This is a genomic window from Fictibacillus barbaricus (genome assembly GCF_031457135.1).
Lineage (GTDB): Bacteria > Bacillota > Bacilli > Bacillales > Fictibacillaceae > Fictibacillus > Fictibacillus barbaricus_A.
On sequence record NZ_JAVDWA010000003.1, the window covers coordinates 230,687 to 288,357 of the forward strand.

The 57,671-nt window shown below is 38.7% G+C and carries 60 protein-coding genes (2 of these 60 running past the window's edge); 9 read left to right on the forward strand and 51 right to left on the reverse strand.

Annotated features, from left to right (window positions below):
• From J2X07_RS10275 to J2X07_RS10335, 13 genes are all read right to left on the reverse strand, one after another.
• A protein-coding gene (locus J2X07_RS10275; protein WP_310258581.1) for an efflux RND transporter permease subunit crosses the window boundary here: on the reverse strand, positions 1-448 show its 5' end (the start). Its footprint begins 2,669 nt before the window's first position; 448 of the gene's 3,117 nt are visible here — the first part of the coding sequence; the start codon lies at positions 446-448; its stop codon lies off the left edge, out of view.
• 95 nt (positions 449-543) lie between these two features.
• Complete coding sequence (locus J2X07_RS10280; RefSeq protein ID WP_310258582.1) at positions 544-2,901, reverse strand: bifunctional YncE family protein/alkaline phosphatase family protein; 2,358 nt, start codon at positions 2,899-2,901, stop codon at positions 544-546.
• A 235-nt stretch (positions 2,902-3,136) separates the two neighbouring features.
• Entirely contained in the window at positions 3,137-3,634 is a 498-nt protein-coding gene (locus J2X07_RS10285; protein ID WP_310258585.1) for a DMT family transporter, read from the reverse strand.
• Positions 3,635-3,663: 29 nt separating this feature from the next.
• On the reverse strand, positions 3,664-4,359 hold the full coding sequence (locus tag J2X07_RS10290; protein WP_310258587.1) for a Crp/Fnr family transcriptional regulator: 696 nt from the start codon (positions 4,357-4,359) through the stop codon (positions 3,664-3,666).
• 44 nt (positions 4,360-4,403) lie between these two features.
• Entirely contained in the window at positions 4,404-4,829 is a 426-nt protein-coding gene (locus tag J2X07_RS10295; RefSeq protein ID WP_310258589.1) for a DMT family transporter, read from the reverse strand.
• Positions 4,830-5,432: 603 nt separating this feature from the next.
• Entirely contained in the window at positions 5,433-6,575 is a 1,143-nt protein-coding gene (locus tag J2X07_RS10300; RefSeq protein WP_310258590.1) for an AbrB family transcriptional regulator, read from the reverse strand.
• Between the two features lie 360 nt (positions 6,576-6,935).
• On the reverse strand, positions 6,936-8,135 hold the full coding sequence (locus J2X07_RS10305) for a PDZ domain-containing protein (protein ID WP_310258592.1): 1,200 nt from the start codon (positions 8,133-8,135) through the stop codon (positions 6,936-6,938).
• The gene (locus J2X07_RS10310) at positions 8,132-8,308 is read right to left on the reverse strand and encodes a hypothetical protein (RefSeq protein WP_310258595.1); all 177 of its coding nucleotides are present in this window, start codon (positions 8,306-8,308) and stop codon (positions 8,132-8,134) included. Before J2X07_RS10310 ends, J2X07_RS10305 begins: the two co-directional genes overlap by 4 nt.
• 500 nt (positions 8,309-8,808) lie before the next feature.
• Entirely contained in the window at positions 8,809-10,260 is a 1,452-nt protein-coding gene (locus J2X07_RS10315) for a S41 family peptidase (RefSeq protein ID WP_310259027.1), read from the reverse strand.
• 142 nt (positions 10,261-10,402) lie between these two features.
• Positions 10,403-11,605 carry a murein hydrolase activator EnvC family protein gene (locus J2X07_RS10320; RefSeq protein ID WP_310258596.1) on the reverse strand — a complete coding sequence of 401 codons (1,203 nt, stop codon included), beginning with the start codon at positions 11,603-11,605 and terminating at the stop codon, positions 10,403-10,405.
• A 49-nt stretch (positions 11,606-11,654) separates the two neighbouring features.
• Positions 11,655-12,548: a permease-like cell division protein FtsX gene (ftsX, locus tag J2X07_RS10325; RefSeq protein ID WP_310258598.1), complete on the reverse strand. Its 894-nt coding sequence runs from the start codon at positions 12,546-12,548 to the stop codon at positions 11,655-11,657.
• Positions 12,538-13,224 carry a cell division ATP-binding protein FtsE gene (gene ftsE / locus J2X07_RS10330; RefSeq protein WP_310258600.1) on the reverse strand — a complete coding sequence of 229 codons (687 nt, stop codon included), beginning with the start codon at positions 13,222-13,224 and terminating at the stop codon, positions 12,538-12,540. Before ftsE ends, ftsX begins: the two co-directional genes overlap by 11 nt.
• 496 nt (positions 13,225-13,720) lie before the next feature.
• On the reverse strand, positions 13,721-14,578 hold the full coding sequence (locus J2X07_RS10335; protein ID WP_396194123.1) for a YitT family protein: 858 nt from the start codon (positions 14,576-14,578) through the stop codon (positions 13,721-13,723).
• A 529-nt stretch (positions 14,579-15,107) separates the two neighbouring features.
• Between J2X07_RS10335 and J2X07_RS10340 the strand changes: the two genes are divergently transcribed.
• On the forward strand, positions 15,108-15,959 hold the full coding sequence (locus tag J2X07_RS10340; protein WP_310259028.1) for a nuclease-related domain-containing protein: 852 nt from the start codon (positions 15,108-15,110) through the stop codon (positions 15,957-15,959).
• A gap of 247 nt (positions 15,960-16,206) precedes the next feature.
• Here J2X07_RS10340 and prfB read toward each other — a convergent pair.
• The 3 genes from prfB to secA form a co-directional block, all read right to left on the reverse strand.
• Positions 16,207-17,305 (reverse strand): peptide chain release factor 2 gene (gene prfB / locus J2X07_RS10345; protein WP_310259029.1). Its coding sequence is split into 2 segments (ribosomal slippage): positions 16,207-17,241 and positions 17,243-17,305, totalling 1,098 coding nucleotides; the frame shifts between segments, so codons are not numbered across the junction.
• Positions 17,231-17,455 (reverse strand): hypothetical protein, encoded by a 225-nt coding sequence (locus J2X07_RS10350; RefSeq protein ID WP_310259058.1) that lies wholly within the window; start codon positions 17,453-17,455, stop codon positions 17,231-17,233. The genes prfB and J2X07_RS10350 overlap by 75 nt, the downstream gene beginning before the upstream one ends.
• A 98-nt stretch (positions 17,456-17,553) precedes the next feature.
• A complete protein-coding gene (gene secA, locus J2X07_RS10355) occupies positions 17,554-20,073 on the reverse strand; it encodes a preprotein translocase subunit SecA (RefSeq protein WP_310258604.1) in 2,520 nt (839 codons plus the stop codon).
• A gap of 255 nt (positions 20,074-20,328) precedes the next feature.
• Here secA and J2X07_RS10360 point away from each other — a divergent pair, with 255 nt between their 5' ends.
• Positions 20,329-20,922, forward strand: coding sequence for a hypothetical protein (locus J2X07_RS10360; RefSeq protein ID WP_310258606.1), 594 nt, complete (start codon positions 20,329-20,331; stop codon positions 20,920-20,922).
• A 52-nt stretch (positions 20,923-20,974) separates the two neighbouring features.
• On the opposite strand, the gene J2X07_RS10365 is transcribed toward J2X07_RS10360, so the two are convergent.
• The 5 genes from J2X07_RS10365 to J2X07_RS10385 form a co-directional block, all read right to left on the reverse strand.
• Positions 20,975-22,603 carry a long-chain fatty acid--CoA ligase gene (locus tag J2X07_RS10365; RefSeq protein ID WP_310258608.1) on the reverse strand — a complete coding sequence of 543 codons (1,629 nt, stop codon included), beginning with the start codon at positions 22,601-22,603 and terminating at the stop codon, positions 20,975-20,977.
• Positions 22,604-22,749: 146 nt separating this feature from the next.
• On the reverse strand, positions 22,750-23,175 hold the full coding sequence (locus J2X07_RS10370) for a hypothetical protein (RefSeq protein ID WP_310258609.1): 426 nt from the start codon (positions 23,173-23,175) through the stop codon (positions 22,750-22,752).
• A 583-nt stretch (positions 23,176-23,758) separates the two neighbouring features.
• On the reverse strand, positions 23,759-24,235 hold the full coding sequence (locus J2X07_RS10375) for a DinB family protein (RefSeq protein ID WP_310258610.1): 477 nt from the start codon (positions 24,233-24,235) through the stop codon (positions 23,759-23,761).
• A gap of 144 nt (positions 24,236-24,379) precedes the next feature.
• Positions 24,380-24,934 (reverse strand): ribosome hibernation-promoting factor, HPF/YfiA family, encoded by a 555-nt coding sequence (hpf, locus tag J2X07_RS10380; RefSeq protein ID WP_310258611.1) that lies wholly within the window; start codon positions 24,932-24,934, stop codon positions 24,380-24,382.
• Between the two features lie 239 nt (positions 24,935-25,173).
• Positions 25,174-26,595, reverse strand: coding sequence for an amino acid permease (locus J2X07_RS10385; RefSeq protein ID WP_310258612.1), 1,422 nt, complete (start codon positions 26,593-26,595; stop codon positions 25,174-25,176).
• 152 nt (positions 26,596-26,747) lie between these two features.
• On the opposite strand from J2X07_RS10385, the gene J2X07_RS10390 reads away from it, so the two are divergent.
• A complete protein-coding gene (locus tag J2X07_RS10390; RefSeq protein ID WP_310258613.1) occupies positions 26,748-27,227 on the forward strand; it encodes a GNAT family N-acetyltransferase in 480 nt (159 codons plus the stop codon).
• 432 nt (positions 27,228-27,659) lie between these two features.
• Here the strand turns inward: J2X07_RS10390 and J2X07_RS10395 are convergent, their stop codons facing one another.
• The gene (locus J2X07_RS10395; RefSeq protein ID WP_066245425.1) at positions 27,660-27,857 is read right to left on the reverse strand and encodes a cold shock domain-containing protein; all 198 of its coding nucleotides are present in this window, start codon (positions 27,855-27,857) and stop codon (positions 27,660-27,662) included.
• Between the two features lie 338 nt (positions 27,858-28,195).
• Between J2X07_RS10395 and J2X07_RS10400 the strand changes: the two genes are divergently transcribed.
• Positions 28,196-29,230, forward strand: coding sequence for an acyltransferase family protein (locus J2X07_RS10400; protein ID WP_310258618.1), 1,035 nt, complete (start codon positions 28,196-28,198; stop codon positions 29,228-29,230).
• A 144-nt stretch (positions 29,231-29,374) separates the two neighbouring features.
• On the forward strand, positions 29,375-29,638 hold the full coding sequence (locus J2X07_RS10405; RefSeq protein ID WP_310259030.1) for a YqhV family protein: 264 nt from the start codon (positions 29,375-29,377) through the stop codon (positions 29,636-29,638).
• Positions 29,639-29,662: 24 nt separating this feature from the next.
• On the opposite strand, the gene J2X07_RS10410 is transcribed toward J2X07_RS10405, so the two are convergent.
• The 14 genes from J2X07_RS10410 to J2X07_RS10475 all read right to left on the reverse strand — a co-directional run bounded on the left by J2X07_RS10410 (position 29,663) and on the right by J2X07_RS10475 (position 43,107).
• Complete coding sequence (locus J2X07_RS10410) at positions 29,663-30,013, reverse strand: flagellar protein FliT (protein ID WP_310258619.1); 351 nt, start codon at positions 30,011-30,013, stop codon at positions 29,663-29,665.
• Entirely contained in the window at positions 30,013-30,414 is a 402-nt protein-coding gene (gene fliS / locus J2X07_RS10415) for a flagellar export chaperone FliS (RefSeq protein WP_310258620.1), read from the reverse strand. Before fliS ends, J2X07_RS10410 begins: the two co-directional genes overlap by 1 nt.
• A gap of 30 nt (positions 30,415-30,444) precedes the next feature.
• On the reverse strand, positions 30,445-31,974 hold the full coding sequence (locus J2X07_RS10420) for a flagellar hook-associated protein 2 (RefSeq protein ID WP_310259031.1): 1,530 nt from the start codon (positions 31,972-31,974) through the stop codon (positions 30,445-30,447).
• A 24-nt stretch (positions 31,975-31,998) separates the two neighbouring features.
• The gene (gene flaG / locus J2X07_RS10425) at positions 31,999-32,337 is read right to left on the reverse strand and encodes a flagellar protein FlaG (protein ID WP_310258621.1); all 339 of its coding nucleotides are present in this window, start codon (positions 32,335-32,337) and stop codon (positions 31,999-32,001) included.
• Positions 32,338-32,437: 100 nt separating this feature from the next.
• Positions 32,438-33,271, reverse strand: a complete 834-nt coding sequence (locus J2X07_RS10430; RefSeq protein ID WP_310258622.1) for a hypothetical protein — start codon at positions 33,269-33,271, stop codon at positions 32,438-32,440.
• Positions 33,271-33,867, reverse strand: coding sequence for a PilN domain-containing protein (locus tag J2X07_RS10435; RefSeq protein ID WP_310258623.1), 597 nt, complete (start codon positions 33,865-33,867; stop codon positions 33,271-33,273). The genes J2X07_RS10430 and J2X07_RS10435 overlap by 1 nt, the downstream gene beginning before the upstream one ends.
• Positions 33,864-34,829, reverse strand: a complete 966-nt coding sequence (gene pilM / locus J2X07_RS10440; RefSeq protein WP_310258624.1) for a type IV pilus biogenesis protein PilM — start codon at positions 34,827-34,829, stop codon at positions 33,864-33,866. Before pilM ends, J2X07_RS10435 begins: the two co-directional genes overlap by 4 nt.
• A 192-nt stretch (positions 34,830-35,021) precedes the next feature.
• Positions 35,022-35,459: a type II secretion system protein gene (locus tag J2X07_RS10445; protein ID WP_310258625.1), complete on the reverse strand. Its 438-nt coding sequence runs from the start codon at positions 35,457-35,459 to the stop codon at positions 35,022-35,024.
• Positions 35,460-35,499: 40 nt separating this feature from the next.
• Positions 35,500-36,708 carry a type II secretion system F family protein gene (locus J2X07_RS10450; protein ID WP_310258626.1) on the reverse strand — a complete coding sequence of 403 codons (1,209 nt, stop codon included), beginning with the start codon at positions 36,706-36,708 and terminating at the stop codon, positions 35,500-35,502.
• A gap of 1 nt (position 36,709) precedes the next feature.
• Entirely contained in the window at positions 36,710-37,750 is a 1,041-nt protein-coding gene (locus J2X07_RS10455; protein WP_310258627.1) for a type IV pilus twitching motility protein PilT, read from the reverse strand.
• A gap of 8 nt (positions 37,751-37,758) precedes the next feature.
• Positions 37,759-39,423 carry a GspE/PulE family protein gene (locus J2X07_RS10460; protein WP_310258628.1) on the reverse strand — a complete coding sequence of 555 codons (1,665 nt, stop codon included), beginning with the start codon at positions 39,421-39,423 and terminating at the stop codon, positions 37,759-37,761.
• The gene (locus tag J2X07_RS10465; protein WP_310258629.1) at positions 39,420-40,694 is read right to left on the reverse strand and encodes a VanW family protein; all 1,275 of its coding nucleotides are present in this window, start codon (positions 40,692-40,694) and stop codon (positions 39,420-39,422) included. The genes J2X07_RS10460 and J2X07_RS10465 overlap by 4 nt, the downstream gene beginning before the upstream one ends.
• A gap of 160 nt (positions 40,695-40,854) precedes the next feature.
• Complete coding sequence (locus J2X07_RS10470; RefSeq protein WP_310258630.1) at positions 40,855-41,610, reverse strand: PRC-barrel domain-containing protein; 756 nt, start codon at positions 41,608-41,610, stop codon at positions 40,855-40,857.
• Between the two features lie 48 nt (positions 41,611-41,658).
• Positions 41,659-43,107 carry a hypothetical protein gene (locus tag J2X07_RS10475; RefSeq protein ID WP_310258631.1) on the reverse strand — a complete coding sequence of 483 codons (1,449 nt, stop codon included), beginning with the start codon at positions 43,105-43,107 and terminating at the stop codon, positions 41,659-41,661.
• 170 nt (positions 43,108-43,277) lie between these two features.
• On the opposite strand from J2X07_RS10475, the gene J2X07_RS10480 reads away from it, so the two are divergent.
• The 3 genes from J2X07_RS10480 to J2X07_RS10490 are packed head-to-tail and all read left to right on the forward strand — an operon-like array spanning position 43,278 to position 45,964.
• Positions 43,278-43,706, forward strand: coding sequence for a type IV pilus modification PilV family protein (locus J2X07_RS10480; protein ID WP_310258633.1), 429 nt, complete (start codon positions 43,278-43,280; stop codon positions 43,704-43,706).
• On the forward strand, positions 43,696-44,169 hold the full coding sequence (locus J2X07_RS10485) for a prepilin-type N-terminal cleavage/methylation domain-containing protein (protein WP_310258635.1): 474 nt from the start codon (positions 43,696-43,698) through the stop codon (positions 44,167-44,169). The genes J2X07_RS10480 and J2X07_RS10485 overlap by 11 nt, the downstream gene beginning before the upstream one ends.
• A 1-nt stretch (position 44,170) precedes the next feature.
• The gene (locus J2X07_RS10490; protein ID WP_310258636.1) at positions 44,171-45,964 is read left to right on the forward strand and encodes a hypothetical protein; all 1,794 of its coding nucleotides are present in this window, start codon (positions 44,171-44,173) and stop codon (positions 45,962-45,964) included.
• A 34-nt stretch (positions 45,965-45,998) separates the two neighbouring features.
• On the opposite strand, the gene J2X07_RS10495 is transcribed toward J2X07_RS10490, so the two are convergent.
• Positions 45,999-46,316, reverse strand: a complete 318-nt coding sequence (locus tag J2X07_RS10495) for a DUF5658 family protein (protein ID WP_310258638.1) — start codon at positions 46,314-46,316, stop codon at positions 45,999-46,001.
• A 135-nt stretch (positions 46,317-46,451) separates the two neighbouring features.
• Here J2X07_RS10495 and J2X07_RS10500 point away from each other — a divergent pair, with 135 nt between their 5' ends.
• On the forward strand, positions 46,452-46,613 hold the full coding sequence (locus J2X07_RS10500) for a hypothetical protein (protein WP_310258640.1): 162 nt from the start codon (positions 46,452-46,454) through the stop codon (positions 46,611-46,613).
• A gap of 134 nt (positions 46,614-46,747) precedes the next feature.
• Here the strand turns inward: J2X07_RS10500 and J2X07_RS10505 are convergent, their stop codons facing one another.
• From J2X07_RS10505 to J2X07_RS10570, 14 genes are all read right to left on the reverse strand, one after another.
• Complete coding sequence (locus J2X07_RS10505; RefSeq protein WP_310258642.1) at positions 46,748-47,581, reverse strand: flagellin; 834 nt, start codon at positions 47,579-47,581, stop codon at positions 46,748-46,750.
• Between the two features lie 144 nt (positions 47,582-47,725).
• The gene (csrA, locus tag J2X07_RS10510; protein ID WP_310258644.1) at positions 47,726-47,953 is read right to left on the reverse strand and encodes a carbon storage regulator CsrA; all 228 of its coding nucleotides are present in this window, start codon (positions 47,951-47,953) and stop codon (positions 47,726-47,728) included.
• A gap of 3 nt (positions 47,954-47,956) precedes the next feature.
• Entirely contained in the window at positions 47,957-48,400 is a 444-nt protein-coding gene (gene fliW, locus J2X07_RS10515) for a flagellar assembly protein FliW (protein ID WP_310258646.1), read from the reverse strand.
• A gap of 5 nt (positions 48,401-48,405) precedes the next feature.
• Positions 48,406-48,987 carry a DUF6470 family protein gene (locus J2X07_RS10520; protein WP_310258649.1) on the reverse strand — a complete coding sequence of 194 codons (582 nt, stop codon included), beginning with the start codon at positions 48,985-48,987 and terminating at the stop codon, positions 48,406-48,408.
• Between the two features lie 60 nt (positions 48,988-49,047).
• On the reverse strand, positions 49,048-49,926 hold the full coding sequence (gene flgL, locus J2X07_RS10525; protein WP_310258651.1) for a flagellar hook-associated protein FlgL: 879 nt from the start codon (positions 49,924-49,926) through the stop codon (positions 49,048-49,050).
• A gap of 11 nt (positions 49,927-49,937) precedes the next feature.
• Positions 49,938-51,452 (reverse strand): flagellar hook-associated protein FlgK, encoded by a 1,515-nt coding sequence (flgK, locus tag J2X07_RS10530; RefSeq protein ID WP_310258653.1) that lies wholly within the window; start codon positions 51,450-51,452, stop codon positions 49,938-49,940.
• Positions 51,453-51,473: 21 nt separating this feature from the next.
• A complete protein-coding gene (locus J2X07_RS10535; RefSeq protein WP_310258654.1) occupies positions 51,474-51,932 on the reverse strand; it encodes a flagellar protein FlgN in 459 nt (152 codons plus the stop codon).
• A gap of 9 nt (positions 51,933-51,941) precedes the next feature.
• Positions 51,942-52,208 (reverse strand): flagellar biosynthesis anti-sigma factor FlgM, encoded by a 267-nt coding sequence (gene flgM / locus J2X07_RS10540; protein ID WP_310258655.1) that lies wholly within the window; start codon positions 52,206-52,208, stop codon positions 51,942-51,944.
• Positions 52,209-52,303: 95 nt separating this feature from the next.
• Positions 52,304-52,699 carry a TIGR03826 family flagellar region protein gene (locus tag J2X07_RS10545; protein WP_310258657.1) on the reverse strand — a complete coding sequence of 132 codons (396 nt, stop codon included), beginning with the start codon at positions 52,697-52,699 and terminating at the stop codon, positions 52,304-52,306.
• An 82-nt stretch (positions 52,700-52,781) separates the two neighbouring features.
• Positions 52,782-53,492, reverse strand: a complete 711-nt coding sequence (locus tag J2X07_RS10550; RefSeq protein WP_310258659.1) for a ComF family protein — start codon at positions 53,490-53,492, stop codon at positions 52,782-52,784.
• Positions 53,489-54,970 (reverse strand): DEAD/DEAH box helicase, encoded by a 1,482-nt coding sequence (locus J2X07_RS10555; RefSeq protein ID WP_310258660.1) that lies wholly within the window; start codon positions 54,968-54,970, stop codon positions 53,489-53,491. The genes J2X07_RS10550 and J2X07_RS10555 overlap by 4 nt, the downstream gene beginning before the upstream one ends.
• Positions 54,971-55,021: 51 nt before the next feature.
• A complete protein-coding gene (locus J2X07_RS10560) occupies positions 55,022-55,870 on the reverse strand; it encodes a DegV family protein (RefSeq protein WP_310258661.1) in 849 nt (282 codons plus the stop codon).
• Between the two features lie 502 nt (positions 55,871-56,372).
• Positions 56,373-57,104 (reverse strand): response regulator transcription factor, encoded by a 732-nt coding sequence (locus tag J2X07_RS10565; RefSeq protein ID WP_310258663.1) that lies wholly within the window; start codon positions 57,102-57,104, stop codon positions 56,373-56,375.
• A gap of 12 nt (positions 57,105-57,116) precedes the next feature.
• A protein-coding gene (locus tag J2X07_RS10570) for a sensor histidine kinase (protein WP_310258664.1) crosses the window boundary here: on the reverse strand, positions 57,117-57,671 show its final stretch. It continues 594 nt past the right edge of the window; only the last 555 of its 1,149 coding nucleotides appear in the window; the start codon falls outside the window, past its right edge; it ends in the stop codon at positions 57,117-57,119.

Consider the following 57,671-nt stretch of genomic DNA (forward strand, 5'->3'; position numbering starts at 1 on the left):
CCATTTTATTTTGATGGCTCGTTAAGCTTAATCGCATCACCGGAAATGAGTTTGTACTGACCCTAGTAATTAATGGCGTTTTCACATCAGCAGGAAGACTGATCTTATCTACCGCTGCCTGTACTTCTTTCTCTGCTTTTTCCATATCTGTGTGTCCAGGAAAATAGAAGCTCGCCATTAATCCGCCATCAAATGAGTTCATTTCCATATAGTCAAGATTATCAACGGAATGTACCGCTTCCTCTACGTTTCCTGCAATGAATTCTTTGACCTGATCAGATTGATAATTGTCCGCTTGGATCGTTACCATCAGCGCAGTATTATTTATAGGTGGTAAGTAATCTCGCTGCATTTTTACCGCGGATAATGTACCCCAAACTAATATGAGGACAACACAAGTCAAGATAAGTATGGATCGTTTCATCGTGCCTTCTATCCATTTTTTCATTTAAAAATGTCCCTGCCTTTAAGAGTAGTATAGATATCTGAGATTTAAAATGAGCTCAATAAGAGACTGTCTCTTGTGAGCTCCTTCAGAGATTTCTATTTTTCTTTTGTTTCTCCCGGATATGGAGTATCACCTTTTGCAGATTTCCAAAGAATTTTATTTAATTTCTCAGAGTCAGCATGATCAACACCTTTGAAATCCAGCGTTTTTGACTCTGCTGCCATAGGAGCAGCCTCACCATTTTTACGATCTAGCGGATAAGAAGGTTGTTCCACTTTAAAAGGTGAAAAGTCTGGTTTTTGTGTGAACGAATTAATCATAGGTACGGCTGAAGAATCAAATTGTGTCATCGGTTTCATGCCGAGTATCATTTCCATAGTGCGAAGCATAGACGTAGTATCATAAAGTGTACTGTCTACCTTGCCGGTTTGTGTATAAGGACTGATCACTAGCGACGTTGTACGATGAGCATCAACAGAATCCCACCCGTTCTGTGCATCATCTTCGGTAACAAATATAGCTGTATTCTTCCAATAAGGAGAGTTACTTACCTTGTCCACAAGTTTCCCCAGAGCATAATCGTTTTGTGCGACCATCGATTGCGGCGTGAGTTTTCCAGGTTTCGTGCCTGACGTATGGTCATTTGGCAGACGGACAATTTGAAGCTGCGGAAGAGATTTGTTGTTTACATATTGGTCAAATTCCTCAGACCAAGTATCAAAGCGCGTAAGGTCTGAAATATCTAGATCAAAAGTAGGGTAATCTGGATCGAAGTTATTACCCATGCTCGGTTCAGAAGCAATGTATTTACCGGTTGTTTTATCATAATTTGTGAACTCGCCATAGCTTCTAAAAGAAACACCCGAACGGGCAGCATTTGTCCATAAGAATCCCGCTTTGGGATATGCCGCTTCGTTTCCGCCTTCAAAATCGTATGATCGGTTTCTGCCTGAATAGTTTGCTAGCCAGTTCTTCTCAACGTAGTCGTTTGCTGCTGCTGCAGTTGACCAATTATGACCTTGTGCACTGATTTCTGCATTTGCATAAAAGTTATCATAAAGAACGAATTGATCTGCTAATTTATGAATATTTGGAGTAACGTCTTTACCGAATATCGTGAGGCTCGGGTCACCATTCCCTTTTTCCACATCTCCGAATACTTGGTCATACGTTCGATTTTCTTTTATTACGTATATAACATGTTTAATAGGTGTTTTCTGATTTTCATGACGCGGAATTGGAAAAACGCCGCTTCCTGCAGGATCTTCATCTTTGTATATTTCATTATTCTCTTCCACTTGTTTCGTATATTTCTTCAATTTCATCTGATCTGGAACATCAATAGTAGACATGGTTCCTTTTATCATATTTCCTATATATTGACCTTCGCGATTCGAACCTGCTCCGAGACCCTTTGCGTTAAGGACCATTAACTTATCATCTTTTAAGAAAACGCTGCTTGGATACCAGGCTGTAGGAATCAAACCTTTCACTTTTTCATTTAGAAGGTCAACAACCGCTACATCATTATTCCCTCCGTTGGCAACGTATAACTTCTTTCCATCTTCACTTAATGAAAGTGCATTAGGCTGTGTGCCTGTAGGGGCTTTTTTATAAGGGCTTAATGAAATGGTTTCCGTTTCTTTCGATTGTTTAGGATCAATAACGGAAATCGAATCGCTATCAGAATTAGATACATAGATCTTCCCGTTTGAAGGATTCTCAACTATAGCATTCGGATGCAAGCCGACAGGGATTGTTTTTTTAATATTTAAGGTTTCAGGATCTAGCAAACTAATGCTGCTTTCACCCCAATTGCTTACATATAATGATCTTCCATCTTTGCTTAAGAGAGTAGTATAAGGATTTTTTCCAACTAATGTCGTTTTTGAAATTTGTTTTGTGGAAAGGTCTACCTTTGAAACAGAATGATCTAAATTATTTGCAACATACAGTGATTGACCATTTTGTGAAACCGAAATACCGGCAGGAAAAAAGTTTGTTTTGCTGCTATCTGTAAGATTAGTTGGGGATTGTTCAGTTAATTTACCTTTTTCGAAATCATACGTACGAATTTTGTTATTGCCTCCTGCAGATGCATACACCGTCCTTCCATCCGGACTGAAAGCGACACCTAAATAGAGGGATTCCGGCGATTTATATGGAATGGTCTGAATGATTTTCTGAGTCTGAGTATCTACCACTTGAATAGACTGTTCACCTTGTCCATCATTCGAAACAATTAAATAACGATGATCGGGACTTAATGCACCTCCCATAGGAAAATCACCAAGCGTAAGTTGGTCACCGGCAGGAGTCACCATCCACCCATGTGGGGTAACAGCAGTTCCATCTTTTCTTGGACCAACGATTTTCGAATAGGCTGCATAAGTAGAAGTTGAACCAAGAAGCAAAGTCGCGAGGGATATAACCATTAACTTATTCCGTCTCATTAAGCCATCTCCTTTTAGATGCATACTAGTTACACATCAATGCTACTCCACTTATGTGAATAAGAGATTACGGAATATTAAAGAAACATAAAGAAAAATGTATAAAAAGAATCATTGTATTTTTGATTCTGTATCGATATAGGTGCCAATACTTTAGAAATCAACCTGTTTCAAAAACTAAAAAAGGTATCCCATTTGTATAATTACAAAGAGATACCTAGTTAATAGGCCGTACTTATGAGGTTTGTGAAACTTTTGAAACGTGTAAATGATCCTTTACTATTGAATGTTTGCTGCGCATCCCGCTTAACTTAAACACAAAAATCCCAGCTGCGATGATTAGTACGCCTAGCAGCTGCTTCCATGTAAAAGGAACTTGAACCAGTCCAAACCATCCTAGCGAATCCCACAATAAAGCAAACCCTAACTGTGATGTAAGAGAGATTGAAATGGCATAAGTAGGTCCTAACAGCCGAATAGCATTGGTAAGACAAAACACAACACCTACACCTAGGATTCCGCATCCCCAGTACCAAAACTTCATATGATGCAAAGTAAATATATCCTTTCCCTCAAGGAAAAGTCCCATTAGTAAAGAAGCAGCAAACCCTAAAAACAATACTAATGCGGTTGTTGTCATAGAACCGGCTTTTTGGTTCACCTTGCTGTTGAAAATATTTTGCAGACAAACTAACGCTCCTGCAATAAGGGATAATAAAAGCCCTATAATCATGATTGTCCCTCCCCATTTGGCGAAATTGATTATTCGTATATATTTTGTCCTGCAAGCGCTCTTAACCCATCCCTGTTCTTCACAAGAATATAACCTTTATTCCGTTCGATCAGCCCTTGTGTACAGAACTGCTGAATAACACGATTCAGATGTCTGTAGCTTGTTCCGATTAAATTCGCTGCATCCTTGCTATTAATACTTAGCTGTCCTTTATAAAGTGAATCCGATTCATCAAAAGATGACGAAAGCAGATAACTCGCTAAACGAACTTCCACTGGATATAACAAGTTAAAGCTCATTGAGTTCGATTTTATAAAAAACTTATTCGTAATAATTTTCAGTAAAAATTGCAAAAACGGTGGATGGTCATTTACGTATTTTTTCAGCCATCGATGATGGATGCCGATCATATGAACCGATGAAACTGCCTCAACTGTGTTAACGATGTCCGTGTTTTGTACGTATTCGATGTCACCTATCACATCCATTGGTGTTTTAAAGGAGAGTATGAGAGTTTTGCCTTCAGTTGATGTCGTAAAAATTTTCACTTTGCCTTTTACGAGAATATATAAATTCTCTGCGGGCTCTCCTTGTGAGCAGATGAGTTCTCCTTGATCAAAGCTATATATTGTTAAATACGGCATGATTTCTTCATTCAAGATGAGTTCGATTTGATTTATACGTATATAATTGTTTATCAATTCACGATTTCTTAATTCTTTCATTGGCCGTTTCACTTCCTAGAATATATCTCGTAAAATCTCTAAATTTACAAACTTAAAATTAACACACCTGTCACCATCAAACCGATTCCAATAAACTGAGGAAGCTCCATCTTTTGCTTTATTACACCAAACCAGCCCTTGCTATCAATAATAAAAGCCAGACCAAGCTGCGCAATCAACAAAACAGCAATAGAAACCGTAACACCAATCAGATGAATAGCCGTGACATTGCTGAAAATTACAAATGCTCCAAAGGCTCCACCTATTAAATATAACGGTTTTACTTGCTTAAATTGTTTCCAATTTCGATCTTTCATAAATAACAAAATGATAAAAGCGAGAATAAATCCCGTAAGCTGAGTGATAGTCGCTGTTTGCCACGTACCGATATCCTGACTGATCCGTGAATTCGCTACCCCTTGCAATGTAATAAAAGCTCCACCGAAAAACGCAAATAAACTTCCCTTCATATTAACCCTCCCCAATCTCTTTCCTCTGTACTCTTATTAAAAGGTACATCAATACAGCCGGGGAAGGACATATGTCCTAAAACAAAAATAAAAGCCTGTTTTTGTATTCATTGTTGCTTTTGATAGTAGTTGATTTCCGTTCCAGGCTGCTCGTTTTCCGCGGGGCAGGCAGTGAGCCACATTCGCACGTTTCACGTATATGTGGTCTCACCTGCCCGAGAATAATATAAGATTAAAAAAGCAAAAATCTTTTAGAAAACAGCCATATAAAATAGAAGAAAAACAATGTAAATGTGGCGCCGGGATCATCTATCATTTGACGTTTTTTGTCGGTTCGTGGTTATTCGCAAAGTAACGTGGAATTATTGAAAATAACGTGGATATAAATCGTGTTTTCGTGGATATATTGGAATTTAACGTGGAATTAAATAAAAGCTAAGCTTCAAAATGTGAATTTAAGCCTGGATTTAAGGGTGGTTAACGAAATTTAGTAAATTTAATCTGAAATTTAATAAAGCAGATGTTTAAAATGAACCATTATAAACAAAAAAGAGACTCTAAAATGTAGAAAATTCACTTTAGAGTCATTTCTTTTTATTGTGTTTAACGAGTAGCTGTTTTCGCGGTTGTCTGGCGGTTCAATAACCGAAAAAAGGGCGGCATAATAAGAAAAATAGAAATTAGTCTCATTACTTGAACAGTCACAACAAAAGCAGAATCAGCATGAAGAGCAACAGACGTAGTAGCCATTTCGGCCACCCCACCAGGAGCAAATGCTAATAACGTTGTAACCAGCTGTATATGCGTTATCTCTGAAACACCAAATCCCAAAATGGCCATTACTATAATCATCCCTGTTGAAGTAAGCGATCCGAGTATTATGATATTTTTAGTTCCTGAAAACATTTTTTTATTAAGACGGGAACCAATGCTTGCACCAATCAATATTTGCGCCAACACAATTAACAGGTGCGGCCACCATGAAGTAATGGTACTGCCATGAAGTAAAGAACCTAGCATCTGGACAACAGCTACACCTAACATTCCCCCAACTAGCCAAGGAGCAGGAAGTTTTGTTCGGTTTCCTAGATAATATCCGGCGCAAGAACCTAGGATCAGAGCAATTGTCCAAGCGGCCGGATAAAATTGCAGCATGCTCGTTACGGATGAAACACTTTCACCTCCAGCTGCGATAGTACCTGTCTCGTTAACCACTTCATTTGAAGAGTGTGCCAGAATCGGCACCGTACCTACCACCAAAAAAATTCGAATCATTTGGACAAGGCTGACTGTTACTGTATTTGCGCCAACTTCCTCTGCAATACTTGGCATTGCTGATATTCCGCCAGGCGTTGTACTAAATAAACTTGTAAGCATATCTGCATTGCTGAAACGCCAAAGGATAACACCACATAACATCGCAAAAATGATCGATAACAGAAGCATGATTGTGATGATAACAAAATTGTTTTCAAACGTCTCCAGAACAGACATGCTCATTTGCTGACCTAATGTTATTCCAATTATCGCTTGTCCAATATGGCGCCAATAAGGCTGAATTCCCTTTTTAAAAGTTTTCATGTTCAGCCACGCTGGTTCATGGAATGAAAGAAAGCCTGCCATTACTAGCGTCCCAACCATCCAGCCGATCGACATTCCTGTGAGTGAAAGCAAATATCCCCCCATACTGCTTAGCAGAATAAAGAAAATATTTTGGAATAACCTGCTGTCCTTGATTATTTTCATGGTTACAGCTGCTCCCTTCTCCTATAGAAGTTAAATTTCAAGTGAACATTACACCTGTCATTATAGGGAGAGATTATAAAAGGAATGTTACAGAAACAAAAAGAACGAGTGTTGATTTTCATGGGATATTTTACATTGACGAAACAATTTTACATGCGACAGAGGAAAGTTATCCAAGCATTCATGCGATTTTTAAAAATCATTTTATATATATTCTTAATGGAACAATCCCCACTACTAAACTAAGAATACCTCCTTAACTGTTTGCAAAATGAAAAAGAGCTCACTTTTGATGAGCTCTTTTCATTCACAAATGGCTATTTTAATAAGTATAAAAAAATCATTCCTTAGAACTCTTACTTAGTTCCCAACAGCTCTATTCTTCTCAACCACATCATGGACAAGAAGAACGCCAAGCTGATGATGTTCATTTTGATAAAGTGAACCTTGTACAAATCGAACTTCACCGTTTAAGTCGAGTACTTCAAGCTTGCAGTAGGCAGCATTCACCTGAAGAGCCCGATAAAGGCTCGTTTCTTGTGTTAAAACAACACCATTTGCTTTTACAATCACCTCGCCTATCTTCAGCCCCATTTTTGCAGCTGGTGTTCCTGGGACAACCCCAAGGATAATGAGCCCCTTGTCACGCTGGACGAAATAAGAAGGCCTCGTATCATCCCGCTGACTTGTAACGAGTGTGATCAGTTCACGTCCCGCAAGCCCTGCAGCGATCGAGATAGCAAGCAGTAATGGCAGTTCGAAAAAGTGTCCAGCAGTGGCGATTGCAAGAACAATAACTCCTAGTAACAGCACTTGTTTCCCAAGATGTTTAATGGCTTCTGCAGGCAAAGTATGTGTAACAAGCTGACGATAACCAATTGCAAATGGCACTAAAAAGAACGAAAAACCGATCGCTCCCATTGGAAACAGCGGCCACCAATCCATAACGGGGATGGAGCCTGCAGGCAGTAAAAGAAACTGAGGAGTAATCCAGAAGCGTGTTGCTTCGTGTCCGCCGACATAGTGACCTCTTTTACCTTTAAATAATCGAGGCGACGTACGCTCCGACCCTTTCCAAACGATCAGAATCCCTTCTTGAATCAATAAGACACCTAAAATAACAGCCAATGAATCTAGCGGTGTTTTTTCAATATCCTTGAACCATTGATCTAAAAAGCTTACTCCTGTATCCACACGCGGCAGTACTAAACCGATAATCGCTGCTATACTTACCGCATAAGCAGGTGCCATAAATCGTGTTTTAAACGTGAGACCAAGCACTACATAAATGATACCGATTAACGCGATCATTCCAAGGGGAAGAGTTACCCCGGCAACTACGAATACAATAGAACCGATAAGACCGATTAAAATTCCCGGAAAAACGGACAATATGAGATTATCTATAACCGGGTGTACTTTTACCTTAAATTCTTTTCTTTCGCGTTTCACCCGTTTAAATCCGATCAAAAATGCGATAAATAAAAAACCATAAAATAAAGGGTGTAAAAAAAGCAATCCCATGCCGTGAAGCAGTTCACTTACAAAGGTGTCTGTCATGGGCGTTCTCTCCTTTTCTCATCTGTAATCTGATCTAATTTTTCTTCGATATGTTTTAGTCTTTTATCAGTAGTGAAAGCTCGTTTAGTAAGCATTCCAATACCACTAATTATAGCAAACAGCATGATAAATGCTACTAACTGATAAATGATATCCCCCGTATTGAATTCCAATGTTATTACTCCCTCTTTTAAAAGAAAGTTAAAGCATTCACCTACAAACACTTTAACTCATCAGCCGTTTATTGTTTAAAATTATGTATCTTTTTTCAAAAATTATTTAAGGGCAATGGGCTAAAAAGCTGCTCTTTGTACTCAGTGCCAGGATTTATGTCGATGAGGATTTCTGTAGTCATTGCAGCAGACAGTTGATAACCCAAATCGTTGCTTGAAGATATGCTTTTGAGGCATTTAACTTCATTGACAAGTTGATTGTAGAGCAAGGTGCGAGACTCCTGCGGGATCAGTGGGACAGGTGAGACATTTAAAGGTGCATAGCGCCAATATGGCTCACCGCCCGCCCCGCGGAAAGCGAGCATCCTGGAGCGAAAATCAACTGCTCTCAGTTGCTAACACTGCCTTTACTTTCACAATCGTGAACAAAACAAATCCGCAGAGAAGGATTCTCTACGGATAGTATTCGTGTTACAGTTGGTTTTTCCTGCTATTATCCCTTATTTTGCAACCAATTCCATAGCGGTTTGAAGCTGAGCATCGTTTTTTTCGTTTCGAATCGAATCGATCACTTTTGCTTCCATTTTACCAGCAGTTTTTTCATCCACTTTCCCTGTTGCAGGCAATTTGTTTGCTCGTTGGAAAGCTGTTACAGCAGCTTGTGTTTTATCATCAAAGTAGCCATCTTCACGCCCTGTTTGGAACCCAAGTCCATTCAGCATTATCTGTGCATTCTTTACTTGCTCATTGTTCATATCGAACGCGAGCGGCTTTTTGATTGAGATCGGATTCGTATAGAAGTATTCAGGCTGTTTTACTTCAAACGTCGGCTTGATCCCTTTTTTATGAATCCAGTTTCCATCAGGAGTGAGCCATTTAAATAGCGTCAGTTTGATGTTGCTTCCGTCACCAAGGTCAATCGTTTGCTGAACGGTACCTTTACCAAAAGATTTCTCACCGACAAGGTCATAATCACCGGCTTCTTTCAATGCCCCTGCCAAAATTTCAGAAGCAGACGCACTTCCTTTATCGATCAATCCAACAATCGGATAAGCTTTCTTTTCTTTTAAGGCGGAAACATATCGCTGTTTGTTTCCTTTACGGTCTTCAATTTGCACAAACGGCTTATTCTCAGGAATGATCTGACGCAGAATGCTATCGACTGCCTCTAAGTATCCGCCTGGGTTTCCGCGAACATCGATTACGAGTCCGTCAATGCCTTCTTTTTCAAGCTCTGTTAAGTGCTTTTTGAAGTCAGTACCCGTCTTTTCAGAGAAAGAAGTGATTTCCAGTACTCCGATTTTCTTCCCGTTTACTTTGTGCGTCTTCCCATATACGGTTTCAATCGGAATTTCGTCACGTTTCACTTGAACATCCATTATGTTACTCACACCGGTGCGTTTCACACCTAATTTTACGATGGAACCCTTTTCACCGCGGATTTTCAATACAGCTTTGTAAAGGTCTAACCCTTCTACACTTTTGCCGTCAATCGTGATGATCTGATCGTTCGGCTTCAACCCTGCTTTTTCAGCTGGTGAATCTTTGAATGGCGCAACAATCGTCACTTTACCGTCCACCATGCTTACTTCAGCACCAATTCCTTCAAATGATGAATCAAGAGATTGCGTAAATTGCGTAGCCGTATCTTCGTCCATATAAACGGAATATGGATCTTTTAACGTTTTGACCATCCCCTGGATAGCCCCTTCTAGCAATTTTTCGCGATCCACATCTTGTACGTAACGAGAAGATATGATTTCATACGTCTTTTGAAGCTTTGCAAATTCTTCGTTGCTGTCTACCTTTGTTTTTGTTTTGGGCAGGTCGGTCACACCAGTATTCTGCACATAGCTGGAATTATTACCGAACCAGGCAGAATAGCCATACATTCCTCCAGCACCAACAACCATGGATAACACAATCAGCAGGGCCAACATCTTCTTATTCACGTTCATTCTGCTCACCTCATTTTTGCAGGAAAAGGCATCACACCCTGCAAAGTGCGATGCCTACCATTGTAAGAGATTCGACAAAGAATAGCCTGTCTCCTACTTCACTATATGAATTGCTTGTATACTTTATGTGTTTATTTTACCAGTATGCTGCAGGATTTACAGCATTGGATTTCGCCTGGTTCCATGGTCCTTTGTGCAATTCAAAATGCAAATGCTGACCAGTAGAGCGTCCAGTGCTTCCCATGTTGCCAAGAACTGTACCTCTAGACACAGATTGACCGTTAGAAACGTTGCGTCCTGTCATGTGAGCATAAACGGTTGTCCACTGCTGGCCATTGATAGAATGCGAAATGAATACGCAATTCCCGTAAGATGAAGAGTAATAAGAACGAATGACAGTACCGTCAGCTGCTGCATGAACAGGAACAGTTCCAGCTTGAGCGATGTCAATTCCTTCATGGAACTCGCCAGGTCTTTGACCAAATGGAGAAGTGATCATACCTGCTGCTGGTTTCATGATCATGCCGTTCCCTACAGGTACATCAGCAGTTGCTCCGCCTGAACTCGCTCTTTGGCTTGCTCGTTGACGTGCTCGTTCTTGCTCTTTCTTAAACGCTTCTTCTTGCTGTTTTAACAGTTCACCTTCATTTTCAACCTTATGCATTTCTGCTTCGATGTCGCCTTGCTCTTTTTGAAGAGATTTCATCAGACGGTCTTTTTCAGCTCTTTGTGCTTCTAGCTGCTGCTGAAGTTTTTGAAGATCTTTCATGGCCACTTGAAGGCTGTTCAATTTCTTCTCGACTTGAGCCATCTTGGAATCTAGAAGTTCTTTGTCTTTCTTTTGTTCCTCTAGTAATTCGCGATCTTGTTCTGCAATTAAATTAAGTGCTAAAACACGATCCAGAAAATCACCAAAATCTTTAGAGCCTAGAACAACTTCTAAGTAAGATACGGCTCCTCCAGATTCATACATCGAGTTTACACGGTCTTTTAATAACTTATCACGTTCTGCGATACGCTTTTCAACAGCCGTAATCTCGATTCTTAACTGCTGAATTTCAGCTTGTGTGTTTGAAATATCTGTTTGTTTTTTTGTAATTTGATCATCTGTTTGAGATGATAATTTATCGAGTCGTGCGATTTCTGCATTTACGGATGCTTGGTCACTCTTGTTCGCGTCTAGCTGTGACTTTGTACTTTCAGCTTTTTTCGCATTTTCTTGTTGTTTTTTCTTGATGCTGGATAAAGATTCCGCGTGAACGGATTCAGAGTGATACACAGAAAAAGCGCTCAGTGCCATAGATAAAGATAACACTGTACTAAACACCTTGCGTTTCATTCGTTTTCCTCCCCTTAACCCCTATTAATTTGTGAATCTTTCTTAGTTGCTATATTTTCAAGAACTTACGGACAGATGTTAAGCTTCCCCAAACACCGATCACTCCACCGATCAGCAGCATCAAGATCGATAGCTGCGGGATGAGAGGTGTGACAGGCAATAGCTCGATAAACACAGTCCCTAACTTCTGATTGACTATATCAAAGATAGTTTGATATCCAACTGCGATTACAATAATAGGAAGGAGGGCACCGCATACACCCAATGCAAATCCTTCAATAAAGAATGGCCAGCGGATAAATCCATTTGTTGCACCAACGAGCTTCATAATCTCAATCTCACGGCGGCGAGATACAATCGTAAGCTTGATTGTGTTAGAGATTAAGAACATCGCTGTAAAAACAAGTCCAAGTACAAGGAAAACACCAACATTACGAGCGGTATCTGTCACTTTAAACAGTTTTTCAACTGTACCTTGTCCATACTCTACTTTGCTGACAAACTTCAGTTTATCAACTTCCTTTGCAACCTCAGCAGTATCCTGAGGCTTGTCTGTCTTGACGATATAAGCATCACGCAAAGGATTTTCCTTTTTTAATGAAGAGAAGACTTTCCCTTCGTCTCCAAGACTTTTAATCAGCTCATCCAAACCTTCTTCTTTCGATTGAAACTCAACTGATTTTACTTTATCAATCTGTTCAAGCTGGTTTTTAAAGGCTTTGTAGTTTTCAGGTTTTTCTGTTCGCTCAATATAAGCTCGAATTTGTACATCATCTTCTATTTGATTAGCAATATAGTTAATGTTCAAAAGAATAGCCAGAAATACACTGACTAATAGCAATGTTACGGTTACTGCACTAATGGAAGCGAAAGACATCCAGCCGTTTCGTCCCATACTCTTGAATGCTTCTTTAATGTGACGGTTTAATGTTCTAATCTTCATAGCCGTAATCCCCCTTCGCCTCATCACGTACAATTCGGCCGCCTTCGATAGCGATTACGCGCTTTGTGATTGTATTTACTATTTCTTTATTGTGTGTCGCCATGACAACAGTCGTGCCACGTTCGTTTATTGTTTTGAAAATGTCCATGATTTCCCAAGCTGTTTCTGGATCCAGGTTTCCTGTCGGCTCATCCGCAATAATGACCGGCGGATGATTCACGATGGATCGAGCGATCGATACACGCTGCTGTTCTCCACCTGATAGTTCATCCGGGAACATTCGTGCTTTATTTTTCAGCTTAACTAAATCAAGTACTTCCATAACCCGCTCACGGATTACTTTTGGTGATTCTTCAATAACTTCAAGCGCAAAAGCAACGTTCTCAAATACCGTCAATCGCGGTAAAAGCTTAAAGTCCTGGAACACAACACCAATCTTTCTTCTTACTTTTGGAATCTGTCTTTCTTTTACTTTTGAAAGGTTAGTTCCATTAATAATAATGGATCCTTGAGTTGGTTTTTCTTCACGGAACATACATTTGATAAAAGTGGATTTACCAGCTCCACTCGGTCCTACTACATAAACAAATTCACCTTTTTCGATGTGGACATCAATACCGTTAAGTGCCATGACACCATTCGGATACGTTTTCCACACATCAATCATTTCTATCAAACAAAATCACTTCCTTACTACCCCAAAATATTTCCCTTATCAATCAACAAGTGCAATCTATTTAATTAAAAATTGATCTTTTTTACAATGATTTTTCGACATAAACTCGATTATTGTCAAAAATTAACCGCAATACCTATTATAACATCTCGAACTGACAATTTTATTACAGTTATATTTCATCTTATAAGAACAAGGGACCATGGTCATGTTTTATTGCGCTTGCACTTGAAAAAATACGACACAATTCGCTCTAATCCTTCAATATCACAAAAAACCTGCAGAAAAAGGTTTCGACATTGGCAAGGAAAAGACGACCATAGAACCTAAAATCGGGACCTTTTATCCTGTAAAAAGGGATGTTTTTACCGCCTAAAATAGTTGGAAATCATGTTTTTCAACAAGTTACAGGCAATAAGTACTATAACAAATATAAAAAACCAGTCAACTTTTAATGTGCGACTGGCTTTTATCATCGTTTTGGATTGTATAAGATCTAGCGTTTAAAACCCTCTCCTAATACTTCATTCGCGTTCACCACGATTACGAAGGCAGAAGGATCAACACTTTCTACATATTGTTTCAGTTTCGTAACCTCATATTGTGCAACGACGACCATCAGCATCGGACGCTCGTCTTGCGTATAGCCGCCAAACGCGTTAATCTTCGTCACCCCTCTGTAAATATGGGTCAGGATTCCTTGACGAAGCTCATCTTCATGATCAGATATGATCAGCGCCATTTTCGACGTTCCAAGACCTATCTGGACGACGTCAATCGTTTTTGCCGTAATAAACATCGCGATCAGCGCGTAAAGGGCTTGTTCAATCCCGAAAATAAGGGCAGAAGTAAGGACGATTGTACCGTCAATAAACATAATAATCGTTCCGAGTGACATCCCAATATATTTATGGATAATCTGTGCGAGAAGATCAACCCCGCCAGTCGATGCTTTTCCTCTAAATACGATTCCAAGTCCCGATCCTACTCCAAGACCGCCAAAAATCGCACCTAATAGCGGGTCTTGCGTTGCCGCTCCCCAAGGTTCAAAAATAAGAACAAAAAGTGGAATAACAACCGTTCCAACGAGCGTTTTTGCGCCAAACTGTCTTCCGAGGAAAAAGAGCCCCGCGAAAAAGAGCGGAATATTAAGCGCCCACTGTACATAGGAAGGCTTCCAGTGGAATAGCCCGTATAAAATTGTGGAGATTCCGCTAACTCCGCCAGAAGCGATCTGGTTTGGAAGCAGGAATACCGAGAACGCCAGCGCCACAAGCCCTGAACCGATAATTACATATAAATACTCTAAAATAACTTGTACAGTGGGATGTAAAAACCCACGATTTTTCCTGATTGCCATAATCATAGCTGCAAGTAACCCTCAAACTTTCATAAGGAATATTTTTTTCAAACGAAAAAAGTATATCAAGCTTAGTATATCCTTGTAAACGAGAGCCTAGTGCCGCGGTGATGAGGTGAAGGGGCATTGTGGATGAGTAGTGGCGAACTGTTGGGGCAGTTTGGACCTTAATGTGATTCTAGGCTGTCGAATTATGTTAGTTGATGGAGTTTCGTGGTTATTAGAGAAAAAAGTGTGGGATTCAACAAAATTTTTATGGGTATTCGCGCAATTTCTCTGGGTATCCAGTTCATTTTCCTGCAATTAACACCCTCCTGAACTTTAATTTGCCAATTTCACCTTTTGAAGTTCATTTAAAAGGGGTGCAAAATACAGAAATAATCAATAAGGAGGTTTTTTTATCAAAAAACAACAGAATTCACCTATCTATATTAAAAAATATGAAGCTTTAACACGAAGACTTATACCCTCACATCCAAAAAGATCACGTATCGAAGATCAATTAGGTATATTTCAGTCTGGAATAAAAGGTGAGACATCACTTAACTACTTTTATCGGTATTTACCTCAACAGGAATTTATTATTCTCCCTAATATCAGGATTTATCATATGGATTATTTTTTTCAAATAGATACACTTCTTCTAAATCCACATTTTTGTCTTGTATTAGAAGTGAAAAATTATTCCGGTCATCTTTATTTTGATGGGGATTATAAACAGCTAATTAGAACGAAAGATGATAAAAAGGACATTTTTGATTGTCCTATCCAACAAGTTAAGCGGCAAGTATTCCACCTTTCAAAAATTATTGAATTGAACAAACTCCCCACTATTCCCATTGAATCTCTTGTTGTGTTCACACATCCAAAAGCACATATTGAAAGTTCACCCAATTATTATGAAGCTTTAAAAATGGTAATCAAAAGTCCCTTATTATCTGAGAGAATTAGTGATTTATATCGTAAATATTCAAAACAAGTATACTCTCCCAAAGAGATTAAAAAAATGGTGAGAACATTAAAAAAATACAATGAACCGTATGACCCTAATCTGATTAAAAAATATGAAATTGATCCAAAACATTTATTTAACGGGGTGTTATGTCCCATATGTGAGACAAATACGATGGAATATATCAGGACCAATTGGAAGTGTCCGATTTGTAATACAACTTCAAAAAAAGAACATATTGCAGCTTTAACAGACTACGCACTATTAATTTCAACAACAATTTCAAATAAAGAATGTAAGGAGTATTTAAAGTTAACATCCAGCAGTAAAGCCTATCACTTGCTAAGTTCACTAAATTTTCCTTATACAGGATCAACAAAGTCTCGTATTTATCATTTAGACTCTCTAATCAGTGACAAATAGCCATATAAGAGCATTTTGAAGGGTAATCTAAAGGATAATATTTGCTAATACCACAATTATGAGTTGGAATCCCAGACTTTTTACGGTTTTTCCCAGACTTTTCTGTTTGAATCCCAGACTTTTTTCTGACAATACCACACTTTTCTCATAGATAACCACGAACCTGCAAAATTCGACAACACTACAACACGCCTCCTCACAAAAACAAACAAACGAAAAACCCCCGCCAGCGCGGAGGTTCCCTATCTTAAAGCTTTGATCTCAAGTATGAATCGATGAACGGTGTAATTTCGCCGTCCATGACGGATTGTACGTTACCGACTTCGGTGTTTGTGCGGTGATCTTTTACAAGACTGTAGGGATGGAAGACGTATGAACGAATCTGACTTCCCCAGCCGATTTCTTTTTGCTCCCCGCGGATTTCATTTAGCTGAGCCTGCTGCTCTTCTAAACGGCGCTGCACGAGTTTCGCCATCATCATTTTCATTGCACGGTCGCGGTTTTTGATCTGTGAACGTTCGGTTTGGCAAGAAACAACCGTGTTCGTCGGAATATGTGTCATACGAACGGCAGAGTCAGTCGTGTTAACGTGCTGACCGCCCGCGCCTGACGCTCGGTACGTATCAATTTTCAAATCCTCAGTACGGATTTCGATCTCGGAATCGTCCGTAATCTCTGGCATTACTTCACATGAAACGAATGACGTGTGACGGCGGCCAGACGAGTCAAACGGCGAAATACGCACTAAGCGGTGCACACCTTTTTCAGCCTTCAAATAGCCATAAGCATTATGTCCTTTAATGCTCAATGTTACCGATTTCACACCTGCTTCGTCACCTGGCAGATAATCGAGTGTTTCCACTTTATAGCCTTGGCGCTCCGCATAGCGAGTGTACATACGAAGCAGCATGGATGCCCAATCTTGGGATTCCGTACCGCCAGCACCTGGATGAAGTTCCAGGATCGCGTTGTTTTTATCGTAAGGTTCGCTCAACAAAAGCTGAAGCTCGAAGTCATTTAATTTAGCAATCAAACTCTTTAAATCTTTCACAAGCTCTTTTTGAAGATCAGCGTCTGGTTCTTCCTTCACTAGCTCGTGAGCGACTTCCAAATCGTCATATGAGGAAGAAAGCTCTTCAAACTCGTTTACTTGTTCTTTTAATCCGTTTGCTTCATTAATAACAACCTGTGCAGCATTTTGGTCATCCCAAAATGTCGGAGCACTCATCTGCTCATCTAGTTCAGCAATGCGGGCTTTTTTTGTATCAAGGTCAAAGAGACCCCCTAAAGTCGTTGATTCGTTTTTCGATGATGTTTAGTTCCTGTTTTACTTCTACTAAATCCATAGTCTCTGCACCTCTAATTTTTATTGTGACCGCTTTTTTAACATATGCGGCATGTGAATGGTTTATCATAAAGAAAAACTTGGCTGACACCAAGCCTTTTCTGTCAGCCTTAGTTGCACTTATACTATCGACTTTAACTTGTATCTGCATGGATTATCTCCCTGCCTACAAGTTATGCTTTCTGATAGTATAAACGCAGTAAAGAGAGCCCCTGAAGAGACTCCCTTCACTTTTATGCTGATCACGAATTATTCGACATCTGCCCCGTGACATTGCTTGTATTTTTTACCGCTTCCGCACGGACAAGGAGCGTTTCGCTTGATGTCCTGCTTCTTGCGGGCTGGCTTCTTTTTCGTTTCTTGCTTGTCGCTCGGAACGACCGCTTTCCCTTCAGCCACTTGTTCACGCTGCATATTTTGATTTTGCTCGACTTGCGCTTTTAAAATATACGTAGTGACTTCCTCTTCAATCGCAGCGATCATCGCTTCAAACATTTCGAAGCCTTCGAATTGATATTCACGCAATGGATCCACTTGACCGTACGCACGAAGGTGAATACCTTGGCGAAGCTGCTCCATTTGATCGATATGATCCATCCACTTGCTGTCAACAGAACGAAGAATGACTGCTTTTTCAAACTCTGCCATCTGTTCAGCCGGCATCATCGTTTCTTTCTCGGCAAACGCTGCATGAACCTTGCTTTGAATCTTCTCTAAAATCTCTTCACGGTCAAGACCGAACAGATCTTTTTCCGTAAATACAGGCTCAGTGAACATAACCGCGTTCACATAGTCCACGATTTCTTTGATGTCCCACTCTTCTTGAACTTCTGCATCAGGTGTATGAACCGTTACGATACGTTCGATTGTTGAATCAATCATACGCAAGACGATATCGCTCAAGTTTTCAGCGTCTAATACGTCTTGACGCTGAGCATAAATGATTTCACGCTGCTGACGCATAACATCGTCATATTGCAGGAGCTGTTTACGAGCATCGAAGTTTGAACCTTCCACTCGTTTTTGTGCAGATTCAACCGCTTTTGTTACGAGTTTTGACTCAATTGGCGTATCTTCATCCATCCCAAGACGCTCCATCATGTTCATCAAGTTATCAGAACCGAAACGTCTCATCAATTCATCTTCCATCGAGATGTAGAATTGAGAAGAACCTGGGTCACCTTGACGACCAGCACGGCCTCGAAGCTGATTATCGATACGGCGGGATTCATGACGCTCTGTACCTAAAATGTGCAGACCGCCTACTTCACGAACACCTTCGCCAAGCTTGATATCTGTACCACGGCCAGCCATGTTTGTTGCGATTGTTACCATGCCAAGCTGACCAGCGTTCTCGATGATCTCTGCTTCACGCTCATGATTTTTCGCGTTTAACACGTTATGCTGAATTTTACGTTTGCTTAATAGCTGAGATAGCAACTCAGATGTTTCAACGGCAACCGTACCAACAAGGATCGGCTGTCCCGTTTTATGGCGCTCTTCGATTTCATTAGCAATCGCCTTGAACTTTCCTTGCATGGTTTTATAAATAAGATCAGATCTGTCATCACGTGCGATCGGACGGTTTGTTGGAATCACGATAACATCCATGTTGTAGATGTTGCGGAATTCCTCTTCTTCCGTTTTCGCCGTACCCGTCATACCAGCAAGCTTGTTGTACATACGGAAATAGTTCTGGAATGTAATCGTTGCAAGGGTCATGCTTTCACGCTGAATCTCTAGCCCTTCTTTTGCCTCGATCGCCTGGTGAAGCCCGTCACTATAACGGCGTCCAGCCATCAAACGGCCTGTGAATGGGTCAACGATAACGATTTCGCCGTCTTGGACAACATAATCAACGTCCAGATGCATGATTGCTTGTGCTTTTAATGCTTGGTTAATATGGTGATTCAACGTAACATGCTGATAGTCGTAAAGGTTATCAATGCTGAACATTTGCTCTGCTTTGTTGATTCCTTCTTCTGTCAGCTGTACGTTCTTTGTTTTTTCATCAACTGTAAAATCCGTTTCTTTTTTCAACCGACGCACAAACATGTTTGCCATTTGATAAAGCTGTGTTGATTTTGCCGCTGATCCTGAAATGATAAGCGGAGTACGCGCTTCATCGACAAGGATGGAATCGACTTCATCGACGATCGCATAGTTGCGGCGCTGAACCATTTGTTCTTTGTACACAACCATGTTGTCACGCAAATAATCGAATCCGAACTCATTGTTCGTACCGTACGTAATATCAGCGTCATATGCTTCACGCTTTTCTTCTTTTGAAAGGTCTGAAACATTCAAACCAACCTCTAGACCAAGGAAGTTGTATAAAGGACCCATGATCTCGGAGTCACGGCGAGCCAAGTATTCGTTGACCGTAACAACGTGAACCCCTTGTCCGCTAAGCGCGTTCAAGTATACCGGCATTGTCGCAACGAGCGTTTTACCTTCACCGGTTTTCATTTCTGCAATGTTACCTTCATGAAGTGCAACCGCACCCATGATCTGAACAGGGTAATGACGCATCTTCAGCACGCGTTCAGAAGCTTCACGCACAGTGGCAAACGCTTCTGGCATAAGATCGTCCAGTGACTCTCCTTTTTCGATGCGTTCTTTGAATTCGATGGTTTTTTGAGCTAAAGCTTCATCACTGTATGCTTTAAACTCATCGCTTAACGCTTCAACTTTTTCTGCAATTTTCTCGTATCTATTTAACGATCTGTCATTGGAAGTTGGAAAAATCTTTTTCAAAATGCTTATCATTCGAATAAACGCTCCCTGTTTTCGAGAATTATATACCACTTCTATTCTACCAGTTTGTGATTCGAGCCACAAGAAATCCCAAATCTTTTCCCTACTATTATTATATCGGATATTATAGAGCATCCTGCAACTCAATCCCTGTTTATGTAAAACTTTATAAAGTTTAGGTTGATTGAATATTTAAACATGTGTTTCATTACAGACATAATGTGAAAAATTTGGTAAAATAATGGAAAGGCATACAGGAGGTTAACAATGGAACATACCGGTCTGAAAAGAACAAACATAAAAGAAGGAGAAAAACGCAGCGAGAAAAAGAAAACGATCATCCTAACGGTAGTATTAAGTTTGTTTCTTATCGGAGGAGTTGGCACATGGGGATTTTATACATTTTATGGACATCGATCATTAGCTGGCATGGATATACCTTCTAAAGAAGATATAAAAACCGTAGTAAAAGAAAGCGGAACGGACATCTACAAACCAACAATTGAGGTGCCAGAGAGCACAATCAATGAACGGATAAACGAAATGCACGATTACTGGAACCAAGAACTCGGTTATGGAGAATGGGGTCATTATAATTTCAAAGCGAATCGCGAGGAATTAAAAAGCAAAGCATCAGAGATCGAAACTGACATTCTTCCATATGTTTCGGGTCCTTTGCAAACAGACATTGAAAAAGCGATTACATACACGCGGAATGGCTTTGAAAAAAAGGATATCGATTCTCTCAAAATGGCGCATCGTATTTTTCATGATCTAGATATAACACTGAATGACTATAAAGCCGGTGATTTCTGGAATGCAACAAAAACAGCGAAATGGATCAAAGAAAAATCAAGTTAAACAATAAAAAAGCACTGCCTCAGAAGTTCGAGAGCAATGCTTTTTTTGTTTCCTATGATTTAGCAGTTGTCATGTAATGATCCTTGAGCTGGTCTCGTAATGTTCGTTTCAGGAATTTTCCGACCGATGTTTTCGGAATTTCGTCCAAGAACACGATATCATCTGGAATCCACCACTTCACGAACTGAGGTTTTAAATAATCAAGAATTTCTTCTTTCGTTACTTTATCTTTTGCTTCTTCTTTTAAAACGACGCATGCGAGCGGCCGTTCCTGCCACTCTGGATGAGGAATGGCGATAACGGATGCCTCAAAAACATCTTGGTGAGCCATTATTGCATTCTCTAAATCCACGGACGAGATCCACTCACCACCGCTCTTGATAAGATCCTTCGTCCGGTCTACGATTTTCACGAAGCCTTCTTCATCGACGGTTACAACATCACCAGTGTGCAGCCATCCGTCCACGAACGTCCCCTCTGTCCGGTCGTCATTGTAATATTCATCCGCGATCCAGTTTGATCTGAGCAAAAGCTCGCCCATTTCGTTGCCATCCCACTTCACATCACCGTTCGCACCAAGCACCCTCATTTCTACTCCTGGCACCACATATCCTTGCTTTGCTTTTATATCTAATTTCGCTTCATCATCTAAATCAATTTGATACGACTTTAAACGTGTCGAGATTACAAGAGGGCTTGTCTCTGTCATTCCGTATGCATGCATGAACGGAATGTTATGCTTTTCCTGGAATGCCCGAATCATTCCTTTAGGTGCAGCTGATCCACCGCATAAAACGGCACGAAGGCTAGACGTTTCATAGTTTTTTTGTTCGAATTCACGGAGCAGTCCCATCCAAATAGTCGGAACCCCTGCTGTTACCGTCACCTTTTCCATCTCAATTAATTCTGCTAAAAGCTTTGGTGTGAACTGTGGTCCAGGCATAACCTGCTTCGACCCGAACCAAGTTGCCGCATAAGGAAGTCCCCACGCATTAACATGGAACATTGGAACAACAGGCATACAAACGTCACTTTCAGAAACCGCTCCGCAATCAGCGAGCCCAAGTAACATTGAATGAAGAACCGTTGAGCGATGCGTGTACGTAACCCCTTTTGGATTTCCGGTTGTTGCCGATGAAAAACACATCCCCACTGGATCGTTCTCGTCTACATTTTGAGGGAACTCAAAATCCGGATCTCCCGTTTCCAGCAATTTTTCATAATGATACATTGGCTGTAAGGGAGATTGAGGCAGCTGATCTTCGTCTGTCATTAAAATATAAGCTTTTACGTTTGGAATTTGGTCTTTTATATGTTCAACAAGAGGCAGTATATCTTGATCGATCAGCAAAATCTGATCATCGGCGTGATTGATAATAAAAGCAACATGCTGTGGAGAAAGGCGGATATTTATCGTATGAAGGACAGCTTCTACACCCGGAATCGCAAAGTACGCTTCAAGATGGCGATGGTGGTTCCAGGCAAGTGTTCCAACCCGCTCACCCTTCTGGACACCTAGACGTTTAAGCGCACTCGATAATCTCCTAGTTCTCTCACCGATTTCACGATACGTGAAATTACGAATTCCCGACATCGTTCGGCTCGTTACCCCTTTTTTTGCAAAATAGCGTTCAGCGTGCTCCAGCATACTCGTAACTCGAAAAGGTACATTCATCATCATGACTGCTTCTCCTCCTTTTAATAGACAAATACATTATTGTAAGCGCTTCCTATCAACTAGTTCCCTTTACCTATAACAGAATCCTGCAGTTAAATGCACATTTACAGGAGGTTTTTTAATGGAAATGTAATAAAAACAAACCCCGATCACATTTGTGAATCGAGGTTCTGCACTTTTTTTAATATGATCCTTTTATTGTAATGATCGATTAAGTAGCCGATTCCGAAAACAAACAGAAGCGTTCCAATGCCGATTCCCTTTAAATGATGCTGCATTAAAATGATTAATATACTTATAGATAATGGAATGGACATACAGAAAATCGTTCCTACTGTATAGCTTTGTTTCAATTTTGCGAAAGCCTGCAGCAAGTAATCGAATGGCAAGTAAACAGAATCCAGTTGAAAATAAATGCAAACTGCAATTGCCACAAAATTAATGCCGATTAACATATATAGAATTCGGAACAGCATGCTTTCCGGGACATAGATGAGATGATGCAAATGAACAAACACATCAATAAATAGTCCAAAGACAAAAGCAAGAGAAACACTTTTCAGAATTACGGACAAAGTAAATCTCACCTTCAGCAAATAACAGAGAATAAAAGAGAAAACGTTCAAAAAAATAATGCATACCCCAATCGATATCGGCAGCATCGAGCCTATGTTTTGACCAGCAGAAGTCCACGGGGCACTCCCCAAATTAGCAACGATCATAAAACTATTTCCTTAAGCATTTAAAAGAATCGAACAAATAAACCACAAATTCACTTGAAGAGGTTTCATCGGTGTCACTTCTTTCATTCTGTAAGTTTCTATCAGTTAGTAAGTATACTCCTTTTTTACAAATTTTGCAGAGATTATAACTTTGAAAGTGGTTGATTTCCGCTCCAGGATACTCGCTTTCCGGGGGGGGGTGCGGTGAGCCTCCTAAGCGCTTCGCACTTTCAGGAGTCTCACCTGTCCCACTAATCCCCCAGGAGTCTCGCACCTTGCACTTCAATCAACTTTTCAATGAAGATTCTTTACGAAAATGCCCTAAAAGCAACAATCTTCTAGAAAAGAGCGTTTAAAAAAGCTTTTTTTAAAGAACAAATGATTGCTTAAACATCCTTTATAAAAAAACAAAAAAGGAGCAGATTTCGCTCCTTTTTTAGATAACAGATTTCTGTATGTTGATCGCTTTTCGAATTGCGAGTATGGTACCTACATGCATGCCCTCATGATAAAACGTTCTCGGAAGCAGTTCTGCGAAACTGTTCATGCCAAGCTCGGTCGGCTCGTCCAGTTCTTGATCGAGACGATAGCCAAATTCCGCTTTAATGTGCTCGACCTGCTCCATTAAACGATTACGTAATTCTGAAAGTGTCGGAGGTGACTGTTTCCAATCCTCTGGCTTTGTACCATAGCCAAACATTTCACGATACTGTTTTGGTGCTGGGTTATCTTCCCTCGTTTTATGATAAAGCCAATCATATTGATCCAGATAAATATGGCCTAAGTTCCAGCGAATGTTGTTTTTAAAACCTTCAGGGATAAAATCCGCGTCCTCTTCTGTCAGCCCTTCCATCACGCTTAACGTATTGTGGCGAAAAGCAGCGAGTTGTTTTAAAAGAATTTCATTTTTCAATCTTATGACCTCCTAAAGCTTTCAAAATATTACCTTTTTATCTTTTCGCCTGACCATAATCAAATTCCTGTTTTAATAACCTAAAAACGCACCCCATAAAAGGAGTGCGCTCTTCATCATGCATATCATATTTTATTTTTAGTTTTACACTTCACCAGCAATAAGGCCGTATTTCCCGTCTCTACGTTTGTAAACGACGTTCATTTCACCAGTTTCGGCATTATTGTAAACGAAAAAGTTATGTCCTAACAGATCCATTTGAAGAATCGCTTCTTCTGTATCCATCGGTTTAAAATCAAAGCGTTTTTCACGCACGATTTCAAATTCATCTTCTTCCTCCAACAGAGCAGTGGATACACCCTCTGTTCCTGTTGCAAACATGTGTTTAGCACCTTCACTGTTTCTCGTTTTTCGGTTTACTTTAGTTTTATGTTTTCGAATTTGTCTTTCAAGTTTTTCTACCACCAGGTCGATCGCAGCGTACAAATCTGTATGACGCTCTTCTGCGCGAAGCAGGAGTCCCTTCATGGGTATCGTTACCTCAATTGATTGTTCATTATTATAAACTTTCAAATTAACATGAACATCAGAGTTTGGAGTTTCGTTAAAGTATTTTGTGAGCTTCGTTACCTTCTTCTCCACGTAAGCCCTAATGGCTTCAGTCACCTCGATGTTTTCTCCACGAATGTTAAATTGCATAACTTAACTCCTCCTTTCGGTGATGTATATATATTTCGATATACCCGAAAAGAATTCCTCCGTAACATTTAAAATATTTTGACAATTTATTAATATATTTCGACAAAACTTTAACAATAGATTATTATTCAGATTCATTATAGTTAAAAAACTTTACATTCTTCTTTGGAATTCGACAAATTCTTTAAGGAATTCATTGTATTAATCTAAGACATTTTATTTCATTTAAGGATAAAACCTCAATATTCTTCCTCACTTTTATGAACCTTTTGGAAGTATCCAAATCGGCTTCCCACACGGAAAGCAATCTGTATAACAGCCACAAAGCCTATACTAATATAAAAACCGACACGCTGATTATGATGAAGAAGCGCTCCTCCGATACTGAAAAGGATTAGGAAAATCCCAATATACGAAGCGAAAGGAGTAGAAAAATAACTCGTATCACTCTCATCATCCAGCTGTTTCTTCTTTTTAATGTGTGACGACAAGATGATCATCCAGTTTAAGATCAGCATAATCCCTGCTGCTGTCGTCATGTATTCATACACCGTATCCGGTAAAAAGAATGAAAGGATGACCGTCACACCAAGACCTGCTCCACTCAAAAGCAAAGCACCTACCGCAACACCTTTTTTGTTTTTCTTTTTAAGCCTTGATGGTGCATCTCCGTCTTTTGCTAGTGAAATCATAATACTCGTAATCGAAAACAGCGCGCCTACCATGGTTGAAAAGGCAGCTGAAATTAAGATCACATTAAAAATACTATCTAAATAAGGAATATGAAAATTGGATAAAGCTTCTACAAAAGGGCTTTTATCCTCACTGATTTTCGTCCAGGAGACGACACTAATAATAAGAAAAATGCTTCCTATATAGAGGATGGTAAGCACTAATACAAGAGTCCTCCCAGCAAGGGGAATTTCTTTTGGGTGCCTGAGTTCATTCGACAAAACGCCTAACATTTCAATTCCTCCGTAAGAAAAAAGGATAAAAATGAGCGCTGACCAAAATCCAGTAAACCCATTCGTAAATATGCCGTTACGAAACGCAGATGACCAGCCATCAGTAACTTCCTTGCCTGGATGAATGACACCAGAAATAACCAAAGCGATAAACGCTATAAAAATAATAAGTGTAGCAAGTTTGATAACGGCAAAAAACGATTCAACCGTCCCAAATTTTTTAACACCAAATAAATTAATCCCTAATGCCAGCACCGAATAAATGATGGCAAAAATCCAAAGCGGAATCGACTTAAACCAGAATTGGGTGAAAATAGACAGTGCCGTTACTTCACTCGACATAATCAACACACCGGCTGTCCAATAAACCCACCCGCTCGTAAATCCCATGACATGACCGAATGCTTGACCCGCATATGTACGAAATGAACCTGGCTGCGGATCTCGAACAGTCATCTCAGCTAAAGCGTGAAACACAAAAAATGCCGTTAATCCTGCCAGCAAATAACCAATTAGCACGGAAGGACCTGCAGAATGGATCGACAAACCTGTTCCAAGGAAAAAACCTGCACCAATAACACTGCCAACTCCTATTAAAGAAAGCTGCCACCAAGATAACTTCGGCGATTTCCCTTGTTCCATCTTTTTTTGCTGTACGGCTGATACCGTTTGTTTAGTCACATTCTTTTTTTGCATAATGACCTCCTTTCTTAACACATACCCTTAATATCCTAAAATTTCACAAAATGAAAATAAAACCTAACCTCTTTATTGTGGTTCAAAACGAGAAGATTTATATTGAATAAAAAGAGATAATTAAACATTTGTTTAAAAAGGAGACGTTTTGGATGGTGAAATTTTGGTCACGGAATGATGGGTTTACAATACACACAGACAAAGCTTACTTACATATGGACATGATTAGTGATTTTTTATTAGCAACCTATTGGGGAGAGGGATTGTCAAAAGAATCAATTAAAAAATCGATTGAAAATACGCCTCTTTGTTATGGAATCTACAAAGGAAATCCTGCCGAAGACCAGAATGTGCAGCAAGTTGGATTCGCTCGCGTCATTACTGATTTTACACGTTTTGCCTGGTTGAGTGATGTTTTCATTCTGCCAAAACACCGAGGAAAAGGGCTTAGCAAATGGCTGATGGAGATTATCGTAACGACACCTGAACTAGAGGGTACTGCCTTTCACCTTGCCACAAAAGATGCTCATGGCTTATACAAACAGTATGGTTTTTCAGAATTGATGTCACCTGAGAACAGGATGGAGAGGCTGATTAACATTGCGGTAATAGAAAAAAATATTCGAAGCTAATAAAAAAGCTCTGTCCTGAATGTGGAAAAGATTTTTTTCCGTTCATAATCAAAGGTTTTTGGGCGGAAAGACGAATAAAAAGATTAAATTATTCTATTGTTGATCAAATTCGATTCAGGTAGTCCTTAAAATGAGTATTCCAAAGCCCGGTCGGCTTGAATTTGGATCGGAAGGCTGATAATCTCACGGATTTTTACCTTAATCTCACGGAAATGAGGAATAATCTCCCGAAGAATGACCATAATCTCACGGGTTTTATAATATACTCCCGAGTTTACATTAATCGACATTATTCGCCTTATCTGAGACCAAAAGTAGTATAATATGATCTCCATGGATGATTCACATGATTAATAGGAATAGAACTGAATATAAAAAACCCGCCTGTTCAAAATAAACAGGCGGGATCTTAGTTATGGTCATGGTTTTAAATTATAGTTTAGTTACGTTAGCCGCTTGAGGCCCACGTGCGCCATCTACAATATCAAACTCAACTTGTTGACCTTCGTCAAGGCTTTTGAATCCGTCAGTGTTGATTGCAGAGAAGTGTACAAATACATCGTCTCCGTCTTCGCGTTCGATAAATCCAAAACCTTTTTCTGCGTTAAACCATTTTACTTTTCCTAACATGCCTTTCACAATCCCTTCATCATGCGTTTATCTTTGTATAGAATCTCTATACACTTCATAGTATGACACACACCCAAAAATGTTGTCAAAGGCTTAAGATTAGCGAAAAATAAGAAGTTTTGTCGATTTTTTTCGGTTGAATAACCTACCCAATTTTCAAGAAAACTCTTCCTCTATATCCACTTATTGTACTTACTATTACATTCCTTTATAGATCGTTTAACATTGAAGTTACATTAACACGTTTATTGTTCTTATTTTTTACTTCTTTTGTTAGTGTTGTTTGGTGGATTTTGATTAAACACTTCGACAATACTAACTAACTAAGAGGGATAAAAATGATAAAAGAATGGAATTTGTTACGAACAATTGCATGTCTAACGATTGTGTTCTTACACAGTACTTCTAATATAGGATTAGTAACAGGGTTTCCCAAAACTGAATATTATCAATTGATGAGAATTATCCTCTGTTACGCAACACCAACATTTGTTGTTTTATCAGAGATAATATTGGCTAACCGTTATCCAGACAAACTTCCCGATCACTTTTGGTCTAAACGGATAAAATGGATTTTTGCTCCTTACCTATCATTTGCAGTCATTGATGCGCTAGTGAGCTTTCATTTAAATCCGAACGTAGATCTATCCCAAAAGATTCTTAATAATATCTTTTTAGGCAGTTTTGAAGGATATTTTGTTCTTATTATCTTTCAATTTTATGTCCTTCACTACTTCGTTACTAAATATCGACTTAAAATGGAATGGCTCATTCCGATAAGTATATTATCAATGGTCTTTCATTTTCAAATCCTTGAAGGTGACATTGCATTCGTAAAAGAAAACATGGGGATTTTTAAGATTCCTTTTACCGCTTGGTTTTGTTATTTTACGGTTGCCTATGTGATTGGACGAAATTACAGCAAAATCTCAGCAGCCTTGTTAAGGTATAAATGGCTTACAGCAGCAGGAGTAATTGCATCCTTAGCGATTGTATTTGTTTTTTATAAAGCAGGGTACACTGGAATAGGTTCACGCAGAATTGATTTATTGCCAGTCAGTCTCTCAATCAGCGTAGCTGTCATTGCATGGGGTCAACTTGTTAAAAACTCAAAAATCATTAATACAATCAGTAATTACTCATTCGGTATTTACTTGATTCACTGGCAGGTTCAACGTTATCTCGGAACTTATGCATCTCAACTATTTGAAAATACTTTTACACGTGTCATGGCATTATTCATTCTTTCTCTAATCATATCTATGGCAATTATTAAAGTCATCTCAATGCTCCCATTTGGTTCTTATATAGTAGGAAATATTAAACGGAAAATTCCTAAATCAAATCGTAAAAATTTAATGAATGCTGCGTAATGAAAAAAAGGCGAGCCCAACTGCTTGCCTTTTTATTATGCAAGGAAAGGTGTCTTATTTCAGGCTTGACCACATATAATTCAGTAAAAACAATGTGCTGTTTTTAAACAGTTGTTTAAAAGGAGGCAATGGACGTTGCTGAATATGATTGAAAAAGTCGTCCTAGGAATGGCCGCAATCCGTATTCTTTCAGGTACCCTTGAAATCACTGCAGCCCTCTTCATGCTGCATTTTAATACGGTCGAACGCGCACTCGTCATCAATTCGCTTCTTTCCATCGTCGGACCCATCATTTTCTTCTCGACGATGACAATTGGCATATATGGTTTATCAACTAAACTCTCCTTTACAGGTCTGCTCTGGATCATGTTAGGTGTTATTTGTATTGTGTATGGAATAAAAAAATAACCTTAGCAAGGTGCTAAGGTTAACTCACTTCTTCTTATCAAAAAACATACCATCAGATGAAACCGAATGATACGGATTTGCATACTGGACGTTCTTTTCTTTTTTCTTTTTCATGAGCGTTAAGTTTTGTTTGATTTGTTCAAACTGGAGCGTTAAAAGAGGCTCAATTGTGTCATTTAATTTCACAATCGTCTTCCCCATCTGCTGTTCATCAGTTGAATAGCTTTCTGGCATCTTGTCCACGATCACTTGACGCTGCTCTAAAAGTTCATTCAAGCGCTCGATATATGGTTCACGGTCTTCTTTTGGCAGGCCAGAACTCACATGCTCATGCAAATTTTTTGTGATTTCTAATAAGATTTTCACTGCAGACATTATACTCTTCCTGATTCCCCGTGCTGTAAGCGGCGGTTGATCTGAATCACTTCTTTCCACGTGTTGCGGAAATCCGTTACATAATCTTCAACCTCATCTAAAATCTCTGTGTTGTTGTGCAGGTTTACCTCAACTAAACGACGGTTGATATAATCGTACATCTGCATCAACGATTTGGACACTTCGAGATCCATGTTCAAAGTTACCATCAACTCTTTAATAATATTTTGTGCTTTTAAAAGATTGGTGTTTTTTTCTTCTATATTTTTATTCTCGATTGCCGTACGTGCAAGGCCGATAAACTTTAAACACCCGTTGTACAGCATAAGCGTCAGTTCTCCTGGTGACGCCGTCTGCACAGAGTTGTTCTGATATGCCTGATAAGGATTAGCTAGAGACATGTAAAGATAACACTCCTTTTTCCATTAAAATTACTGTCCGCCGCCAAACTGCTGCATTAAATACGTTGATTGCTGGTTCGAACGTTGAATGGCTTTTTCCATTTCAGTAAATTGACGATAATAGCGACTTTCAACCTGTGTCAGCCGATCTTGAAATGCCGATATACGAGTATTCACATCGTTAAGTTCTCGTCCGAGTGTAAATTGGGCATTTGTACGAAGTGAGTTCCCTGCTTTTAACTCGATCTTATCCACCGTACTATCAATCGTTTTTCGCAGACTTTTTGCAATCCCATCGTCAGCTGTAAAAAGTTTCATCACAGCATCAGGGTTTGCAGATAATGCCTCTCGCAACTTTGTTTCATCGATTTGGAGCTTCCCTTTATCTAGGTAATTAGCGGTAGTGGTAATTCCAATTTTAGAAAGCTGATCATATTTAGCATCACCGGTATTTACCGTCGTATAAAGGTTTTGACGCATCGTATTTAAGCCGCTGGATAGTATTGAATCTCCGCGCAGCATGCCGCTCTTCGCTTTTTCATCCCAAAGTTCAGCTTCTTTATCTGAAAGATCCTTACGCTGCTCATCTGTTAATGGCGGAAAGTCTCGGTATTTCGTTTCACCTGTTTTCTTATTGATGGCTTCAATCGTCTCGTTGTATTTGTCTACAAAACTCTTGATTGAATCAAAAACTCCATTCGTATCCGTACTCGAGCTTATAACGACATCACTCGTTGTTACGGCTTTTAATGAATAAGAAACACCACTGATTGTAAAATCATTAGATGCTCTTTCTAGACCAGTCAAACCATTCAGATCAAATTTAGCATTTAACCCGTTATCAATTCCACCAAGATCCTGAGGTCCTGTTGCTCCCGCGATGGCAGAAGTAAAACCTATGTTTTTGAAAAAATCTACCGTTTTATCTGTTACTAGTGATAATTTAGAACCTGATCCCGTGAGATTATTCGAAATAACGAATTTCCCAGTTGAATCGTCATAAAAAGCAGACATTTCTAAGCCAGCATTCGTGAATTTTTTAGCTACAGATTCTAGCGTATCCACATTAGGATCTATTGTGATTTTTTTGGATGCTTCTAATGTGGTACTCCCCGGTTTTTGAATCTTGAACTCTAGTTCGAAAGGTGTGGCTCCAAAAGCACCAGAATTTACTACATTTAGCGTATCTGTGCTTTTTGCACGGGTAATTCCATCAGCATTCGTCACTACTCCAGATACCCAATTACGGGACGTTGCTAGCTGATTAACCGTAATTCTTGAAGTTATGTTAGAAGCACTTCCAGAAGCCGTTGCTGTAACAGCACTTGGATTAGTACTCGCAACTGTTTTTTTCGTAAAAGTACTTTGCATCCCAATACCTTTAAAAATAAACTGATCAAAATCATCTAGAAGCTTGTTCATTGAACGGTAGTCATCACGCTGCCATTCCAATGCTGTTTTTTTCTGTGAAAGTTTATCTAATGGTATCTTTTCTGCTTTCATCAAGTCTTTTACAATGGAATCAATGTCCATTCCACTTGCTAGACCGCTAATTCTCATACCACTCACGGTTCATCACCGTCCTTAGATTTTTTTATCTACGAAGATTCCCATAAAATCGATCATCTCAGAATACATGTCGAGAAATTTTTTATTCGGAATCTCTTTTACGACTTCTTTTGTCGTCTCATCAACAATTTGCACATAGTATTCATTCAATTTTTCATGAAGAACGAACTTTGTTGAAGTCTGACTCGGCTTTAACATATCGTTCATCGCGCTAATGACCTTTTCCAGCTTTTCTTTCGTCGGTTTAACTGTAACTGAAGCTTCGGCTTTTGATGTATCTTCTTGTAGGTTTTGGCTTTTCAGCACAGGCTCAGATTTTTGAAAAACGGGAGAACTAATTGCTTTCAGTTCCACCTTCATCGCCCCTTTTATTTTTTCTCTATCCGTTATATCGGACTGTTCATTTATTTGTTGAGTTTTGAAAAAGAAAAAAACAAGGCTTGATAACCTTGTTTTAGTCTTCTTTCTTATTCGGTTCAGCTCCGCTTAAAGGATTCTCTTTTCCGTTTGGAGCGGGGAAATCTCCTTTTGGCAGGTCTTTCAAATAGTCAGTAAGCTCTGGCAAGTAATACGCTGCGATCGTCACCTCATATTTGAGCTGGTCAGGTGAAGTCTGAGTCTCATCAGCAGCGGCCGCTGCACGTTCAATCTCACTCATTCCGGTAAATGTAATTCCTTCAATTACTGTAATTCGCTTAAAATCTTCAATCGTATTTAAAAACTTCAAAAGACCGTCATAGTTTTTGGATAAGACTGTCATCTCAGACGTTACTTTTTTTACGCCTTCAGGCAAAGATTCCGGTGTAACATTTACTTTAGAATCAGCAACTTCGGTTTTTCCAGTTGTATCATACGTTGCAGGCGCAGTGTTAGTCGCTGTATCGTTATTTGTTGTTTCTGCAGCTGGTTCTTCTTGTGTTGTTGGAGCTTGATCTGCTTCTTCTTCATCAAGCGAATCATCTCCATCACTAAATTGCATACTCAAAACCAAACTATCGGACACGACCTCTGCTTTTTCGAACTGCAGCATCAATTGGTCTATCAGTGGTTTTACGGGAACTTCTTCCTGCAGAGGATATGTATTTTCATTCGAATCTTGCGTAAAAATCGGTATCGATGCCTCCGTTTTCTTCAACAGAGTTTGTTGTTGTTTTATCTCAGAATCTACTATGGAGATCTTTGTGTCCAATGGTGAAAGTAAACCAAAATATCCGTACAGTCCCCCGATTAGAGAAAGGAGAAGCAATCCTGCGATTATATAGTTCTGAAGCTTTTTATTATCAGCCATCATTCTTCACCTTTTAACTCTACTAATTTATCTTTATTAAATTTAATTTTATACTGGCTGCTGTATCTCGGAAGAATGTTTTCGAATACTGACATATCTTTACCCTCTTCGACTTCATCCAAATTGGTCGTTTCCATTTTTTCAATAGAGGCTTCTGTCAAATAAGGTGAATTAGTCAGTTCATACAAATATTGTGAAGATTCATCCAGTGTGTCAAATTGCGCTTCAACAGTGATTGTAGATTTATCCTTGTACTCGTACTTCATGAAAAATCCTCTTTCAGGCAAAAGTGCAACGAGGTGCTGAAGCAATTCAGCAGCTGCAATATCCTTACCGCGAATATATTCAATTTTTTCAACAAGTGGTGAAGCTGAAATAACCGGTGTTGTTTGACTTTGCATTTTTACTTCAACAAGCTTTTTTTCCTGTTGCAGCAACTGTTTTTTTTCCTGAAGTGTACTGGAATTCACATAATAACTTAATCCAATCCATGTAGTTAAGCCTAAAAAAAGAGTGGCAGCCGCTATTAAAATCATCATCGATTGAAATGATTTCTCTTCCTTTTTAGGTAATAGATTAATATCAACTAATATCATAGCTGTACCTCTTTTAAACCAAGACCTAGAATGACATCAAATTGCGGCGGCAAAGTTTCATCCGTTTGATCAAGTATAATGACTGGAACCTCGAATTTATCATTTAATTTATTTTGAATATATTTCAATTCTGGCAGTTCGCCAGACAGCACAATTTTCGTAATGCCTTGCTGACCATTGTTTAAATTAAATTTGTAATACGTTACGATTCTGTCAATCTCAATAAGCTTGTCTTCAATCAAACCATGAATGAAACTTGTATCACCTTTCCATTCGATAGCTTGTTGTCTGAAGGACCATTGTTTCAAATCACTTTCCATCTTTAAGTGGTTAAAAAATAAAGGCTTGTGATGATGAAAAATACTTAGCTTGACGGCTTGTATATCAAACTGTAAACATAGTGTGTGGTCACTTTCTGACACAAGCTGTTTTTGATAGATGAGGCGGTACAAGGCTACACAAGATGCGTCAGCAACAGCTGGCTTTAATTTCGCATCTTCTAATAGAGTTGAATAATCGGTAACCATCTTTTCTGAAGCAGCAAATAATAGAATCTCTCTCATGGTTTCCTTTTTATCTAATAAAACATAGTCAAATACAGGATCCTCAAATGGCAGGTGGATGGAGTTGCCTAACTCCATATAGAGATAGCCTTTAATCTCTTCATCCTTATGGTCTAAAGGAATCTGATGTTTTCGGATTACGAGTTTGCTGTCAGGAATCAAGAACTGAACTTCTCTTCCTTTTATCCCCCATTCACTCACACATTCTTCTAATATGATGAGCAGCGTTTCGCGATCCAGTATCAAACCATCTTGTACAATTCCTTCAGGAAGATAACGTTCACCAGAGTTTTTAACATCCAGCAACTCGGGCTGTCTCATATCCAAATAACGGATAACATGATCTTGAATGATTAAGTTAATTCTTTTTTTGTTAAAAAACCCTAACCCGAATCTCATTATGCCCCACCTCTGCCCTGTTTGTTATGACTGATTGAAAGATATATATTTAAACAACTGTTTAAAATCACTCAAGGAAACTAGCAATTCCTTTCACCATTACACCAAGGTTGATGTGATCGTGAAAAGAATAGTTTTTTTGGAGAACCCTCCCGCTCAAGTAAGCGAGAGGGTTAATTATTAGAAAAAAATTTATTTTGCTACTACATTTGCTCTTGTAAAATCATCTGGACCCTTATTATCAATTTTTCTTTGAGTACCTATTAAAGTAACAGCGTAACTGAAAGTATTATTAGCAGATTTAGTAATAACTACCTTACTAGTAGTATCAACATAAGTTCCACCATCAGGATCCTTCATTGTTTCTAACAAATTTGCATCATTCAAATCTTTAAGTGTTAGAACCTTCCCAGTAGCTACGTTTGGATCGCTTGTCACATACATTTTGGCTGCATTAACCATTTGTTGTGCATTAGCAATATGTGCATCTTTTTTGGAGTTGTCCATAATGCCACCGATACTTACTACAGCGATTGCTGCGATGATTCCTAGGATAACGATAACAACTAGTAATTCGATTAGCGTTAATCCCTTTTCATTTTTCAAATGCTTTTTTAATAGAGCTAACATATGAATCCCCTTTTCATTTTTATATTTTTTTGATGCTTTACTACCCTATTGTTTTGTACACTTCAAACATTGGTACGATAATGGAAATTACTATCGTTCCTACAATAGAAGCAAGGAATACAATCATTAACGGTTCGATTAAAGCTTTCAAACGATCTGTAGAGGTTTCTACTTCTTTTTCATAAAAATCAGCTACTTTAGCAAGCATTTCATCCAGTGATCCCGTTTCTTCTCCGATAGAAATCATTTGTGTTACGAGCGGCGGAAAAATCCAATGTTTTTTCAAAGGTTCTGTTAATCGCTGTCCTGTTTCCAGAGCACTTCTAGATTCACGAATCACCTTTGCGATTACTTCATTTTCTACGACTTTCTCAACAATCGATAATGACTGCAAAATCGGAACGGAACTTGAAAAAAGAGAGCTTAACGTTCTTGTCATCCTCGCCAGAGCTGACTTTTGCAGCAGCTTGCCAAACACAGGTATTTTTAAAATGACATAATCAAAATAATAACGCGTAGAAGCACCTTTCCGAATAAAAAGAAGAGATACATAGAATGCGATAAAAATTAGTATGAGTAGCCACCAAAAGGCTTGGACAAAATCACTGCAGACCAAGACAAACTTGGTAATCCCCGGCAGTTCTCCTCCTGCTTCTTTTAGCATCGTGGCAAAAGTAGGTACGACCTTTGCCAGCAAAAAAATCACTACAAATACCGCAACCACACCAACAATCATTGGATACATCATAGCTGAGAGAATTTTTTGCTTCGTATAATGCTGTTTTTCAAAATAAGTGGCTAGCTGATCAAGCGTATCATCGAGACTACCACTTGCTTCCCCCGCAGAGATCATGTTGACGACCATCGGAGGAAAAATGGAACGGTGTTTGTTCATCGCCATGGATAGAGGATTACCTTGACGCAACTCCTCTTCCACATCCGCTAACACCTTTCGCAATGCCTTACTTTCCGTTTGAGCAGATAAGATATTCGTAGAATCGACTACAGAAACACCTGCTCGAAGCAAAGTTGCAAACTGCCTTAAGTAAATAACAAATTGCTGTGATTTTACCGGACTGCCAATGGAAATCTCTTTGTTCAATAACGTCTGCTTCACTTCTTGAACATCTGTTACCGAAATCCCTTTTTCCTTCAGCTTCAATACAGCTTCACGTTTAGACAGACCTAATACCGATCCTTTTCGTCTTTTTCCGCTTTTGTCACGACCTACATAGCTGAATTGTGCCATTTCATCCCCCCTTCTCCAGGAGATAAGGCTCTATAAACTCTTTTGAAACTTCATTTCGATCAAGAGCTTCTTTTGCCGACATTTCAAATGTGTGCATACCTGCGTTCTTACTCGTTTGCATGACACTATGAATCTGGTGGATTTTCTCATTGCGGATCAAGTTCGCAATTGCCGGTGTATTCACCAATATCTCTGTAATGGCTTTACGTCCTTTTCCATCAATGGTCGGCAGCAATCTTTGAGACATTACCCCTACTAAAACAGAAGCGAGCTGAATCCGAATCTGTCCTTGTTGTTCGGGTGGAAAAACATCTACGATTCGATCGATGGTGGAAGAAGCATTAGTTGTGTGTAGCGTCCCTAAAACAAGATGACCCGTTTCTGCTGCTGTAATAGCGGTTGCAATCGTCTCCAGATCCCGCATTTCTCCTAATAAAATAACATCAGGATCCTGGCGGAGTGCCGAACGAAGTCCATTTGCGAAATTGTTTGTGTCAAAGCCAATTTCACGCTGGTCGATCACGCACGTTTGATGACGGTGCAGATACTCAATCGGGTCCTCTAACGTAATAATATGACGGCTCATTGTCCGGTTCATATAATCGATCATCGAGGCTAGTGTCGTCGATTTCCCGCTGCCGGTTGGCCCTGTAACAAGAACTAAACCTTGGTGTTTTGTTGCCATTTTGCGGACAACTTCGGGCAGATTTAAATCTTCTAAACTAGGAATCGCCGTTGGAATAATTCGGAACGCAAGACTCACACATGAACGCTGACGATAGGCGTTTACCCGGAACCTCGACAACCCTTGAATTCCATATGAGATATCGATTTCACCCATTTCTTCAAAATCAGGGTAATACTTTTCATCAATCACAATTTTAGCAATCTGAAAAGTATCCTCTGGCTTTAAAGGTTCGCTTCCATATCGTTTCAACTTCCCGTTAATTCGAAAAACAGGCGGCATTCCTACTGATAAATGAACGTCGGAAGCCTTCAATTGAAAAGCAGCTTTTAGCCATTGCTCTAGTTTTTCTTTCATGTCTGCACCTACTCGTTCGTTGCGACTCGTAAAACTTCTTCAGTCGTTGTTAAACCTTGTTTTACTTTAAGGAAGCCATCATCGATCAAAAAGATCGTTCCGTTTTTCATCGCATAATCACGCAGTTCCATAATGGGACGGTTGTTCATAATGAGCTGGCGGATATGCTCGTCAATGACTAAAATCTCATGGAGCGCGATACGCCCTTTATAACCCGTCATATTACAAGTACCGCAACCTTTGCCTCGAGACACGGCATCCACTTTAATACCGCGCTTTGCAAAAATTTCTTTTTCACGTTCTGTTGCTTTAAACGTTTGTTTACAATCACGGCATATTTTACGAACCAACCGCTGTGCCACTACTCCGGAAAGTGAGGCAGCAACTAAGAAAGGTTCCACGCCCATGTCCGTTAATCGAGCAATCGTGCCAATGGAATCATTCGTATGAATTGTGCTTAAAACGAGATGACCTGTTAGAGAAGCACGAACGGCGATTTCAGCTGTTTCTGTATCCCGAATCTCACCGATCATCACAATATCAGGATCTTGACGAAGTATGGATCTCAACCCGCTTGCAAATGTAAGACCAACAGCTGCATTCACCTGAATCTGGTTGATGCCTTCAAGCTGATATTCAACAGGATCTTCAACGGTTACAACGTTTACTTCCTCATTGTTAAGCTTATTTAATGCCGCATATAGTGTGGAAGACTTCCCCGAACCTGTAGGGCCTGTAATGAGAATAATTCCGTTCGGCTGTTTAATTAAGCTCTGAAATCGTTGCAAATTCAGTTTATTGAATCCCATATTTTCAAGATTGTTAAGTGTACTTCCTAAATCCAGGATCCGTAAAACGATCTTCTCACCATAAATCGCTGGCAAGGTTGAAACCCGAAGATCGACAGGATGCATGTCCAGATTGAGTTTTATCCGGCCATCTTGCGGAAGACGGCTTTCGGTAATATTTAAGTTCGCCATAATTTTAATCCGCGCTGTTAACATACTTTGCATATGCTTTGGCAGACTGCGTTCCGTTTTCAGCATCCCATCGATTCTGTAACGAACAACAAGCTTCGTCTCTTGCGGATCAAAATGGATATCACTCGCTTTTTGCTGAATCGCCTGCTGAATGATCTGGTTGACGAGTTTGACGATTGGAGAATCATCTTCTGTTATTCGGCTGTCATCCTTTTGCAAGGCACCTTGAGGCAAAAGCTCCAACAGTTCTTCCATCGAATCATCAATATCGTAGTACTTATTTTGTGCACGAATGATGTCATCTTTGGCAGAAATCGCTCTTTCAATTTGAAATCCAGTCGTTAACCTCAAGTCATCGATAACGGTAAAATCCATTGGATCAGCCATGGCTACAAAAAGCTTATCGCCATCCTTTTTTACAGGCATCAAGAAATTTCTTCTTGCAAATTCTCTTGGTACGATGGAGATCGCCTGTTCATCAATCGGGTAACGGTAAAGGCTGATGTGTGGAATACCGAGTTGGAATTCGAGCACTTCAATAAGCTGCTGCTCGGATAGAAAACCTTTTTCAATAAGGGCATCTCCAAGCTTTTGCTTGCTTCGTTTTTCCTTTAATGTTTGCTGAAGCAGTTCTTCTGTTATGAGACCCGTTTCAACTAACAAATCTCCTAGCCGTTTCTTTTGAATCATCATTTTGAACCACCACCACTCACATTAGTACCGGTGCTTTTTCCTTGATTCACGGTCTGAGTATCAGTTTGCTTGTCCGTACTTGGTATACCAGGAATACCTGGGATTACCGGGTTCGTTATGACTCCTGGCAGATTCGGATAAACAGGGTATGGATAATAAGGATAGGTCGGAATAACCGTTCCATCAGGATAAGTAGTTACTGGATTGCCGGCAGTTGGCGTTCCTTCTGCTGGAGTTCCACTGCTTGGATCTGTTACAACCGTTTTTTCAACAGGAAAACCTCTCTCTTCCAGACGGTGTTCTGGCGGATAAAAATCTTCCGTAAGTTTTGCTGAATCTACCTTTTCTGATCCTTTATAGGATTCTCGATTAATCGTTGTTAAATATCCCTCACTGCCTGAGTCGATCAGAACTGAGCTAACGAAACTAGATAGATTTTCATTAAAGTGAATGACCGTTTTTGGTTTAAACACTTGAGTATCCAATTTTATTTTATAAGTGTACGGAAAGGGTGCTCCTACGATCGAAGTCAGCAGCGCATCTTCATTCACGATAAATTCCAGCTTATATGAGGTAGCGTTTGGATTTTGAAAAACAAAATCCATGTCATCAGGTTTTACATAAGCTTCATAACCCAACTTTACGTAATCGGGCAGTTTTCTAGATGTATGACGTTCAATAATCGTAAAGTTTGTCTTTTGTACAGCCGTATAAATGGCACTAGCCAGAACGTTGATATCGATAGAATCTTGAGCTGTCATACCCGATTCTTCTAAAGCTTGGATCAACGAGAACGTTTGTCCAGGTTTAACTTTGTAACCATTCAAACCTTTGATCCAATCTTCCAATAAAACATGTTCACCAGGTAACGTGGCTGAACTTTCACTTACAACCTCTTCCGGCTGACCGTACGTAGTAAGAAATTCGTTCACATTTAACTCGATATTCGATGATTGTAAGTCTGCGCCAACTTTCTTTAAACGGGCATAAAGCATTTCTTTATCTAACAATTGATCTAAGCCGTCAGACTTTAATTGAGCAATCGACTTATCAACCATATCTTTTTTTAAATCAACGAGAAGTTTAGTAGATTTGCCTGCTTTTGGGATACTGTCTTCTGTGCGAAACGTCCATGCACCAGGATCTACGTTTACCGTTTGTTCGTTATACTTTAAAACGACTTGAGAATTTTTCTGCCAATCTGATACTTTATTATTTACTTCAGCCACAGCTTCATCGCTCGTTAGGTTCCCAACTGCAACAGATCCCACTTTTACCCCCTTATCGAAAACTTCCTCTTCGAATAAATGAGTGTATAAGTTTGCCAAGACAGAGCTGGAAATAAAGAGAAAAAGAGCTGCAAGGCTAATCGATACAAATATAATGAGAAAGCTCTTCGGATTGAATTCTCTTTTTGCCATATACAGTTCTTTAGCCTACAACGTTCATAGAAAGTTCAGCTAAAACAGCAGGTCCATGAGCTTGAGCGTTTTTAACATCTTCTTTCGTTAATGTCGTACCATTTGCAAATAAAAGTTGACCATTTGCAGTAACGATATCTTTCGTTGTTGTTCTGCCTGCTAAAAGCATGATTTGCTTTTCTTTAATTGGGTCAATTTCTTCAACTGCCACCTCAATGGTTTCTACAGACACGGCAACTTCCAATTCTGCTTCTTCTAAAGATGGTGTAAGTAAAAACTCTGCTTTTTCTAGATAGTTCAGCTCTGATTCCTCTTTGACCACAAGCAGGTCACGGCCATATGTAATAATTTGTTCTGATGCCAATACCACTTTTTTCGGCTGAAGCTCGATCTCAACACCAAGAATGGAACCGTTGTCTTCATCGATAAAAAACTCTGTAGCTTCCCCAATAAGCTGTCCTTTACGATCAATCAATTTTGCTCCAGTTACAGTGATTTTCTTTTGAACCAGTTCATTAGCAATCGGAATCTCTGTTAAATCGAAAATGGATGTGCGGTCTTCAATCATGACTGCAAACGCACCAACACCGACGATTTTCTTGAACGGCACTGCACGAACGCTAATCTGCCAATCTTCATGTTCAACGGTTAAAAAATCTACAGTTCCTTGCTTTGGATTAACGACTAAAGACTTAACATGCCCTACTTCTGTTCCGTCTTGAATACTAATAATCGGTAAACCTAAAAATTGATTGCTTTTTTTCATTTCATTCACCTATTCCTTTATGTTTTAAATTATTGTGTTTATTTAAAATCAAACGCTAACGGCAAGATACTGTTCAATTTCTTCTGAGATGACCGGATAACTATTTAATCTATCTTTCATTGAATCTAAAAGTGCTTTTAACTCAAACGAATTCTGATTTGAAATATACGAATCTGCTAAAAGTTTTGTAAAGAGATAAAAATCTTTATCAGATAGTGGTTGATTAATTAACGACTCTAGCATACTCGTGTAAGAAACTTGATCACCCTGTTCTTGATAATATGTCAGTGTGTTTAATAGCATATCTTGCATGGCAGCATCCATATTTTGTTGCACGAATGTTAACTCCTTTGGTTGTTGCTCTTCATCACTCATTGAATCTTTTTCGTCTTGGATAATTTCTGGTTCTACTGCATCTTCTTCAAGATCCTCTATAACTTCTAAAACGGGAATCTCAGAAACTTCTTCTGTCGTTTCCACTGCCTCTTTTTCAACATTATTTTCGAGATCCTGTAGTGATATTTCTTCTAAATGGTCATCAATCGAATCAATTACTTGTCGTTCCTCGAGGAATATTTCATCAGGTTCAATGCTATCCACATCTACTTCGTTCATTTCTTCAACAAAAGTGACCGCATCAGAAATCGATAACTGTTCAACTTCTTCTTCCTCAGTATGTACTTCTATTTCACTTGTACGTTCCTCTTCTTCCATTAAATCAACCAACTCAACAATTTCTTCTGCTACGATAATATTTTCAAGTTGATCGGGCATCATTTCTTGTGGAAGCTTTGCATCTAGCTCTTCCAATTCATCCATTAGCATAGAACGCTGGAGCAGAACCTCTTCATCTTCTTCATCGGTATGTACTGGTGTTCCCTGAAGTTCTTCTTCTATAATTTCTCGACCTTCTAATAAAAAGGCAAATTCATCATCTGTAACTTCTACAAATGGAATGATTTTTTCGTTAACTTCTACTTGAATTTCTTCAATAATCTCTTCTGGCTTTTGTTCAATTACTTCAATTTCTTCAACAGGCTCAATAACCTCTGAAACGAACTCTATTTCTTCCAGAAGGTTCGATTCTTCTTGTTGAAAATCTATCTCGTCTCCATCGTCTGACTCGTATTCAGTGTTGTCTTCAATCACAATCACACTTTCAAGCTCAATTGGCGACTGTTCTTGCTCAACTTTAGATGGTGCGGCCGTTGTTTCTTCATCTGTAAAAGAAAGGACAATCTCTGTTTTTTCACTATTTGTATCCATAATAGGCATGCGCTTTTCCGCTAAATAGGATGCGATAAAGGCTACAGCAATCATGGCACTCACTGACATCCAATAGGATAAGACATTTAAAATGAACAATCCTCCTATAGCTAATGCAAAGGCTATTCCCAGAAGCGCCATTTTATATTTCAGTGGAATATTTGAAGGGAAAAAATACAACAAAGGACTTACAACTAACGTAAATAGCAATAAAATGATAATTTGCGTCAAATTTATCTCTCCTCCAATTCCATGGTTCGATCTTTTTTTCTATAATACTACAAAATTACTAAAAAATATCCATATATAACAAAAATATTCTAAAAATATTGTATAATATATATAACTAGCCGTTCGATATAGTAAATTATACCTACAATTTAAGTATTAGGATGTGTACTATGCTCTCAGAAAAAGGTTTTTCATTAATTGAAGTGCTTATTTCTTTATCAATCCTCTCTGTTTCAGTCATTGCCATATCCTATTTTTTCACACAAGCAAATGAAGTATCTGCTGGAAACAACAACAAACTCGTTGCGACTAACTTAGCCAGAATGACGCTTGCAAGAGTTCAGCATGACTACACTTCTTTTGGAATAACGAAAGCTGAGAAAACCTACACCAAATTAAATTGCAGCACTACAGGCTGCGCTTCCTTATACACTGCAACGATTAATAACAACAATTACGATATTGAAATAAAAGTTTTACCCCAATCTACTGAAGAAGCAGAAATTAAACTCTTTCCCGTTACAATTAAAGTCAACTACAAAACGAAACAAGGCGTTAAAGGCACGATCGTAGAGGGGTATGTGACAGATGCAAAATAAGATACTAAACGAAAAAGGATTAACCTTAATTGAGTCTCTCCTTTCACTCGTTCTTTTCTCTATAATCGGAACCGCTGTTTATTTTGTTTTGATGAACGGACTTAATACAGAAAAAAAAATCTATACAGAAACACTAATCCGCGATGAAGCCGATCTGGTCATGTCCCAGATTATTAATGAATTATATACAGCACCTGTTTCAAAAGTTACGGATATTTCTACAACTAGCCAAAATCTCTTAAGCTACAAAAAAACTACTAATAGTACAACGACTGTTGGTTTTATCGGAGCCAATCCTGTCGTTAACGGTAAATCCATCAGCTCGGACGGATTTGATTTCACAAACTCAACGATCTCCAAGGATGGGAACAGTGTGGACATTATTCTAAATGTAAAAAGCAATAAAAATAAAAATGCCAAACCATTAACACTAGAAAGCCAATTCGGACTTTTGGAGGAGTAACATGAAAAAGATTCTTTCGGAAAGAGGAAATACGCTGCTCATCGTTCTCCTCATGATTGTCATCTTTACCGTTGCCGGACTCTCCTTAGTAACTACCACATTTAACGGCGTCAAAAAAACAGATGCACGGGAAACGCAAATTCAGTCAACCGAGCTTGCTGAAAAAGGAATTGACTATCTATCTGCCCTGTTAGAGGCAAAATCAAAAAACTATATCAATTATTCAACAAATGATTTCGAAACCGCATTAACAAATCTTTTAAGTAAATATGAAGTCAGTGATGCAAATGCTGCATTCAAATCCACATCATCACTCCCTGCGGATGGCGGGGTACTAAAGGTGAAAATCTATAACCGTCATAAAACATCTACAAATCCAGATGACTTAACACAAGTCATGACCTTACATAGCGAAGCCACTGTAAACGGAAAAACAAAGAAACTGATCTCAACGATTCAGCTAGGTGCGAAACAAGTTCCAGAAGCACTAAATTATGCTCTTGGTGCTTATAATCCATGTAAAGGACAAACGGGGTGTACTTCTAAAAATGATGATGGAAATATGTTTATGCATGGTGGAGTTGCAGTAAAGGGCGATTTATACGTAGAGGGTAATCTAATCACAAAAAAGGAAGGGGTTGCAATTGAACAAAGCGGAACCCCTCAGTGGATTTCATCAGATTTGCCTAGTATCGAAGGAGAAAATGGTAAAAAAGCGCGTTTAATTCTTCCAGGCAACTTGTATAAGCTCACTTCTAACCCAGAAGACTATTATGCACATATCAATAGAACCACATTTCCATCTGCGAATGGTTACCAAAATATTAATAAAAATAATGTGGACTCCGCCTTCACCTCGATTCATGAGGCAAATAAGGAATATGTTCCGATGATCGATAATCGTATACCTAAGTTTGCAGCTATTGATATTCTCGGGCAAAAGAACAGCTACTACTTCCCAATAACCGGTAACTCATTTGTTACAAACGAAGTCAATGATGGTAACTTTAATAATAATCCCAACAAGGAAAATATTCGTAGCAGGTATGAGAATGACAATGTTCAAATAAATACTAACAATAATATTAAAATTGATGGCGGTTTTACATTTAATCGACTAAGTACGAAGGACAAGTCAGAAAACAGAATCATTTCAATAACAGGTTCATCCAGTGAATGGAGTAAACTTACCTTTAAAAAAGGTGCCTATTTGGGTGGAAACGTAACAATCGGGAATACAGGAATAACCAGCTATAACACCAATACGTATAACAAATTTGAAATTGATGGCCCTCTGTTCATTGATGGAAATTTAACCATTTGGGGTTCGAATATTAAATTTAATTCGACCATTTATGTCACGGGCACGACTACAATTCGGTACTCCAGATTACAAGGTATTGTGGATGCAGATAATGTAGAGAAATCACTTGTTTTATTCGGAAAAAAACAAATTGCGATTTCAAATAACAATGTGTACGGTGATGACCCTAACATTATAAGAGGTTTCTTCTATTCAGAAGATTTGATGGAGATTTTCGGAGTTGGTTCAAACCTTGAAATACAAGGCGGCGTTTTTGGAAGGAAAGTAGTTTTAAATGCAACACGCGGTTCAGTTTATAATTCTGGCTGGCCGTATTACAGAGATGTATATGCTCTAAATCAAACGCAGTTATCCCCTTCTAAGTCTCGTTTAAAAATAACGTATAACCCGGAACTGATTCAAAATCCTCCTGAAGGATTACCGAAAGTTACAGATTTATCAGTGACAACTCTTGATCGATATTTGCAGTAAATATAGAAAGTCTTCTTTTCACAAGGAAGACTTTTTATCTTGCTGAGAGTGAAATATTTAAATAGAGATGCCAAACGATAATAAGAGAATAAATAATAAACGCAATATAGAGAAGAACCTGAACCTTCTTACTCACTTGGATAAATCCAATGGCTAATATCAAGTAGGAAAAGAAAAACTTTACGAGTAAAAAAAGAACAGGATCCTTTGCATAGATCGACCGCATAACCGGATTCAATTCAGCCCCGCCTTTCACAAGGAACTGATGCGTAAAAAGCGCATCTGCAATATTAAAAATGGCCAAACAAATGCATATCCACAAATAGCGCTGAACCCGAAACAATTGATCCATACTTTCACCTCTCTCCTTTAGAAGTATACCCTAAATAAGAGTAGATTGTTCTTAATAACGCACGACAAAAGATGACATTTAAAGTTAATGAGCTGTATAATATAATGAATAAATCATTCTTTATAGGAGGTTGTTATGGAGGTTGATTTTGCCAAACAAGTACAAGTCACTGTGCCATCTCAAAATATTTCAATGTTAATAGGAAAGTTACTAGGAGATGGAAACCTTACTAATGAAAAAAACAGAAAACCAAGGATACGGTTCTCCCATTCAGTTGTGGATAAAGAATGGTGGTAGAAAGAAGACTATATGAAAAATAAAACACCTTACAGACAGCCTGTATTAGAAAATGAGAGTGCATAAATAGAGACCCTAGGAGAAATTCCTAGAGTCTCTTTCTTTTTTGCTAATCTAAGCCATGGGGCCGAAGATTAACGAAGTAATTGTAGTACGCCTTGTGGCTGTTGGTTAGCTTGTGCAAGCATAGCTTGAGCAGCTTGAGACAGGATAGAGTTCTTAGTTTGTTCCATCATTTCTTTCGCCATGTCTACATCACGTACACGAGACTCAGCAGCTGTTAAGTTTTCAGAAGAAGTGTTCAAGTTGTTAATCGTGTGCTCCAAACGATTTTGGGTAGCACCAAGGTAACTTCTACCTGATGAAACTGAAGCAATTTGCGTGTCAAGTGTTGTTAAAGCAGTATTAGCACCAGCTTGAGTTGAAATATCAGCTGTACCTAGAGCTGTATTAACTGCAGTTAAATCTACCCCAGCAGTACCCAAATCAAGGTCCATAGATTGAGTAGCATTTGCACCTACTTGAATTTTAAGTACTCCAGCAGTACCAGCTGATTTATCCAACAATTTCATTGTATTGAACTCAGTTTGACCTGTGATTCTAGCAACTTCTGCTGTTAACTGAGTAAATTCATCCTTTAAAGCAGTTCTGTCTGCAACAACGTTTGTGTCAGAAGCGGATTGTACTGCAAGTTCTCTTTGTCTTTGAAGAATTGAATGTACTTCGTTTAAAGCACCTTCAGCTGTTTGAATTAAAGAGATACCATCTTGAGAATTTTTTGAAGCCATGTCAAGTCCACGAATTTGCCCACGCATTTTCTCAGAGATTGCTAGACCAGCAGCGTCATCTCCTGCCCGGTTGATACGAAGACCAGAAGATAATTTCTCCATTGATTTAGTTTGTGCATTTGAAGCAGTTGATAACTGACGGTGCGTGTTAAGTGCTGCGATATTGTGATTAATTCTCATTACATTTTTCCTCCTTGAATGTGTTCCTCCCACATCCTTGTGGTTGGATTCTTTATTGAAACAACTGTACTTTTACGGCCGATTAAGCACTGATTGTTTCTACATATATTATATCGGAGTTAATAGGTTTATCTTTAATAGGTTTTACATGTTTTTTAAACTTTTTAATTTTTTCAGCATATTTAATGATGTACTAGCTGCATCAGCATTCTCTTTTTGAATAGAAAGATATATTTCTTTGCGGTGTATTTCTATGTTTTTAGGAGCTGAAATACCTAACTTCACTTGATCGCCATCAATAGAGATAACTGTGAGTTCAATATCGTCTCCAATTTTAATTATTTCCTGTGGTTTTCGGGTCAATACTAACATCCTTTAACCCTCCTGACTTACAAAAGTAGATTCTGTTAACGCGTGACGTGTTTGATATCGGGAATCAGTTAATACAACTTGCTTAGCCAGATTTTCTTTGTGATTAATCACAACAGGTGCTTGAAGATTAGCTGTTGATTTTTCAAACGGGTCATTAATGGTTAATATAACTTGAACCATTACATCTGATTCATTATTTATATTCAATTGTTCTTGTACAGATTCAGTCAATTCAAAGTCATATTCTTTAAAGAACAAAAATGGATTAACCGTAAAAAAAGCAAGTTCCTTAGTAGATACAGATTGCAAAATTGAAAAAAGCGTATCCTCTATAGGTACTAATACAAATTGTTTCTCTTCCTCAAATCCAGGTAAACCTTGTTCAAAATGGATAATATCTGATTCTCTAATTTCTATTTCTTCTTCAAATTTCGTATGAAGTATCATTACCATCACCCTTTACTTTTTTCATCAATATTTAAACCGACCACATCTATAAATAAAGATGGCCATTGCTTCATTTCTGTACTTACAGAACCTGGCGTGTAATTATGCAGTGGTTTATTTACTTTTACATCTATTACTGGTTGATGCGTTTGCCAATTTAATTTCACTTCACTAGGTTGATAGTTTATTTTTACACTAAATGGAGAAGGAATGAAACCTATATTAAAATCATAGATGGGACTTTCACTATTTCTTTTTGCTTGTTCCGCTAATGGATTCCCACCATTTTCTATCATCATTAATTCATCACCATCTTGAGCGATTCTTGCAAGTCCGGATAACCAATCTTCGTATCCTTGTTGAGCAAATTCTTCAAATCTACGAGAAATACTCTTTAAATCCATATCTGCTCTTGCTTGGGTTTGATCAATGGTCAGTTGTCCAGGAGTCCGTTGAATATCTAATTCAGCTTTTGGCTGTTGAATAGATAATTCAGCTGCACTTTGTTCAATTTCTTGAACAGGTTTTTGAATAGTTAAAGCTATTTGTCCAAAAGTTGATTCCATTCTTAATTGAGGAAAACTCAAGATATTCACTCCTCACAAGTTATTATTAAACAAAAAAGCTATCACAAGGATAGCTTTAAATTAACGTAAAAAGTCCATTAATGATGGTTGTATAATTCGTGCACCTACACTAAGTGCTGCACGCTGAACAGTTTCTTGCATTTTCAAATCGGTAATGACTTTTTCGATATCAGCATCTTCATTATCAGATAAAATTCGATTAGCAATAACTTCTTGTTCACTTACTCGATCATCGATTAATTCCAATCGGTTATTTCTTGCTCCTAACTCAGCACGTTCAGCTACTAAACTATCAATGTTCTTGTCCAATTTCCCAAGAAAATCATTAATAGGTGTAGTGCTGTTTCCTTTAAGTGTATCTTCAAGGTCCGATATATTTTTAAACAAATCCTGATTAAAAACATGTGTTGGATTAATATTTACAGCAACATCAATCCCTTTAGACATTTGTATATTTACTGGATTTTCGTTAGTCGATAATGTTGGTGGATTAGTTGATAAATCAACTGGTGCTTTTGTAGTGTCATTTCCATTAAAAATATACTTTCCTGCAACTTGTGTGTTAGCAATAGCACCTAAATGCTCTTTAAGTTGCCCTACTTCCTTTTCGATCATTAACTTTTGTGAATCGTCAAGTGTTCCATTACTTGCCTGTACAGTTAATTCACGAATACGCTGCATAGCGCTTGTTGCTTTATCAAGAGCTGAATCTGAATTCTCCATCCAGTTGTATGCCTCGGATAAATTGCGTTTATATTGTTCTACTTCTGTTAAATTCGTTCTGTAGGACATGCCTTTCATTGCTACAACCGGATCATCTGAAGGACGGCTGATCTTTTTACCTGTAGAAAGCTGTTCTTGTGTTTTATCCATTTGCTGATAGCTTTGGCTGATATGACGCAGCATGTTATTGGATAACATTGATTGTGTTACTCGCATCTACTTAATCCCTACCTTCCTCCGACACCCATGCCGTTAATAATTTTATCGAGCATCTCATCGATTACTGTTATGTTTCGTGCGGATGCGTTATATGCATGCTGGTATTGAATCATGTTTGTCATTTCCTCATCGAGAGAAACCCCGCTTACAGAAGTACGGCGCTGTTCAACCGCATCTGATAAAACAGCAGAGTTATCTGTTAGGCGTACAGCCTGTTGCGCATCAACTGCCATTTTACCAATTGCACCTTCATAAAAACTTTGCAAAGTAGCTGTTCCACCTGTAAACGCTAAATCTGTATTTTTCACATCCGCTAATGCAAGTGCATTGCTTCCGTCACCATTAAAAGCACTTTTTGCAGCAGCAATATGATCAAGATTATTCGTATCACTGTGAAGTTTAATAGATTTTGCTGCACCAGATGTACCTGTTAAATCAAAGAAAGAATAGTTTGTTTGGCCATCCAAACCTGTCCCCGCTTGGTGAACCTCATTAAACTTGTTTGCAAATTGAGATGCCATCCCATCCAAATTATTTAGCATTTCAGGATAGATGCCTTTTACAGAACCATTATCTTCATATCCATAAGCCTCTAATAATCCTTTTAGTTTTCCACCCGAAACGTCAGTGATGTTAATAGGTGTAGCACCAACAACTGTTATACTTTCAGCCATTTTACTCGTAGAATCATAGTTAATTGAAACCGTATTTATCGTTTGTGGATTTATCGCAGAATCGATCAGTTTTACTGGAGTTGCAAATGAGTTTCCTTTCACATCCAATAGCTCGATGCTATACGATCCTTCTGCCATCGGAAGTGCGAGTCCGCCGCTTGGTTCTTTTGTAACTTTTACATTTACTAAAGTTGATAGCTGATCTACCAGTTTATCTCTCTCATCATAAAGATTATTAGGTAAATAACCATGTGGCTCAATTTCTTTAATTTGCTGATTGATATTTGCGATTTGTGTTAAATAGGAATTAACTTCTTTACCAACCAATTCAGCTTGAGATTTCATATCTTCTTGTATGGAAGATAAGGAGTTTGAGAGATAATTAAATGTCTCTGCCACTGCCAAACCGCGTTGTCGTACAACTGAACGAGCCCCGGAATCTTCAGGATTAACAGCAAGATCCTGCAGCGATTGCCAGAAACGATCCATCGTTTTAGCTAAACCATTATCAGAAGGTTCATTCATAATGTCTTCCATCTTCTCTAACGCTTCACTGCGAGAGTTCCAATAACCGTATTTGTTATTTTCCCCGCGAAACTGTGTATCGAGGAATCCTTCGCGCACACGCTGAACAGATCCTGCTTCGACCCCAGTTCCCATCTGTCCAGGAATTTGCGGCCGGTTTCTTGCTGCAGCTGGATAAGCTTCGGTCTGAGAAAAATTCACTCGTTGACGAGAGTATCTAGGTGTATTGGCATTAGAGATATTATTGCCCGTTGTTTGCAGGGCAACTTGCTGTGTAAACATTCCCCGGCGGGCCGTTTCTAATCCATGAAAAGTTGAAGTCATTCTTAAATTCCTCCGTTAGGTTTAAGCTTTCGAATCAAATAGTGATGAATGGTTAGGGTTATAAGGATTTGTTTTTGTCTTACTATATGTGGCTGGTTCACCCGTTGGCTGAACCATGCTTAAAGTCATATTTACGTACTGAAGAGATTGCTCTAATAAATCTTGATTTAATTCATTTCTGCTCTTTAAGGCTTCGTAGGCTTTAACTAGCTTTTCTTGAAGAGAAAACAGCTTATCTTTCTCTAACTCGTCAGCTTGCTCAAGAACATCTGATACCGTAACATTTGCAAACTTGATTAATCTTTCTTTTTCAATCACTTGAAGTTTTTTCACTTGAATATCTTCTTCTTTTAATAGAAGGTCCAGCGCTTTCATGTCACCCGTTTTTAGAGCTTCTGTTTTCCGTTCACCTAGAGAAAGAAGATCTTCATGTGATTTAAACAAACGTTCAAGCAATGATGTCATTTGTGCAGTTTCCATGGAAACCTCCTAGGATTTACGCCAGAAATCAATAATTGATTTCGCTGTTTCAGAAATCTTCACTTTATATGTGCCGTTTTCCACTTGTTGTTTGATCTCGTTTACTTTATCAACACGTTCTTGTTCAAACTTAGAAGTAGATAAAAGCTTTTTAGCTTCATCTGAAATTTGAATTTCATCTTTTTTGAAAACAGACTGTTTTTGATCTTGTTTCATATCTTGCACCTGTTTTTTGTATGGATTGTTTTGTATGGAATTGAAGTTGTTTATACGCATTTATCGTCACCTCTTTTTTTAGAAGAAAAACCGAACTCTTTACTAGAAGTATCGGTTAATAATTAAAATTCTTTAAGATATACAGCAAATATAGGTTAATTGTCATCTGTATGGTAAGAAGGTAATGCTTCTTCTTGCTTCCGTTTGATAAAATCTTCAATCGAAAGATCTGATTTGATTCTAGTCTTGCATTCTTCACAAAGACGGCCATCATTAATTGGTGATTGGCACCCATCACAAGGATATGTGAAGTTAGGGTATCCCTTTACTCGAATTCTTCCTTGATGGATAAATTGAATAATTTTATTTTCTGGAACCTTTGTACCTACGCTAACATCGAGTAAGGTAGAATTACGATTTTCACTTTTTCGAATGAATCTGTACACTGTATCATATTGTCTTTCCTCTTCAAGATAACACACATCACAGTTATCTCGGATTACTTTCACAAAAAGTTTTCCGCATTGGGGACAGTTCATTAAATTGCCCATGTTCGTTCCGCTCCTTAGCATTTCTTTCTCCTTTATATATCGGAAAGTGCTAAGAAGTATTTAACAGGTCATAAGGTTTAATTTATCTCGCTAATGTAAAGGAAGATACACTATTCGCTCCAGCGTCTACTAAGACTTTTGCCGCATAACGAAGAGTGCTCCCTGTTGTATAAACATCATCCACAAGCAAAATGTCTAACTCCTTAACGCTTGAACCCTCTATTAATTCAAAAGGATTAGCTTTTTTCTTCAACCGATCTTGCCGATTCTTTTTACTTTGTTTTTCTTCATGATTTGTTCGTTTTAAAAGCAACTGTACTTTTGAGCTAAATCCTGTTGCTAATAATTCCGCCTGATTAAATCCCCGTTCATATTGTCGTTCATCACTTAACGGAATAGGAACGACGATCTGTTTTCTATAGAATGTTTTGGCTAAAGCTTTAGCTGGTACATGAAATGCTTTAACAATTTCTGCGTCGCCACGGTATTTAAGCTTGGAAACAAGCTCTTTCAAAAAGTCATTATAGACATAAAGCGACCGGTTTTTTAATAAGACCCCACACCATTCCTCATCCTCTTCCCATCGAACACAGTCGGAACAGAGATCTGCTTGTCGATATTCCTCGGGAAATAATGAAAATGATCGACCACATATTCTACAAATATCTCCCTTTATTAATTTTAGCATTTCAATACATGGCTGGCACAATATCGGCTGGCGATATACCCCTAACAACATAGCCCATGACCATGTTTCTGAATAAGATTGATGACAAAACAAACAATAACTCAAAATCCTGCCTCCTTATTCATCTCTTTAATATGTTTAACTGCCTTTATCATGCTTAATGATTTCCCATAATGAAAAAAGATTACTTGCCCACTATGGTCTTCTTTCTTCCTTCCCGCTCTTCCAGCCATTTGAACGAGTGCACTTTCAGAAAAAACATTGTGATCTGCTCCGAATATCGCGACATCTAAAAAGGGTACGGTCACACCACGTTCTAAAATTGTTGTAGTGATTAGGATTGATATTTCATTTTTACGAAAGGCTTCTACTTTTTCTTTTCTAAGAGGATCTTCTGCATAAACAAAATCTACTTTTACTTCTACATGCTTCCTTACCAACTCAGTCACTTTTTCAATAATAGAAACGGATGGCACAAAAATCATAGCTCGACGTCCGCTAGATGCTTGAAGCTTTAACCACTTTAAAAAAGCTGGTGGAAGTTTGCCCCGCTCTAATCTTTTCTTCCACTCACCACCCCAAACGATCTTCGGAACCGGTAATGGAAATCCATGAAATCGCATCTGAATTTTGACGGATGGCACTTCTTTTTTCATTTTCGACGATGGTGTTGCGGAAAGATATAACTTGAAATGATGAGGTTTTACAGCAGCCAAAACAGCATGTTGGAGGGTTTGATCATAGGAATACGGAAAAGCATCCACTTCATCCACGATCATTATATTAAACGCTTGTTTAAATCTGAATAACTGATGGGTTGTAGAAATCACAAGTTGAGCAAGAATATCGCGTTCTTCAGAACCGCCATAATAGCTGGCAATACACGTATTTGGAAATACAGCTTTTAATCGAGGAGTTAATTCTAGTACAACATCCGTTCGAGGAGTCGCAATACAAACTCTGTAGCCATTCTTTAATGCAGTTTCGATTCCTTTAAAGAGCACCTCCGTTTTACCCGCACCACAAACTGCCCAAATGAGCAATTCACCACTCTTCCCAACTTGTTCAACAAAACGATCCGATGCAACTTGCTGACCCTTCGATAACTCACCTTCCCACACTAAGTCATTCACATTATCCCATTTCACATCAGGTCCGATCCAAGAAATCAGGGGTGTACACATACTCACTCGACCCATCATGATGCAATTTCGGCAATAAAAACATCTTTCACTTTTACATCGAAAACACGAAAATGAAGCAAATAGATGATCCTTTTCATTCCCGCAGCGATTACAGTGCCAGCCATATTTGTTTTTTCGTATACCAGGATTATATTTCAAATAGCCTCTTTCAAAATGGTTGTGGATTATTTCTAAAGGAAGGTTGATTTCATCTAATAGAAGCATTTTACCGAAGAGAATTTGCTGAAGTTTTTCATCATAGTCAAAGTTTTGTTCAAAAGGACTTTCTTCAAATTCAGGAAGTTCACAAAAAGGTACTGCTTTTAGATCGGGGTCATCTACTAAGCATTCGGGGGCAACAGTTAAACGATTGTTTAAAATAAAGGAGACAAACCTCATTGTGTCGTCTCCCAAAGTGTTAGAGATTTTATCATATGCATCTCTCCATTATTATTCTTTAATCCACGTGATTCCAAGCGAGCCTTCACCTAAGTGTGTTCCGATGACTGGTCCAAAGTAACTGATTGAAACGTCAGCATTCGCAAATTTCGCACGAAGTTCTTCGGCAATTTCAACGGCTTCCTCTTCACGCTTCGCATGAATGACTGAAATAGAAGCTTTTTCATCTGTTTTCAAATCTTCATCCATCAAATCAAAAATCCGCTTTAACGCTTTCTTTTTTGTTCTCACTTTTTCAAAAGGTACGATTTTTTTATCATCGAAATGAAGAATGGGCTTGATTTGCAATAGATTACCTACTAATAATTGTGCGATATTCAGACGGCCACCACGGTGCAAATGATTCAAATCATCGACTACAAAATAAGCAGGTATGCCTTTATTTTTCATTTGCAAAAGATGATTCATAATTTCGAATCCGTTCATGCCATCTCTAGCAAGTTCTGCGGCTTTCAACGCATAAAAACCTTGTGGTGAGCAGCTGATTTCTGAATCAAATACATGAAGCTTGATTCCATCAACCATCTCGCCTGCAGCGACTGCACTTTGATATGTCCCGCTAATTCCACTAGATAATGTAATCATCACCGCTTCATCATATTCCTCTGAAAGATCTTCCAGCAATTGAACAAGCTCTCCGATTACTGGCTGAGAGGTTTTTGGCATGGTATCGTTTCTTTCAACCATCTCATAAAAGTCATCTGCTTTTATCTCAACTTCTTCTTTGTACGTTTCGTTTTCAAAAATAACGTTGAGGGGAATCATTACAATATTTTGTTCGCTGCGGATATGTTCAGGTATGTAGGATGTACTGTCTGTAATGATAACTACCTTGCTCATAAGTTTTGCCCTCGCTTTATGTTTAATCTTGTTTTTTACACCTTTTTCAGTTTACAACATCGAATAGAATCATTCACAGAATAAAGGTTTATCTATAACAATTATTCTCTTGCTTACCAACTTTTCCTTCAAGTGTTTTCGACAAGATCAGATGAGTTTTCTAGAAAAATGACAAATGGAGCAAGGCAATCCGCCGATTTTCTTTTAATAAAATCATTGATTTCTAACGTTTCGGTTAATCTTTTCCTTATTTCAATCCTTTTTTATATTCCAATGTATATAAAAAATTTATAATCCCACAGTTAAATTCCTTATTCCCAGGCTTTTCTTCCTAAATACCACATTTTTTAATGAGAATGCCAGACTTTTAAAAGCTCATTCCACACTTTTTCCTCATTTAACCACGAACCGCTAATTTTCGACACCCTGCGTAAAAAAGTTAATCTCCAAACAAAAAGACCCTCACTTTTACATGAAGGCCCTCAAACGTAAATTTATTGTATTAACGTACCTTTACCCAGCCGTTTTTGATGGCTTCTACTACAGCCTGTGTACGGTCGTTTACGTTCATTTTTTGCAAAATGTTACTTACGTGGTTTTTAACCGTTTTTTCACTGATATAAAGTTCTTCACCAATCGTACGGTTGCTTCGTCCATCAGCTAGTAGCTGAAGCACTTCACACTCACGGCGTGTTAAGATATGCAATGGCTTGCGGTATTCCACTTCCACAAAGCCTGCTTTGTTTTGTTGTGTCTTATTTGAAGTAGATAAGCGGCGGAACTCATTCAACAAGTTGTGTGTGATTTTCGGATGCAAGTAAGCTCCTCCATCAGCTACCACTCTTACTGCTTCGATCAGGGAATCTGCATCCATTTCTTTTAACAGATAGCCGGAAGCACCTGTTTGAACCGCATGGGATACATACGTTTCATCATCATGGATGGAAAGGATGATAACCTTCGTGTCGGGAGACTTTTCCACTAATCTTCGTGTCGCTTCAACACCATTAACATTCGGCATGTTAATATCCATCAAAACCACATCCGGGTTATGATCACGTACGATTTCTTCTGCTTCTGATCCATCGTCACCTTCTGCCACTACAGAAAATTGATCTTCCATATCTAATATACGCTTTACACCTTCACGGAACAATCTGTGGTCATCAATGATGGCAATTCTTGTTTTCTCAGGTGCTGAGGCGTTGCTTTCGTACACATTAATTGAATTCATGTGTGAACCCTCCTAGTCTCGAATGGGAATTTGAATGTAAACACTTGTACCGAAGTTCAAGCGGGAATTAACTTTAATTGTTCCTTCGAGTAGATCAACACGTTCACGCATACCCATCATTCCAAAAGAATTCGTTTTGGAAGGCTGTGACGTATCAAATCCTTTACCATCATCTCGGACATAAATGGAGACGAACTTCTTGGTAATCTCGAGTTTAACTTGGATCGTTTTCGATTCAGAGTGTTTGACTGCATTATTGACTGATTCTTGAATCAGCCGGAAAATCGCAATCTCCATTTTATGATGGAAACGCCGCGACTCACCCATTGCTTGCAGTTCAATATCCATCCCTGTGCTTTCTTTAAGATTTCGTAAATACTTATCTAAAGTTGGAACGATACCGAGATCGTCTAATGCCATCGGACGCAGATCATAAATAATCCTGCGAACTTCTTTCAGCGATTCCCGAATCATAACCCTTAAGTCTTTAATTTCGGCACGGGCTGCGTCTGTTCCTCTTTCGACAAAGATTTTCTCTAAGAGTTCTGAACGAATTAGCATGTTGGC

Excerpts from the sequence above, each read along its gene's own strand:
- J2X07_RS10495 (WP_310258638.1), bottom strand. The coding sequence starts at position 46,316 with ATGGATCAATTGTTTCGGGTTCAGCGCTATTTGTGGATATGCATTTGT.
- J2X07_RS10395 (WP_066245425.1), bottom strand. The coding sequence starts at position 27,857 with ATGTTAGGAAAAGTAAAATGGTTTAACGCAGAAAAAGGTTTTGGATTT.
- J2X07_RS10435 (WP_310258623.1), bottom strand. The coding sequence starts at position 33,867 with ATGATATTAGTTGATATTAATCTATTACCTAAAAAGGAAGAGAAATCA.
- J2X07_RS10450 (WP_310258626.1), bottom strand. The coding sequence starts at position 36,708 with ATGGCACAATTCAGCTATGTAGGTCGTGACAAAAGCGGAAAAAGACGA.
- J2X07_RS10320 (WP_310258596.1), bottom strand. The coding sequence starts at position 11,605 with ATGAAACGCAAGGTGTTTAGTACAGTGTTATCTTTATCTATGGCACTG.
- flgK (WP_310258653.1), bottom strand. The coding sequence starts at position 51,452 with ATGACTTCAACTTTTCATGGATTAGAAACGGCCCGCCGGGGAATGTTT.
- csrA (WP_310258644.1), bottom strand. The coding sequence starts at position 47,953 with ATGTTAGTATTGACCCGAAAACCACAGGAAATAATTAAAATTGGAGAC.
- J2X07_RS10365 (WP_310258608.1), bottom strand. The coding sequence starts at position 22,603 with ATGATGATGAATGTACCTTTTCGAGTTACGAGTATGCTGGAGCACGCT.
- J2X07_RS10280 (WP_310258582.1), bottom strand. The coding sequence starts at position 2,901 with ATGAGACGGAATAAGTTAATGGTTATATCCCTCGCGACTTTGCTTCTT.
- ftsX (WP_310258598.1), bottom strand. The coding sequence starts at position 12,548 with ATGAAGATTAGAACATTAAACCGTCACATTAAAGAAGCATTCAAGAGT.
- J2X07_RS10400 (WP_310258618.1), top strand. The coding sequence starts at position 28,196 with ATGATAAAAGAATGGAATTTGTTACGAACAATTGCATGTCTAACGATT.
- J2X07_RS10460 (WP_310258628.1), bottom strand. The coding sequence starts at position 39,423 with ATGATGATTCAAAAGAAACGGCTAGGAGATTTGTTAGTTGAAACGGGT.
- J2X07_RS10535 (WP_310258654.1), bottom strand. The coding sequence starts at position 51,932 with ATGGAAACTGCACAAATGACATCATTGCTTGAACGTTTGTTTAAATCA.
- J2X07_RS10490 (WP_310258636.1), top strand. The coding sequence starts at position 44,171 with ATGAAAAAGATTCTTTCGGAAAGAGGAAATACGCTGCTCATCGTTCTC.
- hpf (WP_310258611.1), bottom strand. The coding sequence starts at position 24,934 with ATGCAATTTAACATTCGTGGAGAAAACATCGAGGTGACTGAAGCCATT.
- J2X07_RS10545 (WP_310258657.1), bottom strand. The coding sequence starts at position 52,699 with ATGGGCAATTTAATGAACTGTCCCCAATGCGGAAAACTTTTTGTGAAA.
- J2X07_RS10430 (WP_310258622.1), bottom strand. The coding sequence starts at position 33,271 with ATGGCTGATAATAAAAAGCTTCAGAACTATATAATCGCAGGATTGCTT.
- J2X07_RS10390 (WP_310258613.1), top strand. The coding sequence starts at position 26,748 with ATGGTGAAATTTTGGTCACGGAATGATGGGTTTACAATACACACAGAC.
- J2X07_RS10555 (WP_310258660.1), bottom strand. The coding sequence starts at position 54,970 with ATGAGGTTTGTCTCCTTTATTTTAAACAATCGTTTAACTGTTGCCCCC.
- J2X07_RS10480 (WP_310258633.1), top strand. The coding sequence starts at position 43,278 with ATGCTCTCAGAAAAAGGTTTTTCATTAATTGAAGTGCTTATTTCTTTA.
- J2X07_RS10360 (WP_310258606.1), top strand. The coding sequence starts at position 20,329 with ATGGAACATACCGGTCTGAAAAGAACAAACATAAAAGAAGGAGAAAAA.
- J2X07_RS10420 (WP_310259031.1), bottom strand. The coding sequence starts at position 31,974 with ATGAGAATTAGCGGTCTAGCAAGTGGAATGGACATTGATTCCATTGTA.
- fliS (WP_310258620.1), bottom strand. The coding sequence starts at position 30,414 with ATGTCTCTAGCTAATCCTTATCAGGCATATCAGAACAACTCTGTGCAG.
- J2X07_RS10285 (WP_310258585.1), bottom strand. The coding sequence starts at position 3,634 with ATGATTATAGGGCTTTTATTATCCCTTATTGCAGGAGCGTTAGTTTGT.
- flgM (WP_310258655.1), bottom strand. The coding sequence starts at position 52,208 with ATGCGTATAAACAACTTCAATTCCATACAAAACAATCCATACAAAAAA.
- J2X07_RS10505 (WP_310258642.1), bottom strand. The coding sequence starts at position 47,581 with ATGAGAATTAATCACAATATCGCAGCACTTAACACGCACCGTCAGTTA.
- J2X07_RS10410 (WP_310258619.1), bottom strand. The coding sequence starts at position 30,013 with ATGTCTGCAGTGAAAATCTTATTAGAAATCACAAAAAATTTGCATGAG.
- J2X07_RS10305 (WP_310258592.1), bottom strand. The coding sequence starts at position 8,135 with ATGACAGACACCTTTGTAAGTGAACTGCTTCACGGCATGGGATTGCTT.
- J2X07_RS10565 (WP_310258663.1), bottom strand. The coding sequence starts at position 57,104 with ATGAATTCAATTAATGTGTACGAAAGCAACGCCTCAGCACCTGAGAAA.
- J2X07_RS10290 (WP_310258587.1), bottom strand. The coding sequence starts at position 4,359 with ATGAAAGAATTAAGAAATCGTGAATTGATAAACAATTATATACGTATA.
- J2X07_RS10445 (WP_310258625.1), bottom strand. The coding sequence starts at position 35,459 with ATGTTAGCTCTATTAAAAAAGCATTTGAAAAATGAAAAGGGATTAACG.
- pilM (WP_310258624.1), bottom strand. The coding sequence starts at position 34,829 with ATGAGATTCGGGTTAGGGTTTTTTAACAAAAAAAGAATTAACTTAATC.
- J2X07_RS10385 (WP_310258612.1), bottom strand. The coding sequence starts at position 26,595 with ATGCAAAAAAAGAATGTGACTAAACAAACGGTATCAGCCGTACAGCAA.
- J2X07_RS10485 (WP_310258635.1), top strand. The coding sequence starts at position 43,696 with ATGCAAAATAAGATACTAAACGAAAAAGGATTAACCTTAATTGAGTCT.
- flgL (WP_310258651.1), bottom strand. The coding sequence starts at position 49,926 with ATGCGAGTAACACAATCAATGTTATCCAATAACATGCTGCGTCATATC.
- J2X07_RS10500 (WP_310258640.1), top strand. The coding sequence starts at position 46,452 with ATGGAGGTTGATTTTGCCAAACAAGTACAAGTCACTGTGCCATCTCAA.
- J2X07_RS10295 (WP_310258589.1), bottom strand. The coding sequence starts at position 4,829 with ATGAAGGGAAGTTTATTTGCGTTTTTCGGTGGAGCTTTTATTACATTG.
- J2X07_RS10300 (WP_310258590.1), bottom strand. The coding sequence starts at position 6,575 with ATGAAAATAATCAAGGACAGCAGGTTATTCCAAAATATTTTCTTTATT.
- J2X07_RS10405 (WP_310259030.1), top strand. The coding sequence starts at position 29,375 with ATGATTGAAAAAGTCGTCCTAGGAATGGCCGCAATCCGTATTCTTTCA.
- secA (WP_310258604.1), bottom strand. The coding sequence starts at position 20,073 with ATGATAAGCATTTTGAAAAAGATTTTTCCAACTTCCAATGACAGATCG.
- J2X07_RS10470 (WP_310258630.1), bottom strand. The coding sequence starts at position 41,610 with ATGAAAAAAAGCAATCAATTTTTAGGTTTACCGATTATTAGTATTCAA.
- fliW (WP_310258646.1), bottom strand. The coding sequence starts at position 48,400 with ATGATACTTCATACGAAATTTGAAGAAGAAATAGAAATTAGAGAATCA.
- J2X07_RS10455 (WP_310258627.1), bottom strand. The coding sequence starts at position 37,750 with ATGAAAGAAAAACTAGAGCAATGGCTAAAAGCTGCTTTTCAATTGAAG.
- J2X07_RS10560 (WP_310258661.1), bottom strand. The coding sequence starts at position 55,870 with ATGAGCAAGGTAGTTATCATTACAGACAGTACATCCTACATACCTGAA.
- J2X07_RS10350 (WP_310259058.1), bottom strand. The coding sequence starts at position 17,455 with ATGCAGATACAAGTTAAAGTCGATAGTATAAGTGCAACTAAGGCTGAC.